Below are 56,542 nucleotides of genomic sequence, written 5' to 3' on the forward strand. Positions count from 1 at the left end.
GCGAGACGTGAAACCGCGCGCCGATGGCGCGCGGTATGCTGTTTCTACCGCACCGTGACCACTATCGCATTCGCTCGCGGCCCAGACTTGGACTAGCGGTCGATAGAGAGGCCGGCGTGCCACCCGTCGGCGTCGGCCTCCTCGACGGCCGCGTCCATCTCGGCGAGATAGGAGACGGCGAGGCTGGCGCATTTCGCTGCCTTGCGCTCGCCTTCGGTTCGGAACTCGCCGGTGACGCGGTTGGCGTACACCGTACAGACAGCGCCGGCCCGCAGGCCGTACAGGTTCGCGAGCGTGAGAATCGTCGCGGCCTCCATCTCGAAGTTGAGGACGCCGGCCTCTTGAAGCGCCGCGATGCGTTCGTCGCTGCCGCTGGCCTCGAAGTCCTCGAACCCCGGGCGTGACTGCCCGGCGTAGAAACTATCCGTCGAGCAGGTGACGCCGAGGTGGTAGTCGTAGCCGAGTTCCTCGGCGGCGGCGACGAGTGCCGAAACGATCCGATGGTCGGCGCTGGCGGGATAGTCCTCGCGGACGTACTCCTTGCTGGTCCCCTCCTGCCGTACTGCGCCGGTCGTGATGACGAGGTCGCCGATGCTGGCTTCCTCCTGAATTGCGCCACAGGATCCAACCCGAATAAAGGAGTCAGCGCCGACGCGGGCCAGTTCTTCGAGCGCGATTGCGGCCGACGGGCCGCCGATACCCGTCGAGGTCACAGAGATGGGCGTGCCGTCGTGAGTGCCCGTTGCCGTGCGGTACTCGCGGTGCTCGGCGACGATGTCGTGGTCGTCCCAGTAGTCGACGACCTTTTCGACGCGTTCCGGGTTCCCCGGCAGCAGGACGCTGTCGGCCACGTCGGCCTCGCTCACTTCCAGATGGTACTGTACGTCGTCGTTCGGGTCTTCACTATCGCTTGTCATTTGTCGAGATGGTCGCTGGTGATTGTTGTCGGCAGGAGCTCCCCGAGCTCGTACACCGTCGGCTCGTCGCCGTCGGTGATGATCTCGAACGACTCGTCACAGAACTCGCTGAACGTCTGTCGGCACATCCCACAGGGAGTGACGCCGTCGCGCTTGCCAGAGGTGACGGCGACGCGTTCGAATGACCGGTGGCCGTCGCTGACAGCCGCGCCGATGGCTACTTCTTCGGCGTGCAGGCTGTTGCTATAGTTGGCGTTCTCGATGTTACAGCCGGTGTAGACGCTGCCGTCGCTCGTTTCGAGCGCCGCACCGACGGTGTACTCAGAGTACGGTGCGTACGCCTCGTCGATGGCGTCTCTCGCTGCGTCGAGGAGGTCCTCCATGCACTGGGCGTCGAAGGGCCGTGTAGAAATTCTATCGGTCTCGGAAGCGGGCGGGCGTGCCTGCTTCGGGTTCAGGCGTCGGCTGCACTGACAGCGTCAACAGCGTCACGGACCGCCTGTGTGGTTTCCGAGACCAGCGCGTCGATGTCGTCGCTCTCGGCGTAGACGCGGACGTACGGCTCGGTGCCGCTCGGGCGAACGAGGGTCCACGACCCGTCGTCGAAGGAGAGCCGGACGCCGTACTCCGTGGAGACGTCGGCCTCGGGGAACGCGTCCGGCAGGTCGGATTCCAGTCGCTCCATCGTTTCGGCTTTGGCGTCGTCGGGGCACTCCACACTTACTTTCTCATAGGGTCGCTCGGAGATGACGGCCCGCCTGTCGCCCACACTCTCTCCGGCGAACAGGCGCGTCAGCACGGCTGCGCTAGCAACGCCGTCGATCCAGCCCCCGAAGGCGGTGTGGATATGCTTCCAGGGTTCGGCGGCGAAGACGACTTCGGTTTCGTCGGTCGCATTCGCACGAACGTCGGCGATGCCGACGTGGAGCGAACCGAGGTGGATGCGCTCGACGCGGCCGCCGGCGGCCTCGACACGCTCGTCGATACGCCCGGAGGCGTTGGGCGTCGTCACGACCACCGGGTCCGAAACGTCAGCGGCACGCGTATAGTGCTCGGCGAGCATCGCGAGTATCGTGTCCTCGTGGATGACATCGCCGTCGGCGTCGACGACGACGATTCGGTCGGCGTCGCCGTCGTGGCCGAACCCGAAGTCAGCGTCGGATTCGGCGACGAACTCGCGGAAGTCGGCCAGCGTCTCCGGCGTCGGCTTGCTCTCGCGGCCAGGGAAGGTACCGTCGACGTTCGCCTCCGTCGCCAGCACGTCGGCACCCAGTTCCCGGAGGACCTGCGGCGTCGCCACGCTGGCCATGCCGTTCCCGCAGTCGACGGCGACTGTCAGCCCCGACGGGTCGCCGCCGAGCGACTCGGCGTAGTCGGCGACAGCACCTCGGTACTCGTCGAGGTAGTCGACCGATTCTGTGTCGCCCCAGTCGCGCCAGGCAGTCGGCGTCGAACCGTCCTCGATTCGCCCTTCGATGCGCGTTTCGTCGTCGTCGCCGTACTCGGTGCCGTCGGCGAACACCTTGATGCCGTTGTCCGTCGGCGGGTTGTGGCTCGCGGTAATCATCACGCCGTGGCGGCCCTGTGAGGCATACGCCAGTGCCGGCGTCGGCACGCGGCCGACTCTGACGACTCGCGCGCCGGCGCTTTGCAGTCCCGCGGCCATCGCATCAGCGAGCGCTGGCGAGGTCACACGACCGTCGTACCCCAGCACGAACGTCTCGCCGTCCTGCCCAGTCGCCTGTCCAACTCGCAGTGCAAGGTCCGGCGTCACCTTCGATACGACATCACCGCGGATGCCCGCGGTCCCGAACAGTTTCATACCGGCGATGCGGAAGCCGACCGTATAATTCTCTCGTTCGGACCTCACTTCTTCCCGATGAGGAATGTGTCGCCCTTGCCGTCGCGGACGACCCGTTCAGTCACAGCAAAGCCATGTCCCTCCAGCTGGCTCCGGATACCAGCCACGGAGTGGCCGCTGGCCTGAAGCCGGTCTTCGTGGACCTCACAGTAGACGAGGCGACACGACGGCTGGTTGAGTGTCGCCGAGAGACCATTGAGCACAGCGCCCTCCGTCCCTTCGACGTCGACTTTGATGGCAGTTGGTGCCGGCAGTTGGTTGTCGGCGATGAACTCGTCGCCGTGTCGCTTGCTAATTGTGATTGTCCCGTGCTCTTTGGCTGTCGTCACCAGCGAGTGCCCGGCTGAACCGACTTTTTCGAGCGTAATGGAGAGTTCGGCCTTACCGTCTTCATCAACCAGCGCGTGTTCGAACAGGGAGATATCGGCGCGGTTGTGCTGCATGTTCTGTCGCAAACGCTCGGCGTTGTCGGGATGTGGTTCGAACGCGATGACCGGGTTGTCGGTCACCTGCGATGCCAGACAGGCGTACAGGCCGATATTGGCCCCGATATCGTAGAACACGTCGTCGGGCCGGAGTTCCCCCAGTAGATCGGCGAGTACCGGCCGTTCGTCTATTTTCCAGAGGTCAGTAAACTCGTTGTAGGTTGGTATCAGAAACTCTGTGCTGACATCACCGACCGTGACCGCGTACGTGTCCCCGGCGAGGCGGTAAGAGAGAGACCGATAGCTGCCGTAAGCGTAATCGAGAGTTTTCCGGAATCCGAAACGAGACGCCATCTGAACGACGATATCGGAATATATCATTGGAGAACACAATTCAGGCATGTTACGTATGCCTGTCGAATCAAGGTCGCTTGATTCGAGATATGCACACGCTCTTTTCAGACGGCGGTACCTCGGGCCACAGTTGCCCGTACCAGGGGTTCGAGCGCGCTCTTACGGAAGCCAGTCTCGGCATAAAAAACGGGTCCGATATCCGGGAAACAGCCCGTGTAACGCTTGTTGCTACAGCAGTTCGTCGAAGTCGTAGCCGTTGATGTCGACACCCTCGCTCGTGACATCAGCCAAGAAGATGCCGTTGCCGGACCCGGTGTCACGCTCGGCGGCGGCGTTAATCGAGGCGGCAGCGACTTCCTTGGCCTCTTCGTTGGTCATGTCTTCCTCGTAGCGGTCTTCGAGGGTCCCGTACGCGACGGTGAGCCCGGAGCCGGTGACGGTGTAGTCGTCCTTCATGACGCCGCCGGCCGGGTCGATGGAGTAGACGTGGTGGCCGTCGTCGTCGACGCCACCGAGGATAGGGTTGATGGCGAAGAAGGGGCCGCCCCGGGCGAAGTTGCCGGCCAGCGTCGAGAGGGCCTTCATGCTGATGTCCTCGCCGCGTCGTGCTTCATAGAGGTTGACCTCGGCGCGGAGCGTCCGGATGAACGACTGTGCGCCGCCGACGCTGCCGACGAGTGTCAGCGCCGCAGTGGGGTGAATCTGCTCGACCTTCTGGACGTTCTTGTTCGAGACGAAGCGACCACCGAGCGAGGCGCGCATGTCAGTCGCGATGACGACGCCCTCGGACGTGCTGATGCCGATGGTGGTCGTCCCGGTCTTGTTCACCTTCTCCGAATCCTGTGCGGACTGTTCGGGGAGCTCGCCGACTTCGGGCGCGTACGGGTCGCTCTGGAACTCGTCAGCAGCCTGGGGTCCAGAAAGCTCCGGCCCCGGAGTCATATCTCGCATTACTGTGCGATACTAGTCGGGCGCTGATAAAACCTCTTTTCCTAGTGGGGCCTGACCGCCACCGTCCGGCCAGGCGGCTATCGGCTGCCCGCGTTACGCGCTCGCCTGGTCGTAGGCCTCGTTGAGTCCCGACACGGCCCGGTCCATCGGCAGTCGGAGACCGAACTGCTCCGTGAGCATCGCCACCGGCAGCAGCATGATGCCCAGCAGCAGGGTGAGTTGATACAGTGCGAACAGCGTTGCGGTGTACAGTCGAGCTACCATCTTCCTCGGTCGTTCCAGAGTGAGTCTGGTATATAAGTCTTGTCGCCGGATTTCAGTTACGGACTATCGATTGTGAAGAACTACTGGCCCGCTGTCTTGCGGTTTGCTGAAATGCCTGAGAAAACGGACGACTACCCGAACGACTCCCCGATCAGACATAATGGGAACGTGAGTCAGAGGGCTGGTTCGCATAAGTTATAGAGATAGTAATGGTGACGTGCGCAACAGAAGCGAATCAAAACTATCGAATAGTCGGGCCACGAGAGCTAGTGTATGAACTACCTCGTGGCGATGGAAGCAGCCTGGCTGGTTCGTGACGTAGACGACATCGACGACGCTATCGGTGTCGCAGTGAGTGAAGCGGGGAAGCGGCTCAACGAGGCCGAGATGGACTACGTCGAGGTCGAGGTCGGCGCGACCGGCTGCCCGGCCTGTGGCGAACCGTTCGACTCGGCGTTTATCGCGGCCGACACGGCGCTTGTCGGACTGGTGCTCGAAATGGACGTGTTCAACGCCGAATCCCCCGAACACGCCCAGCGGATCGCCAAGAGCGAGATCGGTGGCGCACTCCGGGATGTCCCGCTGAAAGTCGTCGAGGTCTTCGAGACCGAAGCCGACGAGGACGAAGCCGAAGCCGAAGCATAATCGGCGCTCCACTTGATTCGCCCGCCGCAGTAGCCGTGGGCTTTTTATATTACCTCTGGTAATTAGCGGATATGGACTTACCGACGCCACAGGACCTGCGGGAGCGCCGCAACGAACTCGGGCTGACCCAGAGCGAACTGGCGGAGCGGGCTGACGTCTCTCAGCCCCTTATCGCTCGTATCGAAGGCGGTGACGTGGACCCGCGGCTGTCGACACTCCGCCGGATCGTGACTGCACTGGAAGAGGCCGAGGGCGGCATCATCAAGGCCCGCGACCTGATGAACTCTCCCGTCGTTGGCGTCGCGCCCGACGATTCCGTTCACCAGACGAAAGACCTGATGGACGAGAAAGGATACTCGCAGGTCCCCGTCATCCGGGACGGGGCACCGCAGGGACTCATCGGGAACTCCGACATCCGCCAGCGGCCCGAAGAGAACGTCGGCGACCTTCCGGTGGCTGAAGTGATGAACGAATCTATCGCGACCGTCGAGCCCGACGCACCCATCGACGAAGTCGATGCTTACCTGAACCACAATGCCGCCGTGATGGTCGTCGAAGGCGGGGAAACTATCGGTGTCATAACCGAAGCGGACATCGCGCGTACGGTCAGCTAACTCCGATTCTCAGATGCGCGAACCGCGATAGTGACTCCGTAATGCCCGTAGGAGGGGCTTAAAACCGAAAACGGTGTCAGGGGTATATGTCTATTCTCACCAATGAGAGACGTATCGACATGCCCAATCCCAGCGACCCACTGTATGCCGAACTCGAAAAGGCCCTCGAGAACGCTGAAAGCGAAGCGGCCAGATACCACATCCGGCAGGCACTCCAGATACGGATCGCGGAGGAGACCGCCGGCAAAGACATCTTGTCCGCCTGATCGGTTTCTGTCAGCTCTTCGAACCGCTCAGTCGGTGAGTTCGAGCCCGTGAATCGCGACCGCCTCGTCTCCGTCAGCTACCGTCCCAATCACGCGAGCGTCCTCGCTTTTCTCGACGATCTCGTCGGCGTCAGCTTCGGGGACTGCGGCGACGAACCCAGTACCCATATTGAACGTCCGGTGCATCTCTTCGTCGGTTACCTCGCCTTCCGCCTGAACGAACTCGAAGACGGGCTGGGCCTCGAAGGGGTCCGTGATCTCGTACCGGTGACTCCCCATCCGCGTGAGGTTCGTCCAGCCGCCGCCAGTGACGTGGGCGGCCGCGTGCGTCTCGTTGGCTCGGAGCGGCTCCAGTACCTCACTGTAAATCCGTGTCGGCGTCAACAGTTCCTCGGCGATGGTTCTGTCGGGGTTCGGCGGGAACGGGTCGGTGTACTCGTGGTCCTGCGTGACCGCCTCGCGTGCGAGCGTGAGGCCGTTGGAGTGGATGCCGGAGGACGGCCAGCCGACGATGGCGTCGCCGGGTTCGGCCTCGCCGGGGAAGACGGCGTCTTTCGGTGCCAGTCCGGCGCAGGTGCCGGCGATGTCCAGCCCCTTGATGACGTCCGGCATCACGGCAGTTTCGCCGCCCACGAGCGCCACGCCGGCCCGCTCGGCCCCCGTCCGGAGCCCCGCGCCGATGTCCTCGCTCGTCTCCTCGTCCGGCGTCTCGACTGCGAGGTAGTCGACGAACGCCACCGGCTCGACGCCGGTCGCGATGAGGTCGTTGGCGTTCATCGCGATGCAGTCGATACCGATAGTCGAGTAGTCGTCGACGGCCTCGGCGACGAGGAGCTTGGTGCCGACCCCGTCCGTCGCGAGCGCGAGGTACTGGTCGCCGATGTCGACGAGCCCCGCGTAGTCGCCCTCGAACTCGCCGGCCGCGCCGATAAGCGCCTTCGTTGCCGCCTCGCTGGCGTCGATATCCACGCCCGTCTCCGCGTAGGTCAGCCCATCCGCGTCTTCCTCGTCCGTGTCGTCGGTCTCGGGTTCACCGTCGGTCATACCCGAGAGCGTGCGTGGCGCGGGCAAAAGAGCGTCGTTCCGGCGGAGCGTTGCGCCCGCTCAGAGAACGAACAGCGCGCCGACTCCGAGCAGAATCGACGGAACCGCCACGGCGAGAAACACCGGTGTGCTCCATTCCCGGACCGTTCGGCCGTCGAGCGGACCGAACGGCAGCATGTTGAAGCCGGCGAGCAGGAGATTGATCTGCAGGCCCATCCGCGCGACCTCCCAGAGGAAGCCGCCCGTACTCGACAGGAGCGCCGCGACGAACGGCACGAGGAACACGACGGCGAGCGCGAGGTTCGTTACCGGTCCGGCGACGGCGATGAGGCCGTGTTGCTTCGCCGTGAGACGGCCACGATGAACGACCGCGCCCGGCGCGGCGAACAGGAAGCCGACGAGGCCGCCCAGGACTGCGAACCCGAGCATCCGGTAGTCGGCCTTGAACGCGGCGATCTGACCGAAGCGGACGGCGACGACCTTGTGGGCCAGTTCGTGCAACAGGAAGCCGACGCCGACGGTCAGCAGACTGACGGCGAACGTGCTGGCGATTTCGGCCGTCGACAGCCCGCCGAACTGGCCGAAGACGATGCGGCGGAACTCCCGTTCGAGGAAGAACGTAAACGCCAGTCCGAGCGCGAGCCAGGCGACGAGGAGGTCCCGGAGTTCGCGCTGGCTGAAACTGAGGCCGCCGACGGTCCGGCCTCCAGCGGTTCGCTGTCGGCGACCCGCCATCAGAGGACCCCCACGAGAATCTGCGTCCCTTCGCGGACGCCCTGCCAGAGCAGGCGCGAGACGCCCTGCATCCCGCCGATGTCCGACGAGATATACGGGATCAACACCGGGAAGACGACGTATGAGGCGATTGCGCTGCCGACGTTCGTCAGCGCGACGACGAGGATCAGCCGGAACAGCGGCACGTCGCGCATCTGGCTGACGAGGTCCATTACCGGCGACTCCTGGTCGTTGAGTATCTCGTTGAGCGTCGCGATATCGCTGATGTTGACGGAGATGTATCGCAGTTCGACGTAGCCCGCGAACCAGCCGGCGGCAAGCAGCGGAAACAGGCTCGTCAGCCAGCCGAACGCGCCGGCGGCGGCCGCACTCGACCAGTGTGCGCCGGCCACCTTCGCCAGTCCGCCGGCCAGTACGGCGTTGACGGCGACCAGCGCGACGAACAGCTCTAGCAGCACCGCCTGGCTCGCGCCACCGAGGATGAGCAGGCCGAAGAAGACGAGGAAGACGACGCCGAAGCCGTAGCCGACGAGCTTGTACAGTGAAAAGCGACGACCGCCTTCGGTTCCAGTGAGCGACTCCATCGGTGGGAGCGTCTCCGGGTCGTCGAGATAGCCCTGAATCCCCTCGCGGTGGCCGGCTCCGACAACGGCGAGGACGTGATAACCGGCCTCACGGAGGGCGATGAGCCGATGGGCGATGAACGCGTCGCGTTCGTCGATGAGCGCCTCCGCGCCGCCGGGGGAGAACTGACGGAACTCCTCCATCATCGCGCTGACGACATCAGTGTCGGTCAGTTTCTCCATGTCGAACTCCTCGACGTCGGCCTCACCGCGGAACCGGACCAACAGGGCGGCGATGGGAATCCCGATGCCGGCCGCGACGACACAGATGAGCAACAGCGTGTCGAGCAGGCCCTCGGCCGTCCCGCCAAGACCACCCGGCAAAACCGAAAGGGCACCGCTCGGAACGATGAACGGGCCACCGAAGGCCCCGGCGACGACCGCAAACAGCCCGCCGAAGACGGCACCGATGGTCAGCCCGACGGTCAACGGCGGCCCCATCTCGGCTGCGAGGCTGCCGACGAGCTTGAGTTTCTCGACGGCCGTCAGCCGCGCCCAGAACCGCTGGACGGTCGTCTGAATGTCTCGGTCGACGAGTGCGACGCCCAGACCGAGCCGTTCGGCGGTGTCGATACCCGCCTTCATGTCCGCACCCGGCTCGATGTCGAACCGGTCGCCCAGTCTGGTCTGGATGTACGACAGCATCCAGTACGCGAGGAACTGAAAGACGGTGTTCCCGCGAAGAAGATCGCTCGCATCGAGATCGTCAGGCGTTTCACCCTTGATCTGGCGATACCGGCCCTCGTCGAGTTCGACGGCGACGATATCGGGCTCGGATTCTTCGATCGCTGATTCCACTTCCTTGACGCTGTGCTCGGAGACGTGGGCGGTTCCGACGACATCGACGCGTCCCGCTCCTGACGGGTCCGGGAACTCGTCTGCCGCCGACTCCGCGTGTTCGGTCATCACCCGCGTTACACATTCGTTTCCTTTACCCTTGTCGGGTCCGGGTGACTGCCGAGAAACGGCGGTCGAAATCATGTTTGCGGCATTGTATGTTCCCGTTACGCGGCGAAGCTATTACCGACTCTCGTGTTAATACAGCCACAGATGCCGTGGTAACTACTGGACGGTGTCGGGGTTTGTAAATACGCAATAGATTTGCTAATTCAAAAGACTGATATGTACAGGGTCAAACTGTATCGGATATACGATGTATGACCTGACTGGATTCCAGCGGGACCTGCTGTACGTCATTGCAGGCCTTGACGAGCCCCACGGGTTAGCGATCAAGGAAGAACTCGAAAACTACTACGAGAGCGAAGTCAACCACGGCCGACTGTATCCGAACCTTGACACGCTCGTCGAAAAGGCGCTTATCGAGAAGGGCGAACGCGACCGCCGAACGAACTTTTACACGCTGACCAAGCGCGGCCAGCGCGAACTCGACGCCCGGAAAGAGTGGGAAGCGCAGTACGTTTCGGCATAGGTACGTTTTCGAGTCCCGTTCGACAGACTCAACCGGGGTGCTGGCCAACCTCGCGCCATGCCAACGGTATTGGATACCTATATCGAGAACCGCTGGATGGTCCAGCCCAACCACTCGAACCACCTGGGTTCGACTCACGGAGGGAACGTACTGAAATGGATGGACGAGCTCGGGGCGATGTCGGCGATGCGCTTTGCCGGCGAGACCTGTGTCACCGCGCGGATGGACCAGGTGAATTTCAAGCGGCCGATACCTGTCGGTGACACAGCGCTTATCGAGGCGTTCGTCTACGACACTGGCGAAACGAGTGTCAAAGTTCGGCTCAGAGTTGCCCGAGAAAACCTCAGAACCGGCGAGACCGAGTCGACAGCAGAGTCGTACTCGGTGTACGTCGCGGTCGACGAGGACAGGAACCCGGTTCCTGTTCCCGATGTGACGGCCGAAACCGACCGCGGTGAACAACTGCGACAGCGCGCCCTGAACGGGGAAGCAAAGCGCTGATACTATCGGTTGTAATCACGCGGGGCATATTGTCGCCTCGGAGCACTGAATACCGGGACGAAGGCACAGTCAACAGTATGAGCTTTATTCGGCTCCGCCGCATACCACGACTATGACACTCGATGTCGAGACGCCGGCGCGACCGGAACTATCTACCGGCGTCGCTGCCGAGGAGTACGACGACGCGGACGTACAGGGCGACGAATACCGGCGCGAGGAGCTCGCCCAGGCCCTCGACGACGGCGCGTGGGCGGACGCTTTCGAAGAGTGGGCTGCGGACGCGTCGCTCGATGCCGACCAGTGGGCAATCGTCACCGACCTGGGACTCATCGAGGAGTTCGATTTCTTCTGGGACTCGTTTGCGGGCCGTGTGGGTTACCACGCTCCGGGCTTGCCCGAGGACTGGCGCGAGCGGGAACTCCATCCGGACATCGACTCCTGGGGCACCGTTTCAGGCATCAACGCCGGATTGACTGAGTTCGGACAGGTCGTCTGTGAGGTGCTGGCCGACGAGTACATTGATTGGGAAGCTGAGGAGGTCGGTGCGGACGACCTCCCGGACTTTTGAGACTGGCTGTCACGCACCTCGGCACCACAGTGTGGCGAGTGTAGTGCCGCAAGCACAGTCCAAGCTGCGGTGACTGCACCTCTCGGTCGCGTCTACGCCGACAGCACGCTCTTTAGCACGAACGTCTCTTGCCGGTACCCGCAGGACCACGATACCAGCGTCCGTTCAGAGATTTGACCGCGTCCGCGGCCGCGTACCGTTCCGACAGGGGCGGTCCGTCAGTGCCACAGCCCGTCCGAGTCCAGTCGGCGATGCCGACCCGACCGCCGAGGACGAGCGCGCCCGCGATGGCAGTTTGGAGCTGGCCGCTCGTACCTACGGCTTTCTCCAACCACTGAACCTCACTGGGGTACCGATCCACGGTTTCGTAGATTGCATCGCCGTCGACGTGTTCCGCTAAATTACTAAGAGTGAGAGAGGAAGTTGGCTGAACATAGCTGAAATCGGGATTAGCGTCCTCAAGCGGTAGTGTCTCGACCGTCGGATCTATCACGCAGCGACCCTCCGAGCGGAGGTCGCTGCGTGGTAGAAACGACGAAGTGCAACTACTTGATCTATCGACTGGCGGTTCACCACTGACATCGCTTGGAGCAAGTTACAAATTCAGAATTGAAGCTACAATAGATTACAACCAGATGTTATGTTCGGAAAGTATTAATTTCTGAAGGGACATATACTCAATACCGATGGTACGGCTCAAGCAGTCAGAGTACACAGGATCGAACCGATGTATGCCATGTACGGTTGTCAATGGAACTATAGCCCTCATAATTAGTGGAATTATTGGAATCATTGCACCATCTGTCGGTGTGGGGGTGCTCCTCGCTTCCGCCGTTCTGATATATTTTCGTGGTTATCTGATTCCAGGGACACCAACACTAACCAAACAATATATGCCAAGTACTATTCTGCGACTGTTTGGAAAAGATCTCAAACAAGATGAAATAACCATCAGTACAAGCGATGATCAAGCAGAGCAACTGAACAACTTTGATATCGAAGAGTACCTAAACCAAGTCGGTGCCACTAAACAATGCGCAAACCGGGATGACTACTGTTTAACGGAAGAGTTTAGCCAGGAGTGGCAAAGCGAGATGACATCCCTACAAGAATGCGACAATCTGACTAATTTGATGCTTGAACGGCTTGCTGTAGATCAGCAAGCGGAAATAGTTGAACATAACGACACCCGTGTGCTGGTATTTGAGGATGAGCATATTGGGAAGTGGCCATCAGAAGCCGCGCTGCTAGCTGACACCGCTAGTGCAGCGGTACTTGCGGACCGTTCTGATCAGTGGTCTGGGTTCGACACGGCTCTGCGTGGTTACGTTGTCCGTTCGTTACGTCTCTTCTTAGACACCTGTCCGACTTCCAATAATCCCGTCAGTATCGCAGAAGAAACAGTTGAGTCCTGCTGTAGTACCCACGAAGTAATCGTCGTCAGCTGTTCAAAAAGTGGTGAGAAGTTGTTTGAGCAACCGACGCCTAAGTGAAAAGCACTAGTCCGCGAGTTGTTGTTTTGCCCACGTCGATACGTCAATCGAGATAAGAGGTCTGACACGCTTGCGACGTGATGCAGGGAGAATATCTAGGGCTGTATTAAGCTCCGTCCTTAGTTCTTTGAAGAGGGTCATTGCTTCCTCCTCAGGCAACAACTCCCAGGCATTCCAGGGATATGACTCTTCTCCGAATTGATAGCCATCTAGAAGCAATTGTTCGTGTTTGAAGTACAGGTTCCCGATAGTCTCATACCTGTTGACTAAAGCCGCGTCACCACCGGAGATGAGACCGCAAAGGCCGGTGACGGTGCTATATAGCAGTGCCTGTTTTTCAAGTAGGTCAAGGTACACCTCTGGACTCGGTTCGCTGACCAGTTCGTCTCTGAAACAGTCCACCATCTGGATTGCCTGTTCGGACCAATAGGCTGTAGTGTTTACTCCTATCCGTGTGAGGTATTTTGTTAGTGCAGGCATCAGATATTGAAGCGTCAGAAATACATTAGCTTCGCTACCGGCAGCGACATCGCCATCAATGATGTCATCTGTTATATCGTAGTACTCTTGCATTAGTATCGTGAACTTAAGAAGTGGGGCAAGGTGGTCATCATTGTCCTCCTGTGCAAGATACAATTGTTCCGCCAGATATGCAATCCGTCTGGTCGGACGGGCCTCTCGTTTCGGTAATGCATCGTTGGGTGAAAACGCGATAGCGGCAACTTGGGATGAAGCTGTCTCCGATGGTAGCTCTTCTGTTATTTCATCAGCAAACTGTCGAATCTTGTGATCAAAGGAATTATACATTTCGCTGAAATAATCAAGTTCTGCGTCGGAGAGTGTACTCGGTTTTCGCGCCAACATCTTATACATATATACAGAACTACTGAAATAAATCTCCTGAAATCTTGTTGATGACTGATGATTGGAGGAGTTACATATCTCCTAGATCACCGGTACATTACCTGTCATGGAAGTGTAATCGAAAATTTATTTAGTAATAGACACATCTGGTCAGATGGAGGCATGTCTGATAATATGGAAGAGACGGCGAGCGATACGACGATAAACCGCCGACGAGTGCTCCAAGGAATTGGTACAACTGGTGCTGCGACAGCTACAAGCGGGCTTGCAAGTGCGAACACCGGCCCGGAGTTTAGCGATGAAGAGGTTGCAGCTGCTAAAGATGGGTACCAGAGTCTAGATGCGGTCAAATCTGCTCTGTCAGAAGAAGAAGCCATGCTTGAAGCTCTTGCTGAAGAGGGAGTGATCAATTCGCCATCGGTGGATGCGCTGGGAATAAAGAGCCTCGGTATGCCCAATTCGGATGCAGATATGAATGTTACCATCTGGCCAGCAAAAGCTGATGGTAACACGGTCACCGAGATTACCGTTGATGGCGAACTCAACGGACTGTTTACCAGCCTTCGGACTCAGCCGAACACTAAGAATGCAATAGCATTTGTTGATCGTGATGCCATCTTTAGTGCAGGGTCTAGTGGCTGTGACGATGACTGTGACAACTGTGAATATACGTGTTACACTGTTAATAAAACATCTAAGTGTGACGGTAGTTACAGATCTGAGCCGGATTATTACTGTGATGATGGTTGGTGAATAATTGAAAGAGTAGGAACGTCAACGCTGCCTATTTGAGCGAGTTTGAGAGGTGAGGGGGTCATAGTGAACTCTATCCTGAAGCTCACTGATCTCCTCAACGAAACGTTAGATAAGGACAGACAAGACGTTTTGATGAACGAGTGCACCCCGATATCTGTCCGGCGGTTTGAGGTGCATCTCCACGTAGCGGGGCTGGCGATCAGGGAGACAGCCGCTATTTTAGACTTGCTGAGTTTTAACTGTGTTCACGGTGCTATCAGGAATTGGGTTCTACACTCGCTGAATCTCAGCATGTCCCACCGACAGCGAAGCCGTCGCGGGTCGTGGTCGGTGTGTAAAACCACGCCTGCTCCCGAGGTCTGCCACGACCGTCGAGACAGCAGGGTCTAACAGCGCGAGCAGTTCGCCGACCGAGAGGGGACTCATAGCGACTCTCATCGTCCAGTTCTTCGGCCCGCTCGACGTCAAGCCTGTGAAAACCCATTGTGCTCAATTGGGAGCGGGCAGGCAAACGGTCAGGGACCGGCAGCCTGATAACGACCCACGCGCTTGCACCAGATATGGCTGAAATCGTCACCCCACGCAAACGCGAGTGTGAGCGGTGTGGGCGGGTCGACGAGTGGGACCCAGAACAACACAGTTGGCGCATCGTCACCGACGACGACACCAAGCAGTCCGGCGACCCGCACTGCCTCCACGAGTGGGACATCAACGGCACGTTCAATCCGCTAGCCGAGTGAGCGCGGTACCGCTGCTGTCGGTTTTTTCGCGAGCATGGACCACTGCTAGAACGCGGCCCGTCGACGAAATCCTGCAAAAATTCTCAGTTGGACCGAACAGTCGGCCTGACGGTGACTGACCGCTGGGACTCCGTTACGCTCCTGCTTCAGCCGCGTCTTCTGTCATCGGGGTGCGCGATTCACTGCTGGTCCCATTGCCCTGCTGAATCGTTACCGGTTCCAGTTCGACGGTTGCCGCGGAGTCGTCCTCGCCGATGACCTGTCCTTCAGTAACCTCGGTCGTCCCGGTAAAGCCGGTCCGGTTCCCGTCGTTGGTCCCGATTGCTGTGAACTGGTACTGAGTCTCGGCACGGACGCTCACGTTCGTGTAGCCCTCGTCGGTGCCCCAATCGTCGTATCCGGTAGTCGAGTAGGGAACGGTCATCTCGAAGTTCCCGTTCTGGTCGGTCTGGGTCCGCTGGCGGTAGACGAACGTCTTGTTCGTGGCCGGGTTACGCATCTCCACGGCGGTCCGCACTGTCGTGTTCGCCGGTCCAGTTCCTTCGACCGTCGCACCGGGGACGCGCTCGAATATCTTCGTCCAAGCGGAGTGTTGGCGCAACGACGGGAGTCCGTATACTTCGTACGGCTCAGTTTCGCTGGATCCGACCAAGCGATAGTGCTCCATCGCTGGAACCCGCTCGGGGGGAGCGCCTCCGTACCCACCGAGTTGTGAGGTTGTGTCCTGTTCGACGTACTGACGGGCCTCCTCCATGCTCTGGAACTGGCGAACGATCTGTCCCTGTCGCTGGCCCTCCGGTTCCTCTTCGTTGGTCGGTGCACCGCGGTACTGGCCTCCTTGGCGAGTCTCCTTGTTCTCCCAGTCGATGACAATCGGTTGTGGCTCCGCGGCGCTGCCGTGGAACCGGTATAGCCGGGTAACCATCGTCTCGTAGTAGGCCTGCTGCTGGAACGTCACCTGACGGAAGCTTCCACTCTGAGTCTGGACGTACAGCGGACTGTAATAATCGCTGGCCTGCACCCCGTCAACGAATGCCGATGGAGCGAAAAACTTGCCACCACGGTCGCCGAGAATGTTGCCATTGGTCTCGGCCATCTTCCAGTCGACGGCGACGTACCGTGTCTTCGCGTCATCCTCGTCTGTGCTGTCAAGGATATCGTTTGCCCGCGTCTCATTCTGTGCGATCAGGAACGGCGCGGCTGTGTCCGTCCCCTGCTGGAATGGGTTCGCGTTCGGAACGCGCTCGGCCCTGGTTGTAATCCAGTGCCCGTAGTCCCACCACGATAGGACGCCGTACTGCCCTTCCTGGTAGTCGAAGTCCTCCTGTTTCTCATAGGTACCGTAGTAATCGAGTGTCGCGTCACCACCGGAGCCGTACGCGCCCTCCGCAGGCGTGTTCCCTTCCATCCACTGCAGGCTCTCGTCCCAGCCCTGAATAGCCGGACCGGGACCGGTCTTGCCAGCCTCGACCGGCGACGTCGTACCGAAGGCGAACAGCGGGACGACGATGACGAGGAGTACCGCGAGAATTGTTATGACCTGATAGTATTCGATACCATCGTCGGCGCTGAAATCGAACCAGCGGATGAATCGGCCGACGACCATCCCTGACAGCACTGCAATCGGTGCGCCGAGATAGTACTCGAACCGCTGCTGTGTGAACGTGGCAGATAGAATGAACACTGCCCAGACAACAACAAGCAGCTCTTCAGCGGGCGCATCGTCGGAGAGGAACTGTTTTGCGAGCAGAAAGAGTCCACCGATCGCCGCAACGATGACAGCGAACCCGTGCCAGGCAAACAACTTGCCGACGCCCGGCAGCGGCGCGGCTTCACCGACGGTGCTGGCCGTTTCGCTGATGGAGAATCCGATGACCCGCATTACGTTTCGCGTAAAGAATTCCCACAGAGTAGGGGTCAAGACGGCCATCAGGACAGCCCCGATAGCGAGAATCCCGAACACGGTCGCAGGGTACACGTACCGGCCGTACTCGCGCTGCTCCATGAATCGGGCCAGCCATGCCATGAACACGCAACCGAGGCCAACGGCCAGTGCCAGACCCGGCTGTAGCAGCGACTGAGAGGTCGCTGTGATTTCAAGGACGGTGATTCGAGACGCGCTCACTACAGCGGTAGTTATCATCGTGATTGCGCCCGCGATGGCCGTGTGTTCCGGGCTGCTGTCGTGAACATACTCCAGACACAACCGGAGCAGGAAGAAGACACCGAGAATCCCGAGAAGGAGTACACCCGGCGGCCAAACCCAGAGATACAGGGCAATCGCCACACCGGCCAGCATGGACCAACTGATGGTGTCCCGCAATGCATCGATATCTCGCTCAAGGAACTGCTCGTAGATCGGCTTGTCCCGCGCGGCGACGCTGACAGCCACCATGACTCCGAGGACACCGAGTACCTGAAAGAGCGCTTCAGCGACGTGGTGGTCGGAGAAACCGACGAGGCTCCGTTGCAGGAGCCACCCCGTCGAGAATGCCATCACAGTAACTGCAGTTACACCGCCGAGGCGGCCGCCGAGTCGCCGTCCGATGAGGTACGTCGGAATCGCAACGAGTGTTCCGAACACGGCTGGCGCGAACAGGACCGTCATCGCGACCGTCTGGTCGCTGGGTGAACCCAGACCGATAATCAGGGCCACTGTCGCGATGATCTGGTCGAACAGCGTCCCGAACTGCCCGTTACTGGTTCCGTATGGGAAATTCGTCCAGGGGTCGAACGGCATCGTCGAGGGCCAGTTCTGGACCACGTACTGCGTCGAACGGTAGTGGTACCAGGCGTCGTTCCCGCTGAAGAGCACCTCGCCGTCAACGATAAAGTTCTGCCAACTCCGGACACGATTCCACAGCATGAACCCGAGCAGTACCAGGAGGACCGGAACGTGGTACCAGCGCTCGGCCCACTCCAGGGCGGACTCGAGTTCGGGGTTGTCGTCAAGATAGCCCCGTGATTGACTCATTGCACGGAAAAACTGCCAAGGCGCGCATAAGCCTTTTGACCTCTGTGCGAGCGCAGGATGGAAACGCCTAACAGCACCGGTGGCACACCACCGACCATGCGAGTCTCGGTCGTGCTCTGTACGCACACGATGGAGCGGTACGACGACTGCCGGGCGGCGGCCGAGAGTGTCTTAGCCCAGACCTACGACGACGTGGAACTCGTACTGGTCTCGGATGGTAACCAAGAAGTGTACGAACAGTACGACTCTGACTACGGCGACCGGGACGCTGTCATGACTCACTGCAACGATGCAAACGTCGGACTGCTAGAGAGCCGGAACAACGGGGCCGGAGTCGCCACCGGTGACGTAGTCGCGTTCATCGACGACGACGCAATCGCCGATGAAGAGTGGGTCGCGGCGCTAGTCGATGCCTACGAACGACACGACGCCCTCGCGGTCGGCGGCCGAATGACGCCGGCGTGGGTCGCCGGCAAACCGAGCTTTCTCCCCGAGGAGTTCTACTGGCTCATCGGCGTCACCCACCGTGGCTTTGGCCCGAATGGCGACCCCGACGAACCCGGCGTCGTCCGCAACACCTTCGGCTCGAACATCTCCTTCGATCGGGACGTGTTCCTTGAACTGGGCGGCTTCGACGACGATATCGGCGGCCGCCAGGGCGAGAAGAACCTCCAGGGCGGGGAGACGGAACTCTGTGCGCGCTTGCGAACGGAATACGACGAGGGAGTGTACTACACCCCGGACGCGCTCGTCGCGCACAAGATATTCGACTACCGAACCGACCCCGGGTGGCTCGTCGACCGCGCGTTCTGGCAGGGGTACTCGAAGCGCGGCATGGAGGTGTTTGTACCGGAATCGACCGGCGAGGAGTCCGATTTCCTCAGCGACCTCCTGTTTCGGTTCCTCCCGTTACGTCTCCGTGGACTCGTCGAATCTCCGTCGCTCGGCGCAGTCCTGCAGCTGGTCTTCCTGTTTCTTCTCACCAGCAGTGTCGGCGTGGGATACCTTTACGGAATGTACGTCTGGAGATAGCACTGACCGGTCTACAGTACGACGTTACTCAACGTATCCAAGGTCCTGAAGTCGCTCTTGGACCTCTTCTGCCTGTTCGTTCCTTTCGACATGGGTATCAGTACCTGCTTCCGTCATCGATACACGTCCATCGGTGCTGGTAACGGTGTAGTCGTTGGTTGCGAGTCGGAGTGAAGCCGTATTGTGCCAGGGCGCAATTGTCAGCGTATACGACCTGGATTCTGATCGAATATCGATACCGTTCCACTCCTCGGGCGGATCTATGCCGGCTTGAGTAGCGATCATCGGCCCAATGTCGAGGAGACTACACCGATCTCCAGTAAGCGAAATATCGTTGCTGACAATGGGAACGGTGACCAGCTTATCGGCTGTTCGCCTGCGCTGTGGTTGATGATAGTAGTACCCCTCTTCCCCGAATTCATCGCCGTGATCTGAGGTGAATATGAACGTCGGATCACCATCGAGATCCATCAAAAGATCTTCAATGACGGTATCGACTCTTGAGAGGGCATTTTTATAGGCCGATGTAATCTCTTGGTGTTCGGAATCCTTGAGCGAGGACGGTGAAAACAAGGCTTTCCTATCGAGTGACCTCGAAATGGCGTCATCACCACGGCCATATGGCCGATGGCTACCCATTAAATGCACCCACATGAACCGAGGCCCAGTAGCTTCGTTGAACTGCTCTATTGCTTGCTCGACAACCGCTTTATCAGTCGGAAGATCGGACATTTTCGCATGTGGCGGAAAGAAGCGATGGTAGACTTTTCGAAGAAGATCAAACTGCCCGAGAATCTCCCGTCGGTTGCTGCCGCGATTGCCTGCATCAACGAAATTCTCGTACTTATCGAACCCCTGATTGAAATTGAACACTTCGTCAAGTTGTGGGCTCGGAGCTAGACCGATTGTCGTGTACCCGGCGTTCGACATGACTTCGGGTATTGTTGGTCCAGCTACAGCCGACTTCATCGTTGCCTGGTACTGACTAGACAGGAGGCCTGCTAGACTCGGCCTGGTGTAATGGCCGACTGTCGTTCCCGATTGTGTTGGGAATCCCGAAAGAAACTCCATCTCTTCGATGTAGTCATACCGGACCGAATCAGCTGTAATCAGCACGATATCGTTCATTTACTTGGGATTGACAGTCGGGCATTATATCCCTTCTTGAATCAGGTTTCGAAGTTTCAGGAACGGAGAGTATGAACGGCATATACGGCGCCACCGATAATATTGTTTATTACTCGGAGAATAAGCTGCATTACGACTCCGAACGTCAACGCGACACCGTCTCCGACTCCCACCGAAGTGAACAGATATAGATACGCGCTCTCACGCACCCCAAAGCCTTGGATTGATATCGGCAAAAAGAGGAAGAGTTCCACTAGTGGAATAAATACAAAAAAGTACACGAGTGGTATCTCAATCCCAAGCCCCAAGGCGACGACGTAGTTGCTGGCGATCAGTAAGACTCGGAACACGACCGAAAGTAAAAGTGCAATGACCACTGCTCGTTTGGCTTGACGATACTCGTACACTGCAGTGTACAATCTTTCAGCCCGGTTCCCGATGTCGAGCACTTGTATGTCAAAAATCGTTGTTTCTAGGACTGGACGTAACAGGTCAGTAAATAGCAATAGTGGTATCGTAATTATCCCGACCGCACAGCCGAGGAGTACCATATCTGCGATCCGAGTCGGAACTAGTTCGTAGCCAAATGCGACCGCAACCAAAACGATACACAAGATCGAGTAGAGGCCAGCAATCCGCTCAATCACGACAGAAGAAACTGATGCGGATCCGTCGTTTGTATCCGCATAGAGGTAGTACATCCGTGCAGTGTCTCCACCGATAATTGATGGGAGGAACGCATTGAAGAACTGGCCGATGTAGTAATAAACCCAAGCGGTGAGGAGCGTTAATTTTATACCTTTCACAGAAAGCAGAACTCGCCACTTCCAAGCGCTGAGGCCGACACCAAGAACACTTAGTCCAACAGCGATAATTAGTGTGACTGGCTCAAGCGTTTGGAGATGTTCAATGAGTGTGTCGAATCCGACTCTACTGATCACATACCAGAGTAGTATTACACTGATAGAAACGCGAAGCAAAGCCGAGAGGATGCTACGGATGTCTGTGTTTCTTCTTGACATACTAATACAGGGTGTCAGCTATAGGTCACTTGTTTTCCGCGCCACCGCCGATAACTACTTCCACACGGTAGGGGTCTCTCTCAATGTAGTGTAACTTTGTAATCATCTCCGCCAGAAATCCGAACATAATCAAAATAAGGCCAAATAGAACGAGTGCAACCGTTAGTACAAGTCGGGGAAGATTTGGCAGTAGCGGGACACCCAATACGTACTTCGAGAACACTGCATGAATCCCGATTAGCATCCCTATCCCAAACGAAACCAATCCGAACCCACCGAGGAAGTGAACCGGTCGGGTTGAGTACCGGTTCCAGAATACCTGAAACAAGAGGTCAACAAAGCCCCTTATGAGTCGTTTCGTGCCGTATTTTGAACTGCCCTCCGTCCGGGGGCGATGGTTAACTGGGATTTCTGTAATTCTGTAGCCCCGGTTGTACAATTTTGCCGGAATATACCGGTGACCCTCTCCATACAACTCTATTTCGTTAAGAGCATCTGACCGATATGCCTTCAGAGTACAACCGAAATCGTGGATATCTGGCCCGGTCCAGCGTGCCATCCGTGTCTGTATCGCGGATGGTATCGTCTTTGTCAACGGGTCGTTCCGGTCTCGCCGCCAGCCACTGACGCAATCATAGCTATCGGATTCGCTGTCCCCACTTATCAACATATTGAGGAGGTCCGGAATGTCTTGTGGGTCGTTCTGTCGATCAGCATCAAGAGTTACGATAAATTCGCCAGTTGCTTGTTTGATACCCGCGTTCAAGGCTGCACTTTGTCCAAAGTTGCGGGACAGTAATAATCCGAGAACGTTCTCATTGTGTTCTGCCAAGTCACGGATAACGCTCCTAGTACCATCGGTACTACCATCATCAACGATAACGATGTTATATGGCGAAAATGCCGGTTCGTCCTGGAATACTGACTGGATTTCCTCGATTAGTGGCTCGACATTATCCACTTCATTGTACGCTGGCAGTACAACGGAGGTTCGAACCTTGTCATGGTCTTCACCTGTGAATTCACTTGCGTTACCCCGTACGTCCTCTGTCGTCGCCATTATGTGATGCCGTGACTGTGATTCTTCAAGCAGGTTTATTAACAGTTGTCATTCACAGTACTGCCCACGATAGAAATCATATAGAGTCGTTGTATCGGTAGTTGTTAGTAATTGTCTTCTGGGGCTGGAGAAGACTCAGTAATCTCAGCACGAAGAACAAGTTATGATAACCATGTGCAGAGGGTACTCTCGTAAAATCGCACAGACTATTACAGTCAGTGGGTAATCAAGAAGAAATGCCCTCTAATCTGTGGAACAGAATCAGTAAGTCGGTCCGACGTGAGCCGGTTGTCCCGATCATTGCGCTCGCTGCGTTCCTGTTGATGTTCTTCGGTACCTGGCGACTGCGGCCGCATCTGACGTTTCCGGACGAAACCGGCGCTATCGAACTCGCTCTCAGGATGGGATACGAGCAGAACCCCTTCATCGATAACTTCCGGAAGGGTGGGAACCTTCACCTCTACCTTCTGGCGCTCTCTTTTGTCCCGGTGACGCTGTACTGGCTCGTGACCGGACAGTTCGGCGACATCATGTCGGGCGCAGCTAGCGTCGGCAGCTCGCCGAGCTGGGGTGTGTCGCCTGATCTTCTCACAGCCTTCTACGACGTGCTGTTCGCCGGTCGGCTAGTATCTGTCCTGTTCGGTGTTGGGACTGTTGTCGTCCTCTATTACCTCGGTAGAGAACTACTGGACCGCCGTGCCGGAATCCTTGCGTCCGTTTTTCTCACGACTTCTGTCGGGTATGTCCTCACCGCCCACTACGCAACTGAGGACGTCCCGATGACGTTCTTCCTCATGCTCGGGTTCCTGCTAACGGTTCGTGCGTTTCATTCGAGAGAGACCAGAACGCTGTTGGCTGCCGCACTGGTCGCTGGCCTGGCAGCGTCAACGAAAGCAACGGCCGGGCTCCTCGTTCTTCCGATCGCTATCGTCATCATCGAACGCCACTGGGACGGGTCGAGGACCGTTGGTGAGTTCGTCAAAGCGGTTTGGAGGTACCCGACGCTAACTATACTCAGCTACGTCACTACAACGCCATCGATATTCGTCCATCCGGGTTCATGGGCCGACGAGATATCTCGATATATCTACCGAAGTACGAGCGATTCTGTTGCGTACAATTGGTCGGACCCGGGGTGGCTCATCCAGCTCGCACACCTCGCCGAAGGGCAGGGAATCATGCTATTCCTGTTTTCTATACTGTCCGTACTGCTTGTCATCGCCTTCCTCTTGCGGGGTACCCTCGACAGTGCGGTTTGGCTGTTGCTCGTCTATGCCATCCCGTACTTCATCGTCATCACGCAAGGGAATATGACACAGTTCCCTCGGGTAATGCCGCTCTTCCCGATTCTCGCGGTCCTCGCTGGTATCGCTGGCTCGGAGTTGAGTCAGTTCTCCCATCCGGTCCGTCTAGCCGGGATCGGACTTCTAACGCTTGTCATTGTCTTTTCTGGCGTACACACGACCGTTGGTGTCGCAGATATTAACGAATCACGTCAGGAGGCCACGGCGTGGACACACGCCAACCTAGATAGCTCCGACACTGTTGACGTGTACTCGCAGCAAGTGTATCTCCCAGAATTTCCAGACGAGACAACTGTGAACCGATATGAAATCCACTCCACCTTCCCCCGAGAAAACTGGCAGCCAGGGCTTGAACGTCTGGACTGTAACGCGCCCGAGTACGTCGTGCTCTCCAGTTACCACTACTTCCGCTTTTTCAAGGATCCGTCCGTGTTCCCGGATGTGACTGAACGCATGTCGGCGCTGTTTGCCGAGGAAGACTACGAAATCGTCCGGACGTTCGGTCCGCCGGTGAACACCGAACTCAGCGCGGAGCGAAAGTTCAGAGACAGCGCCGGACTTTCGTCGTTCCCCGAGGACGGAAATCCGACTATCCTCGTGATGAAGCGGATAGACGATGAACCGACCTGTTAATGACAACTATATGTCTAAATCACTCCCCGGGACCCGTTCTCTCCACCCACGGACACTACAGGGTAGCCAGCGAATCACCCGTGACACTGGGCGAAAGTGGCATCTATGACTGACGAATCGCTCCAGAGCGTCTGCGTCGTGACCCATCCCCTCGCCGCTGCTGGCGAGAACGCCACACGAAGCCTACTCGACATCCTGTCGGCTGTGACATCAGTCGCGCTCGTGACGGCTGACCTGCCGGCTGATTCCGAGATTCGCGACCGGCACGAACTCGTTGAGCTCACGCGAAAAGGCGCGGGCGACTCCGTCGTCACCGCCGCCGTCCGGTTCCTGCTGAACCAACTCCGGATGTGTCGCGTTATTGCTGACCGTGACGAAGACGTAGTCCTTTTTTTCGGCGCAACGTCGTACCTGCTTCCCATTATCGCGGCTCGGTTGCTCGGTAAAACGGTTCTCGTCGAACCCCGCGGCGACGTGCCGCTGACGCTCCGGCTGAACTGGGAACAGCAGTTGCCGGACCCGGTGGCTGCCGGGCTCGCCGGTGCCGTCCGTGCACTCGAACGAGCCGGCTTCGCCGCGGCTCACGGGGTCATCACGTACACGCCCGAGATGGCCCGCCAACTGGACCTGCATCCGGAATCCCCGACCGTGTATCCGATGGGGGCGCGCTACGTCCGGACGGACGAATTTCGCGTCCAGCAGCCCTACGCCGACCGCGACCGCGTCGTTGGGTTCCTCGGACGGCTCGACGAAGAGAAGGGCATCCGGGAACTCGCTTCTGTCGCCGCGGAACTACCTGGTGACGTGACGTTCCGGTTCATCGGCGACGGTGACCTCCGTGAGTGGCTGGAAACCGAACTCGCGTCTGAAATCGAACGTGGCGCAGTCGAACTCACCGGCTGGGTTGATCACGACGACGTACCCGATCAACTCAACGATCTCTCGCTGCTCGTGTTGCCGTCACAGCCGACGGAGGGACTACCGACGACAATTCTGGAGGGGCTGGCCTGCGGAACGCCGGTACTGGCCTCGCCGGTTTCGGGCGTTCCAGACGTTGTCCGCGAGGGCGAAACCGGCTTCCTGCTCGATTCACGGGAGCCGGCGGCGCTTCGACAGACAATACTCGATATTCTGGACCGAGACGACCTCGACAGCATCAGCGAGAACGGACGCGATCGAATCGATACCGAGTACAGCTTTGAGGCGGCCTGCGAGCGGTACAGGTCGATACTTGTGGCGTGCAATCGGTAGGCGCTACACCATCTGTAACACGCGCTCTCTGATTTCGCGGTCCGTTGCCATGCCGAGACCGTACGCGACGACGCCGAGTGCGACTAAGCCACCAAGCTTCAAAAGCGTCGATGGCGGGAAGATGGTTGACGCCGCGTACACCACTGCGCCCATCATTAACGCTGTGACCGTCTGCCTTCCGAGCGCCCGCCAGTTTGCTGTCACAGTGATGAACCGCCGGAGATACGCGATCTGAATGACGAGCGCGATGCTGACTGTCGTTATTGTTGCCGCCGCTGCACCGAACGATCCGAGTTCCGGGACCAGTAACAGATTGAGTACAACGTTTGCAACGAGGGTCAGCGCTGCCGTCCGGAATACGAGATTCGGGTGGCCGATCCCCGTGAGCGTCCGCTGGATCAGGATTCTCGGGGCCTGCAACAACTTCTCCGCCATCAGGAGGATGAGGATTAACCCACCCGTGTCGAAGTCATAGACGAGTTGCATGAATGGATCGGCGAGTATCGCTACACCGACTACGGCGGGGATGACAAGCAGGAGACCATATGTGAAGCCTTCGCTTAGGGCCGTTTCAATGCGACTGTACTCATTGCGTGACGCCCACTCGCTGATAGATGGAAACACTGCCTGGGTTAGGGCTTGGCTAGCCATTACTGCGACTACACTGACCTTCCAAGAAGCCTCGTATACGGCAACAGCGGTCTTTGACGCGAAGTATGCCAACACGAGCGTGTCTGCCCAGTTGTATGCTAGGGAACTCACACTATTGAATGATGTATACTTCGAGAAACTCCAGAGGTCTCTGACAGTTTCCCAAGTTGGGATAGATAGCGTACTTGATAAGGCGAAGTAAAATATGACAAACTTCACGACAACTCCAATCAAGACACCATATAACAGAGCAAATATCTTCAACCCGGCCATGATTAGCGCGATACTTGTTACTATACGAATTACTTCACCAAAGAGTTCGATAAGAGAGCTAAGCGCCACTCGCCCTTCACCACGAAGGGCTGCTCCGGTAAGCCATCTCCCGGTACTGGAAATAATAAATACAATCAGTAAGGGTACGGCCGCCACACCAATGTATTCGTCTACATAGCCTTCAAGTACGAACAATCCGAGAGACATAATTACAATTGGAGCGAGTGTTATGAGGTATCCTGCAGTCAAGTACGACCCACGCTGTTGAGTTGTCGTTTCGCTGATTCGCTTCTCTATCCCTGTATCGACTCCAAGCCGCGCTCCGGTCATCAACACGCTCGTGACCGCATCAAAGGTGAAAAAGATTCCAAGAACCGTTCCTCCGAGAGTTTGAGCAAAATATGCGGTTCCAACAAAACCAATTAGACTCAGTACGATATTACTGGCGTATATAACAACACTTGACCGGTCGATATCCATCGATATCTGTGGATTTCTTCCATATGTTTATTATTCTGTCCTTATTAAAACAACGAGGGTTCTTAGCGATGCTAGATATTGTCACTCAACTCGACTCTCCAATTGTACCGTATTTAATCATCCGGGCCTGGACAGGGTGCCATTTCAAAACATTCATTCGACCACCAAATCAACACAGTACAGATGAGCTTCTCTGATTGGTTTTTTGATACAGTGGACCGCCTACAATCAGATCCTTCTCCAAAGAATCTCGAGATAGCACTCAGAAAGTTATGGGCCGGCTTGCTCGGGAGATTCGCTCCAAAGCAACAGGAAGGGCAGGTGGTTTGGGAAGAAGACTGGGATATATTGGTCATCTTGGACGGATGCAGGGCTGATGCCATGGAAGAAATCATACAGGGAACTTCTTATCAATCTCTTTTTGCTGATAGCAAACTCGAGACGCGCTGGTCAGTCGGCGGTACCAGCTCTGAATGGATCAAAAAAACGTTTAATGAAAGACATTCAGCAGAGATCCAAGAAACCGCATATATCACAGGCAATCCATATACGGACCAGATACAATACGATGAGTTTTCAGAGTTCACTCATTTTGGGATCGCCAGTACGGAGTATGATATTCGGACGGTTTCGCCTCGGAAACTGACTGATCACGCGATTAACACTTGGAGAAAACGCGACGAGAAGGGCGTTGATAGAATGATTGTTCATTACATGCAACCACATGCACCCTTCCGGTCGCGACCAGAGTGGTTTCGTGAATTCAAGGGCACAAAGAAGTTCGGTAGCAAAGTCTGGTGGCGCCTCTGTGATGGCACCGTTTCGCACGATGACTTCTGGACTGCATATATTGACAACCTAGAGTGGATACTGGAAGAAGTTAGTATCCTCTCAACGTCTATTGATGGCTCCATCGCTCTAACCGCTGACCACGGCAATGCAAAAGGTGAATGCGGGGTATATGGCCACCCGAAAGGAGTTCCGGTCAGTGCTGTAAGAGAGGTCCCGTGGATTACACTAGACGGGATAGATACTGAGGAATATACCCCTGAGTATAATGTCTCTGATAGCGGCGGAGATGATCAAAAGCCTGCCCGTGAATCGCAACTTGAAGCCTTAGGTTATAAGTGATAATCATATCTGAATACACTCCATGGCTATCTGGCTAGTAGAGAGACGACAAGAATAACTGTTAATTCCCCCATCTCCCACCATCAGTATGCCGCGAGTTCTCATCGGACCGACCAAAACAGACATTCATAACAACGAATACGGGAAGAGTTACAATCTCCTGAATAACCTGTACGACGATAATTTTACTGTCGATATATACACGAGATCAGTTTCTGATACTCTTAGACCGGAAAACGTTACTGTGTATCCGCTTGGGGGCTCTAACAGGATCTCGTTCTATAGTTATTTGTATTATAGACTTTTAAGAGAACTTCGGGAGGGATCTGTTGATATATATCACCACATGAATCTCAGCTACAGGTGGTTCAATCCAATCCTCGTTTCAGAGCTTCATGACAATGTTCCTGTCGTCGTTGGACCGTGCCAAACAGGGCATGCCATCATGGCTGAGGAATTCAATCGGATGCTTTCTTCTTGGGTAGGGAGAAACCTTCCGAGGCCATTTACCGATCCACTTCACACAATTGTTGACGCGACTCGCGATGTAATCCTTGATCCACCTCGGATGGATTTGTTCAAGCGAACGCTTGACGCCGCAGACCGAATTGTGGTTGTCGATCAAGAAGCCTACGAGATGTATGCTGACCTCGTTGACGAATCGAAGCTCCGGACGATCCCGCTGGGCGTTGATCCGGACGTCTTCGAGTACAGTGAACCGGACGACTCACATGAACTCGTGGCCATCGGTAGCCTTCGGGAACGGAAAGGCTATGATATCTTGATCGAAGCACTTGATCAAATCCAGCAGGAATATCCCGAAGTCCAGCTCCACGTCTTTGGTGACGGGCCGCAAGAAGACGAATTGGTCGCTCAGGTCAAGCATCTCGATCTAGACGAAAACGTCACGTTCCACGGGTATGTTGACCAGTCTATTGTCCGAGAACACTTATCCCGAGCACGTGCCTTCGTCCACCCTTCTCGGTCAGAGGGCTTTTCCATGGTCCGTCTGGAAGCCATGTCGACCGGCTGTCCAGTGGTCGTTACCAATGTTTCTGGAGCAAACGAAATGGTCCGCGACGGGGAGGAGGGCTTTGTCGTTCCGACAGAGGAACCGGAACCAATCGCAGACGCCGTCACCACCTTGCTCTCCGATTACGAACTCACGAAACAGATATCCAGACAGGCACGAGACCGCGTCGAGGAGAAGTACGACTGGCGGAAAATCGCGGAGGAGTACCTCGACCTGTACCGTTCGCTGTCTGGCTAAGGTCGTACCGCCGTCTATCGCGTGCATCGAAAGGTCTTAAGCCGTCGACTGAGACGTTCAGGGTAGATATGGTCCTCGTAGTGCTGGGTATCGATGCACTCGACCCGGAACTAGTAGACTCGACGGCACATCCGAATTTGACGCTCGCTGACCACCACGCTATCGAGACGATCAGGAGCGTCGAGGGCGGCCCCAGCACGCACGAACTCTGGCCGACGATCATTACCGGGCTCAGGCCCCCGGAACACGGCATCACGCTTGACGACGGCGTTGCCTGGGAGAACCCCGTCCTCCGGTTCGGGAGTGCTGCCGCGGACTACCTTCTCCCGTCGGGGCTGCAGACGCGTCTCGGCGCGTGGCTACTGAACAACACCGAACAGGACGCGTTCCGGATCCCGGCGACCTACTACGAGGAGAACGGCCTGTCGACAGTGTTCGACGGCCGGGAGGCGGCTCCAATCGGCATCCCCAACTACGTCATCGACCCGGACACGGAGGACCGCGAACACAGCCTCCGGCGGAACCTCGGCGACCTCTTCGAGCGCGACCTCGAAGCGAAAGGCGGCCACTCGTCGACAGACCCGGCGCTGTTCTACGAGCAGTGCCTCGAAATGTCGATGGTTCGCCTCGCTCGCGCACGTCGGGCGCTCAGAGGTGGGCGACACGAACTGGTGTTTGCATACACGAGCGGGCTCGACCTCATCGGCCACGTTGCGTACGAACAACCGTCTCTACAGGACCGCGCCTATGAAGAACTCGACGAGTTCGTCGGCGAGGTTCGAGACGACCTCGGTGACAACGACGAGCTACTGCTCGTCAGCGACCACGGTCTGCAGGACGGCGTCCACACCGATGAGGCGATGGTTGCGGGGACCGACGCAGCCATGGTCGACGCAATCGAGAGTGTCGTCGACGTCCGGGCGGCTATCGAAGCCGAACTCGACGAAACAGACCACACGTCGACACCGCAGGTGACGGCGTCGGACGACGGCGACCGGTCAGGGGAGGAAGTCAAAGAGCACCTCGAAGATCTCGGGTATATGTAGCCATGTCGGGCGATCCAAACATCTTGCTGGTCATCCTCGACAGCGTCCGTGCACAGAACCTCAGCGCCTACGGCCACGTCAACGAGACGACGCCGTTTCTGGACTCGTTCGCCACAGGGCGGGCGACGCTGTACGAGCAGGCCCGAGCGCCTGGTGCGCGGAGCGTCACGAGCCATGCGAGCATTTTCTCCGGGTTACACGTCGAAGAACACGGTGTCGTCTCGGCGGGGCATCGGCTCGACCCGTCGGCGTCAGTCTTCGCACAGCTGCGAGAAGACGGGTACAGCACCGGCGTGTTCACCGAAAATGACTGGCTGACGGCCGTCGATGTCGGACTCCGGGACGGGTTTGACGAGATCGTCGGGGCGCGGAACGTCCCGTTCCCGGGCGCAGTCAACCCCCACGAGTTTGTCTCGAACGAGGGACGGGGACAGTACGCGGAGTTCGTCAGACTCGCGCTGACAGACGACGCGCCGCTCCGGTCGCTGGCAAACGGTGTGGCGACGAAACTCCAGTCCGATTACAAGCGGTTCCTCCCGGATAGCGTCAGAGCATCGACGCCGGCGGACGTCTACGTGGATTCGCTGCTGGACTGGAGCGACCGACAGGACGGGCCGTGGGCGGCGTGTCTCAACCTGATGGACGCCCACATTCCGTACGAACCGATGCCGGACTACGACCAGTGGGGGGGCTCGGAGGCGTCGTCGTTGCAGGCTTCCTTCGAGGACCAGAAGTGGGACTTCAACGGCGGACACCGCCCGTGGTGGCAGAAGAAGGCGGTCGAGTCGCTGTACGACGGGGGGATTCGCCAGATGGACGCGGAACTCGAACGGCTCGTTTCGTCGCTCGAACGGCGTGGTGAGCTTGATGACACGCTTCTCGTCATCACGAGCGATCACGGCGAGGGCTTCGGCGAACAGAGCGACGTTCGGCCGGGTGTCCGGGTCGCCGAACACGGCGTCGCGATTCACGACAGCGTACTCCACGTCCCGCTCATCGTGCGCTATCCGGGCCAGACCGAGTCTCATCGGGTCGACCGTCCCGCGTCGCTGGTCGAATTTCCGCGGGTCGTGAACCGGCTTCGGGCCGACGATCAACAGACTGCCGGCTTCTGTCCCGACGGACCGGTCCTCGCTACTGCGGTCGGCCTCGACGAGCCGCTGCAGGAACGCGCCGGTGCGTACGTCGGGGACCTGTCGCCGTGGACCGCCACGTCGCGAGCGGTGTTCAAAGACGACAGTGAGGGAGTTGTCAAGTACTGTACTAACCGCGACCGCGCCGCCACCGTCGTCAGCCGCGACGCCCAGACGTCGTACAAAGTGTCCGACGGCGGTGCGGAACACGTCGACAGCGCATTCGAATCGATAGAGGAACTCGACGTCAAGACGGCGGGCGAGGACTTCGACGACCTCGACGACGGGACGTACCAGCGGCTGGAAGACCTCGGCTACGTCTGATGGGCCGTTTCGACGCTCTCGTACTCCCAGATCAGATCGAAGTACCGCTTCATCCCGGCGACGAACGACCCGTTGTCCGTAATCGCGGCCTGGCGCATGTGGTTGGGAACGTCCGGCTCCTCGACCAGTAGAATCGCCTCGCCGCTGTCGTAGTCCATGCTCGGGTCGACGAGCGTGCCGCGCCAGGGGAGTTTCTCCGTGCTGAACCGCAGGTCGACAGCGGGGAACTCCGCCGTCAGCCGCTCGACGATGTCAGCCTGGATGGCTGCCTTCTCCGGTGGGAGTTCGTCGGGATGCAGGAAGAGAACGCTGACTTCGACCCCACGGTCGAGTGTCTTGGCCAGTGCACGCTCGACGTTGTCGAGGTAGGCGAAGCTATTGGTGATAACCCGAAGCGTCTCGGCGGCGTCGTCGTATAGCCGTCTGGTCTCGCGTTCGCTCGGTTCACCCACGTCGACGACGTGGAACAGTTCGGCCGTCGGCGAGATGTCCTCGCTGGCGCGGTCGAACCGCGGTTCGTACTCGGCGAGGAACGCATCGCGGTAGGAGTCGATGTCGGCGGCGAACGATTCGTATGACTGTCTGTGGTTCTCGACCGCCCGGTCGAGGATTTCGCCGGGCGATTTCGGCTGGTATTCCTTGGGACGACCGGGAATCACCTTGATGAAGCCGCGGTCGGACAGCGCCTCCAGCACGCCGTAGACGCGGGCCTTCGGGATGCCGCTCGCTTCAGCGAGATTCGGGGCCGTCGTCCGGCCGAGCGAGAGCAACTGTTCCAGCGCCGTCGCCTCGTATTCGGTCAGCCCGACCAGGTCGAACACGTCCGCAGGGTCGCTCATACACGCTCATGTGTGGCAGGGGATGTAAAACGCGTCGCCCGTCGCCGGAACCTATTAGTGGGTGGCTGTGAGTAGTTACTCGCAGAGTGAGTAACATGACTGCGACATCCCAGACCGAAGAAGACGATCACCTGGCAGACATCGAAGACGGCTGTGGCTGCGCGGAGGTCTGGGAGCACATGAGCGAGCAACGCGACGACTGACACGGCTGTTATCAGTTGCTTCCGACTGTCGCCGCTTGCTTGCCGATGACCGCGGGAACTTAAAACAGAATCCGCACGCGGCCAGACCCGCATTTATTTGCCTTCGCGTGGATGACGTTGAATCAATGGCCGACCGAGACGACGTCTGTATACTGTTGCCGACATTCAACGAGGCTGAGACTATCGAGTCGGTCGTGTCCGGGTTCCGCGAGCAGGGCTTCGACGACGTCCTCGTCATCGACGGTGGGTCAACCGACGGGACACAGGACATCGCCGAAGCGGCCGGCGCGCGGGTCGTCGAACAGTCCGGCTCGGGGAAGGGGCAGGCCGTCAGGGAGGCGGTGACGCGCCACATCGAGCAGCCGTACGTCCTGATGGCCGATGGGGACGCGACCTATCGGCCCGACGAGGCGGACAGGCTCCTCAAGCCGCTGTTGTCGGGTCAGGCTGCCCACGTCATCGGGAACCGGTTCGCGGATATGCAACCCGGCGCGATGACGAAGCTGAACCAGATCGGCAACCGCATCATCAACAGGGCCTTCGAAACGATTCACGGACGGGACCTCACCGACATCCTCTCGGGGTATCGAGCGTTCACGCGTCAGTCGTTCCAGCGGAGTTCGCTGACGGCGTCTGGCTTCGGTATCGAGACGGAGATGGCCGTCGAGTGTGTCAAACATAACGTCTCGACGGCGGTGGTGCCGATCACCTATCAGCCCCGACCAGACGAGTCCGACACGAACCTCCGTCCGTTCCGGGACGGCGCGACGATCATCCTGACGCTGTACCAAATGGCGAAGACGAACAATCCGCTGTTTTACTTCGGAAGCGTGGGCCTCGGGAGCACCGTGGTCGGGTTCCTACTTGGAGCGTACGTGGCCTACGACTGGGTCGTCAACAGTATCTCACACGAGGTGATCGCCGTTGTCGGCTCGTTCGCCATTCTACTGGGGATTCAGCTCCTCATGTTCGGCGTCCTATCGGATATGCTCGTGGCGGTGAATCGCGAGCAGACGCGCCGGTTAGAGGACATCGCAGTCCAGCTCACACACGAGAGCCGTAGTCGGCCGGTGGATGTGTTCGACGACCAGCGGGTCGGCGACGCAGAGCACGGCAAGAAGGGCGACGCGGAAGACACCGGAGACAGCGACATAGAGACAGAGCCGGCGGTGTCCTCCCACAGTTCCGACGAGTAGCTCAGAACGGGACCAGCGCGCGTAGCTGGGAGAGAATACTGTTTCTGGTGGCTTCCCGTTTCCGTTCGAATATCGGATGAAGGTCGTTGAGTAGCTCCTGCTCGTTGTCGAACTCCGTGGCGGTCGTCTCCTCGAGTGCCTCGGCGACGGTCATCGAGTGGCCCGACGCGTCGAACGGGACCGCGATGTGGCCGGCGGCGTCCCGGACCTCCCTCGCCGTCGCGGGATACTCGATGTCCACGTCCGACAGGCGGGCGTCGAGTGCCGCGATACCGAACTCGATGACGTCTGGCTCGTCGCTGTTATCGGCTGGTGGCCGTACTCCCATTGGTAAAGCGATGGGGCCGGGGGATAGAAAAGTCTGCGTTGTCGGATCAGCTCTGGCAACCGGCCAGCCACTCCTCGGCCCAGTCCTCGATTTCGTCGAACACTGGACAGAGGGATTCGCCCTTGGGCGTGAGCTGGTAGTACGTCGCGACGGGGGCGTCCTCTTCGAGCCGCCGGTCGACGAAGTCCATCTCCTGGAGGTCGTCGAGGACCCGCGAGAGGGTTCGGGAGCTGGCGTCGGTGGCGCGCTTGAGTTCGTTGAACCGCTGTTCACCGTTCTGGAGTTCGTGGAGCACGACCAGCCGCCAGCGCGACCCGATCTGTTCCAGCGACTCGATGACGGCACACGGCCCGCTCTCTTCCTCCTCGTCCGCGGTGGTGAATACTTCAGATGACATCGGTGCTACCTGGTATCTCCCTTGTCCGGGAACGTACAAATAGGTTCGCATACGAACCAAGTAACGTAATGAAACTACCAATCGCGGTTCGACAGTCTCGTAGCGAAACCACTCCTGTACCGGCGGTGAGCGCCTGATGGCGTTCGAGTCCGCTGGTGCGGGCGAACTGTTCCTGCTGGGCCGACTCCTGTTCGGCGGGGTGCTTGCGTTCATGGGTCTGAACCACTTCCAGAACGCCGGACAGATGGCCCCCTACGCGGAGGCAAAGGGGCTCCCGGCACCGGTGGCGTCGGTCTACGGGAGCGGCGGACTGCTCCTCGTCAGCGGTATCCTCGTTATCCTCGGTGCGTACCCCGTCATCGCAGCCGGGGCGCTGGCGACGTTCCTCGTCGTCTCCGCCGTCACCATGCACGACTTCTGGGCGGTTCCGGACGACCAAGTACAGGACGAGATGACGCAGTTCCTCAAGAACGTCGCCCTCGCCGGCGGCGCGCTGTCCCTGCTTGCAGTGGCCGGCACGTCGTGGCCGTACAGCGTCGGTATGTCCCTGTTTTGAGGTGACGTATCTGGCTGGCACGGTTGCCTGATTCCGGTCCGCTCCCCGTTCGTCACTGCTTTAGAGTGACACCTGCCGCCATCCATAAGCCGTCCCGTACCTGAACTGTGCATGAATGATGCAGTCGCTGCCGACGCCGGCCATGCCCGCGTGGCTCCCGTGGCAGGAAGCGGTCGTCCTCATTGTGGTGCTCGCCGTCCTCGTTGCCGTCCGCCGCCTGTCGGCCGCGCGACCTGGCGACGGCATACGGGCGCGCCTCTTCCTCGGCGTTCCGTGGGGGACGCTGCTGACGATGGCCGGCGTCCTGGCGGTGTATCTGTTCCTGCAGGGCGCGTGGTGGCACCCGCGGAACCCGCTTGTCACGCCGTTCCGGACGTGGTCGTACTTCTACCCGTTCGGGATGCTCACCGGGGCGTTCACCCACGGCAGTCAGGGGCACATCACGGGGAACCTCATGGGCACGCTGGTGTACGGGACAGTCGCGGAGTACGTCTGGGGCCACTACCCCCGCAAGCGTGGCGTCCAGACCTTCACGTCGCTGCGGACGAACCCGCTCGCCCGGATTCTGGCCGTTCCCGTCGCCATGTTCGTCGTGGGCGTGTTCTCCGCGGTGTTCGCTATCGGTCCGATTGTGGGCTTTTCCGGCGTGGTGTTTGCCATAGCCGGGTTCGCACTCGTGACGCGGCCGACGCTGTTTCTCGGCGCGTTTCTCGGGAACCGCGTACTCGACCTCCTGTATTCGGCGCTTCGCTACCCGGTGTCGACGGCCTCGGGCCAGACCCGCTTTGTGACGCCGTGGTGGTCCAACATCGCCATCCAGGGGCACGCTATCGGTATCTTGGCTGGCGTCATCGTGGCCCTCGCGCTACTGTGGAACCGGGACGAACGCCCCGACACGCTCCGGGTGTTCTTTGCGACGCTCGTGTTCGCCGTCGCGCAGGGACTTTGGGCGGTGTACATACCGCTTGGCGGCGGCCGGTTTCGGCTGTTCCGCTGGGCCGGGACGGCGCTGGTGTTCGTTCTGGCGCTCGTCGTCGCAGCAGCGACCGTCGGCTCCGACCGCGAATTCCGCCCTGGATTCGATCGTCGCCCGGCCTCACTCGCAGTGGTGGTCCTGCTCGTCGTCCTCGGCGCACTGAGTCTCGCGGCCGTCCCGACGAACGTCGTCGACCTGCAGGACGACCAGCTCCCTGAAGGCGGCATCGAGGTCAGAGACTACGTGGTGACCTACGACGAGAACGTGCCCAACGCGTACTTCGAGAGCATCTGGGTCCCAACGCAGCGGGAGGGGGCGAGCGTCAACGCCAGCGGTGTCATCGTCGCCAGCGCGGAGCGTGAGGTCTGGATCGCCGCCGTCCAGCCGGGCCGGCTCGCGGTCAACGGCAAGGAGCGAGTCACGGTCGGCGGGGCGACCTGGCGCGAGTCGGTCTACGCGAACCGGACGGACTGGTCGGTGCTCGGCAACGACAGCGTCTATCGGGTCCAACTCAGGCGTGAGGGCGGCCAGCCCCGGACGGCCTACACCTCGGAGCCGTCGACGGCGGACGTGATACTGGACGGGCGGAACGTGACAGTGGCTGCCCAGCAGAACGGGTTCGACGTGAGCGTAACACGGGGGAACGAAACGGTCGGGCAGGCACCGCTCCCGGCGAACATGACGCGGGCGCGGATCGGCGGGCTGACCTTCGAGCGGAACCGCTCGCGGCTGTACGCACGGACCGACGGCACTCGCGTCAAGATCGCGGAGCGTCGCCAGCAAGCGGCGCGGAACTAGGTCCAGTCGATGCGGTACACTTCCGCGGTGATCGCCTGCCGGTCCGATTCGTGGAACTCGAACTGTCGCGGTAGGTCGAACTCCGTCTCGAAGGCGTGGGTCACCTCGCCGCCGTTGTCGGCGGCGAAGGACTCGACGAACGACTGGCTCCCCTCGTTGTGAATCGAGTAGGAGACGCCCGTGATGGACGCGGCGGTTTCGAGGAACCGACGGTCGGCATGTTCGTTGTCCGACTGCGCGCCGAAGGGTGGGTTCATCACGACGGTGGTTTCCTCGGTGGGCGGACACAGCGGGGCTGTGGTGGCATCCGCTCGAACCCACGACACTGGCGTCGTCGACCCGACCTTCCGCTCGTTTTCGCGCGCCGTCGACAGCGGTGCGGGGTCGATATCTAGCCCGACCACCCGTGCCGGCGACCGCAGCGCTGCACCCAGCGCCAGCATCCCGGTGCCACAGCCGAGGTCGACGACCGTCTGTCCCTGGATATCGTCCTGGAGGTCCGCAGTATGGACCAGATGCGCCGCCAGGTCCGGCGGCGTCCGGTACTGTTCGAGACTGGCCCGTGGGTTGTCGAACCCGGCGACAACGGCGAGTTGCTGGGCGAGCGCACTCTTTGTCGGCATTACTGGAGATACGCCCGATTCATTCAAAAACGTTTGGAAATGCCCAGTAGTTATTCAGATGGGAGTGCGACGACGAATTCGCTGCCGCCGAGGTCGCTTTCTTCCACCCAGATGTCGCCGCCGTAGCTCTCGACCATCACCGACACGAAGTAGAGTCCGAACCCAGTCCCCGTCGACTCGGTTCCCCGCTCCCCCTTCTCGAAGATAGCGTCGCGCTCTTCGGGCGGTATCCCGGGGCCGTCGTCCGCGATGCGAAGGTGGACCATCGAGTCGACGCGTTCCGTCGTCACCTCGATTGTGGTGCCTGAACCGCCGTGTTCGACGGCGTTCGTCAAGATGTTCCCGACAACATCGTCGAGGAGGTCGTCAGCCACGACCTCGATGCCGTCAGGGATGTCTGTTTTGAGTGTGCAGTCCTCGTCCATCGAGGCCGCTTTTCTCGTGGCCCCTTCGACGACCGGCCCCAGTGCGATCGTCTCTGCCTCGGTCAGGCCGTCGTCAGACATCGTGCTCAGCACGCTCCGGACCTTCTGTGTGAGGTCGACGATATCCCGACTCCAGTCCAGAATCGTTTCGGCGTACGTCGCCTGTGTCCCGCCGAGTGCGTCTGCAAGCGTTTCCGCACGCGCTTCGATGACGGTCATCCCGTTGAGGATATCGTGTCTGAGGATGCTGTTGAAAAACTCCATCTGCTCTTCGCGGCGCTTGAGATCCGTGATGTCTGTCCCCTCGACGATTATTTTCTGCACGGTACCGTCGACCGCTACTGGTCGGGCCACGACAGCGGTCGAGATCCGCTGGCCGTCTGCGCCGATATGCTCGGCCTCGAACCTGACCATCTCACCGTCCATCGCCCGCTCGACAGCATCCTGGCAACGGTACGCCACTGCCTCATTGTGGTTCCACCAGGGCGTGTCCCAGAACGGTTCCCCGAATATGGCTTCGTCATCAGCATCGACGAACCCGAGCGCTGTTTCGTTCGCCCTGAGGAGGTTTCCGTCAGCGTCGAGGATACCGATGAACGTCTCCGGTGAGTTGAACGTCGCTTCCAACAGCTGCTGGCTCTGCTCGCGTGTGTCGACAGCTAGCTCGCGTTCGATCTCCGCTTCGACCCACTGCGTGAGATGCTCGAACAGCGTCTGTTGCCAGTCCGAGAACTCCGAAATCGCCTCGTTGTCGTTGACGAAACACAGCGTTCCGTACTCCGCCCCGTCCGCCCGAAGCGTTGTGCCGACGTACGCCTCCAGTCCGAACCGCTCGTAGGCGGGGTCAGTCGACATTGACTCGCTCGCGTTGGTGACGATGTGTATCCCGGATTCGTCGAGGGTGTGTCTGCAGTACGTCTCGGAAAGTGGTGTCTCGTCCCCCGGCGTAATCGTCGAAGACAGGCCGCTACTGGCGACAATTGTGTGTTCGTCGCCGGAGACGACCGCGATATGCCCGTTCGGAAACCCCAGGTGTTCTCGACCGACGTCCAAGACTGGCTCGACACGCTCCCGAAACGAGGTCCCGCTGGCCGCCATCGCTGCAGTGAGGTCCTGCATAGCTGCCAGATAGCGATCTCGGTCCTCCGAGTCGCTACCCTCGGGACAGTCCAGCGGATCATCCATAGCAGGTGACTCGGTCTCCCGGGAGTTGAAGATTCGGACCCGTTTCTCAGGAGCTGAAATGCACCCGAGCGATGACGGTGTGACAAGCAGCCACCCCTACAGAGTCGCGTGCGGGAGTTCGACGTAAAACGCTGCGCCACCGAGGTCGCTGTCCTCGACCCAGACATCGCCGCCGTAGCTCCGGACCATCGTGGCCACGAAGTAGAGGCCGAAGCCAGTACCGCCGGACTCAGACCCTTTCTCGCCACGTTCGAAGATGCGGCGGGCCTCGCTGTTCGAAATCCCGTCCCCGTCGTCCGCTAAACAGACGGTCACGACGCCTTCCTTGACCGTTGTCGTCACGTCGATGGTCACGTCTGGTCCGGCGTGTTCGACCGCGTTCAGAAAGAGGTTCCCGAACACGTCATCGAGCAACTCGTCAGCGACGACAGTGACCGCCTGTGGCTCGATAGTAACGGTACAGTCGTCGCTGACTGACCGGGCGCGGTCCGCCGCATCGTCGAGGACAGCCTGTAGCTCCCGGTGCTCGTGGTCCCGTTCGCCCTCTTCGGTGAACCGTCTCAAGCACCGCCCGGACCTTCTCGGTGAGTTCGATGAGGTCGTCGCTCCACTGGACGACAGTCGACGCATACTCGCGCTCCTCGCTGTCGAGCGTGTCTTCGAGCAGTTCCCCCCGCGCCCGAATGACGTTCATCCCGTTGAGGATGTCGTGTTGCAGGATGCTGTTGAAGAAGTCCATCTGGTCGGTCTGGCGCTGAATGGCACGCTGCTGGCGGCTCCTGACGACTGCATACCGGAGCGCTCTCACGAGTCGGTCGCCGTCCAGGTCCTCTTTCGGCAGGTAGTCCTGTGCGCCCCGGTTGATCGCTTCGATAGCCACCTCCCGGTCCTGCATCCCGGTGAGGACGATGATCGGCACTCCCTCTACGATCTCGGTTGCCCGGTCAAGGGTCGTAAGCCCTGTTGACTCGGGGAGTCCGAGGTCCAGCAGTACCACGTCGTAGGCCGCCTCCGAATGCTCGGCGACCGGTGCAAGCGATTCGACGTGGGAAACCGTCACGTCGTCGACGAAGTGCGCCACCGCCGGCGAGTTCAGGTGATGCTCGACGAGGCGGGCATCGCCCGGGTTATCCTCGACGAGGAGCACGTCGAGATGCACCGTCTCAGCCATCGTTATTTCGGCGGCCGCTTGACGACCGTAAGGAAGAAATCTTCAATGCTGCTCACGATGTCGACGAAGCCGTCGAAGTCGACCGGTTTCGTCAGGTAGGCGTTCGCGTGGAGATCGTACGATTCGATGATGTCCTCTTCCGCCTCGGAACTGGTCAGCACGACGACCGGAATCCGCCGGAGCGACTCGTCGCCTTTCATCTCTTCGAGGACTTCCTGCCCTCCTTTGCGGGGCATATTGAGATCGAGCAACAGCAGGTCCGGCCGCGGTGCGTCGCCGTACTCACCTTCCTGCCGGAGGAACGCAAGCGCCTCGACGCCGTCGTTGACGACGTGAAGGTTGTTCAGCACCTTCCCCTTCTCTAGGGCTTTCTCGGTCAGTTTGACATCGCCGGGGTTGTCCTCCGCCAGCAGAATCTCCACCGGCCGCCCCTCGCTGGAGTCAGTCATCGCCATTCACCTCCGTCACCGCGGGCAGCGTAAATTTGAATATCGCGCCGTCGTCGGACGGTTCGACCCAGATGCGGCCGTCGTGGCGCAGGACGATTCGCTGGCAGACGGCCAGCCCGATGCCGGTGCCCTCCGTGTCGTGGGCACCGGCGCGGTGGAAGATGTCGAACACCTCCTCACGGTCCGTCGCCGGAATCCCCGGCCCGTTGTCCGAGACGGTGAACGTCACCATGCCGTCGTCTTCTTCCGCGCTGACCTCGATACGGGGTTCGATGCCGGCCTCCGTCGCGTACTCGATGGCGTTTTCCAGCAGATTCTGGAACACTTGGCCGACCTGGTTCGAGTCGGCGTCGACGCGTGGCAGTGACTCTGCCGTGATGGTAGCGTTCACCTCCTCTATTCGCATCTGCAAGGCGTCCAGCGTCCGGTCGAGGACCGCTTCCGGGTCCGTCTCCTCGAAGTCACCCGCCTTCGTCTCGACGCGGGAGTACCGCAGCAGGGCGTCGACCATCTCCTGCATCCGGTGGGCACCGTCGACGGCGAAGGCCATGTACTCGGCGGCCTCCTCGTCGAGGTCGTCGCCGTATTCGCTGTCCAACAGGTCGACGTAGCTCGACACCATCCGGAGCGGTTCCTGCAGGTCGTGGGACGCGATGTAGGCGAACTGCTGGAGCGCCTCGTTCGAGCGCTCTAGTTCGGCCTGTTTCGATTTGAGCCGCGTCTCGCGTTCGATTCGCTCCAGCGCGGCAGCCGCCGTACTCGCGAGAATCTCAAGCAGGAACCGCTCGTCGCCGTCGAACGACGCCACGGTCTCGGACCCGATACACAGCATCCCCTGGTCATCGAGCGGGAGACACAGGAGCGTCCGCATCGGCATCGCCGGCGCTGACGGGTTCGACAGTTTTTGATAATCCTCGATAACGGTCGGCTCGCTGGTGTGGAAAATACGGTTCTCGTCGCTGTCTGGCCCCATCGGCGGGAGATCCGCCGCCGTTTCCACGCCGGCGAAGTCGGTCGCCTTTGCCGTCGCGCCGATTGGATAGAGCGTGTCGTCGCCGCTGTCGTGGGACCATATCGCGGCGAGCGGCTGGTCGACGATACGCTGTGCAATCTGTGTGACTGTGTCCGCGGCCGCAGTCTCTGTGCGGCTGTACAGCAATTCGTTCGTCGCGTCGCTGAGCGCCTCGACGCGCTCCTCGCGGCGTTTGAGGGCGGTGATATCTCTAGCTACACTGACGACCTGTTTGAGTTGTCCGCTGTCGTCGAACACCGGTCGATACCACGTCTCGAAGACGAGGTTGTCGACTTCCTGTGTCACGCGGACTTCCTCCCCGTCGAGGGCCTTCTCGACGGCGGTGATGATGTCCGGATACTCACTGTACGTCTCGAACACCGATGTCCCTTCGAGGTCGCCGGGTTCCATTCCGAGCCCTTCCAGCCCCTTCCCGGCTGAATACGTGAACACGCCGTCCGGGTCTAGCGTAAACACCACGACAGGGAGATTCCCCATCAGGGTGTGGAGCTGTTCGCTCTGTTCTGCGTGTTTTCGTTCCCGCTCGCGGATGCTGGTCACATCGTGAATGAACGCCACAACACGGGTCTCGTCGCCGAGAGCAGCTCGCTTGAGCGTTACCTCGACCAGTTGGTCCGTGCTGTCGGGTCCCTCCGTTGCCCACTCGACCTGCGCCGAACCTGACGTGGCTGCCTCGGCTATCAGGTCGTTTGCGTCCGCCGTGGAGAACCCCGGCGGACTGAACTCGCCGACGTGCATCCCGACGATGTCGTCCGGAGTACACCCCAGGAGCGCGCCCGCGGCCTGGTTGGCCCGGACGACGGTTCCGGTGTCGGCGTCGTGGATCATAATCGGGTCCGGACTCGCCTCAAAAACGTCCTGATAGATAACAGCGTCCTCTGTAGAAGCCATGGACCGTATCAGCGCCCGCGCTACAAGACAGTACGCCCCTTGTTATCAGCGGTGAAAACTGGCGCTACCAGGTACCGTGAAAGGTGTCGAACTCCAGGGATTCGAGCGGTTTCTCGCCGATAGCGATCTCGTACTCGCCGGGCGTGAGCATCGGCTTCTTGAACTGCGGGCCGTCGTCGGTGGTGATGCGCGGACAGCCGGTGTTGACGTAGGCGTCCATCCCGAAGTTCGTCAGCCGGTCCGGCGTCACCTCGTCCATGGTTATGAGGTAGGCGTTCTCGTTGTTGTCGACGATCTCCTGGGCCTTGTCCCAGCGGCCCTGACCGATCTTGGTACAGAAGATGACGCCCCAGGACTCGGCGTCCATCGCGCGGTGGACCGCGCCGTAGCGTTGCTTCATGAACTTCTCCGTGTCGGCGACGGTGACGACGTTGTTCACCGGGTCGGCGATGACGACGTGTTTCTCGGGGTGTTCCATCGCCAGTCCGAGGGGGTGGAACTTCCCGCCACCCACGTACAGCATCTGGTCGGCGTCTACGTCGGCGCTGGCGTAGTTACAGCCCAGCACCTGGCCCTCGTGGGTGAGCCGCTCGTCGCCCCGGCGCGTGTGGACTGTGTAACCGCGCTCCTCAAGCCACTCGCGCATCTCGTCGAACTTGTTCATATGCTGGGCCGTCGTTACCAGCCCCACGTCGGGGTCCTCTTCGGGGTCCGCGAGCTGTTCCTCGCGGGCCTGCTCCATGATGGGGAAGACGTCGACGTTCGAGAACAGCGGTACGTAGATGATCTTGTCCGATTCCTTCATCGGCGAGTGGCCGAAGTGGACGAACACGTCCGTCCGGCGCATCATGTACGTGTCGAGGTCGCAGGCCCCGTAACAGGGCTGGCCCGAGAGCAGCACCGTCACGTCGTCGGGGAGGTTCTCGCGGAGGTCATCGGCGACGGCCGGGCCGCGGCGCTTCAGCCCCTCGGGGAACTGCAGTCCCACCTTCTCGGCGTCTCGCTCCTCGACGGCTTCGACGATTCGGTCGAGCTCGTAATCCCACTCGCGGTCGTGTTTGAGCGACAGTCCGGTGTTCCGGAGGTCGCCGTCAGTCCGCTCTTGACTCATTGCAACCCTGTATCGGTTCGAGCGGCATAACCCCCGTGTTTCGGCGAGCGACAGTTACTCCATAATCTCGGCAAGCTGTCGCTCGACCCGCTCGACGTTCTCCTCTAAGTCACGAGCCATCTGGTGTTGCGTCCCGTTGGCGTCAGCCAGTTCGTCGATAGACTCGGAAACCTCGGCGGCACGCTGGGCGATCTCGTCGATCATGCTGGCGATTTCTTCGGCGCTTGCGGCCTGGTCGTCCGTCGCCTCCGCGACCTCGCTGATACCCTGTTCCGTCTCCGAGGTCGCGTCGAGGATGGCCTGCTGGTTGTCTAGCACCGTCTCCAGATCGGTGAGGGCTTGCTGAACCGCATCGGTCGTTTCTTCGACGTTTTCGGCGGTGTTGTCGGCCATCTCGCGGACCTCGCCGACGATGCGCTCGACCTCGTCGGCGTGCTGTTTGGACTCGTCGGCCAGTTCCTTGATCTCGTCGGCGACGACCGCGAACCCGTCGCTGTCGCTGTTGCTCCGCGCGGCCTCGATGTTGGCGTTCAGCGCCAGCATGTTCGTCTGGTCCGCGATGTCGTTGATGACCTCGACGAACTCGTCGATCTCCTCGATGTGGCCGCGGAGTTCCGTCGAGTCCGACGCGACCTGTTCGGCGGACTCAGTCGCGTCCTCGACGCGTTCGATGGTTTCTTCGGCTGTCTCGACGGACTCCTCGGCGAGCTCCCTGGCCTCGCCGCTCTGACTGCTCACTTCCTCGGCGCTGGAGGCGATTTCCTCGACTGTGGCGCTGAACCCGGAGACCTCGGACTGGACCTCGTCGAGGTTGTCGGACTGCTCGCCGGCCATGTCTTTGATCTCGTCGGACTGCTCGGTAACGGCCGCGGCGGAGTCGCTGATTTCGCCGACCGCCGACTCGACGTCCGTCGCCATCTGAGACTGGAGGTTCTGGAGCGCTTCGCGCTGTTCGACGATATCGCTGAAATCGATCAGTAGCTCTAGCGCACCGATAGCGTCCCCGCCGGGGCCCATGAGCGGGATCGCCACTGCCCGCGCGTGTGCCATCGTCCCGTCGGGTCGTTCTGCCGAGCGGAACTCGTCTTCCCGGACTGGCTCCCCGGTTCTGATGACCTCCTGGGCGAGCGTCTCGTCTTGGCCTTCCGTGCCAAACACGTCGTAGGCGTTCATCCCGACCGCCTTGCTCGCCGGGAGCCCGAGCAGGTTTTCAACCGTCTCGTTCCAGTGTGTGATATCGCCATCCGCGTCGACGACGAACGCCCCTTCCGGTAGCTCCTCGACAAGCGACTCGAACGCGTGGAGCCAGAACTCCTCGCTGTTATCCATAGACTCCGGCAGCAGTTCCCCCGCTGTAGCTTGTTTAGCCATTATTGTAAACAGCAATGAACCGGGTAAATGATTTCTGGCCGATTACAACTGCTGATAACTGAGTGGCGTCATATTGACACCGAGGAGAGGCGGGAATTCACGACTGGAACAGAGTCCCACGGGGTAACAGACGCAGCCTGTCGTACCAGCACTGGGCAGCTATCCCGCCTGAAACAACCCGATTTCGGCAGGCCTATACCGCCCGAGTCCATACCAATCGGTGATGAGCATCGAGACCGATACCGCCGCTGATATCGACGGTGACCACGTCGAGGCGCTCGCTACAGAGTTCGGCGAGGCAATCGCCGAGCTACCGGTGTACCAGCGATTCAAGGAGACGAAAGACGCCGTCGAGAACCACGACGAGGCGCAGGCGGCCATCAAGGAGTTCGAGCAGATCCGCGAGGAGTTCATGCTCGCCCGCCAGACCGGCAACGCCTCTCAGGAGGACCTCCGGAAGGTCCAGCAGAAGCAGGAGGAACTCCACGACATCCCGGTGATGAGCGACTATCTGGAGGCCCAGAACGAACTCGAACTGCGCCTGCAGGAACTCAACGAGATCGTCTCCGAGGAACTGGCCGTCGACTTCGGCCAGAAAGCCGGCGGTTGCTGCGAAGACTGAACAGCGGTACTTCTCGCGGTCGCGTTTTTCGAAGACTCCGCAGCTACCGGTCAGGAACGCAGATGACGCCGACAGCTACCATCCGTCAGCCGCACTGTTCCACCGACAGTTATGGCCAGTCAGTGACACGGCCCCGCTGGCCGGGCTGTGCTGTCACTCCTCGACTTCGGTTTTCACCACGACCGCCGGTCGCTCGGTCAGCCGAAGCACCTTGTCGGTGATGCTGCCGAGGAGACTCCGGTACTCCGCCGGCCGCCGCTTCGTCCCGAGGACGAGCAGGTCGACGTCCGCCTCGTCGGCGGTTGCGATGATGGATTCGGCAGGCCGTCCGTGTTTCAGGGTTGTTGTTACGTCGACGCCGGACGCCTCCGCGTCATCCTGTATCCGGGCCAGCGTCTCCTGGCCCGTCTCTTCGAGGCCGTGTTCCGGCCCCTCCGATTCGTCGACGTACTCGTCGCCGCTGTAGGCAGTGTACACGTCTTCGTCGACGACATACAGCGCGTGGAGGGCCGCGCCGTGTTCCGCTGCGAGGGCAATCGCGTGGGACTCGGCGTTGGTCGAGGCTTCTGTCCCATCCGAGGCGAGGAGGATGTGATCGTACATACAGGTCGTATTTCTCCCAACTGGGAAATAAACCGAGGGTTCCGTTCTCAGACAGCGGGAGACACCCGGCGTCTTCGAAACATCTTAGCGACCGGGCGTGGCATCTCTGCACATGACAGTCGAATCTGATTGGGACGACTGGCTCCCGCGTGCGGTGGAGTCGGCGACGCCTGACGGGCTGGCGATCTGGTATCTGGGCTGTAACGGCTTCATCGTGAAATCGAGCGGCGGAACGACCGTCTTCATCGACCCGTATCTCGGCACGGGCGACCCCCCGCGGACCGTGCGGATGGTCCCGGTGCCGTTCAACCCCGAGGACATCACCGAGTGCGACGCGGTTCTGGGCACCCACGAGCATACCGACCACGTTCACGGGCCGTCACAAGCGCCGATTCTCGCCGGGACGGGCGCGGACTATTACACGACCGACAGCGGTCACGATGTCATCCGGGAGGAAGCGTGGCTGGAGAACTACAGCGTCACCGACGATCAACTGCACGAAGTCACGGAGGGTGACACGCTCGAAATCGGCGATTTGACCGTCCACGTCGAACCGGCCAACGATCCCGACGCCGAGCATCCGGTGTCGTACGTGTTCGAACACGAATCCGGCACGTTCTTCCACGGCGGCGACGCCCGCCCCGGCGAGTTCGAAACTGTCGGCGAGCGCTACGACATCGACGTCGGCGTCCTCGCGTTCGGGACCGTCGGGATGATCGACGACAAGGAGACCGGCGAACCCACACGAACGCAGTGGTACAACGACGAGAACATGATTATCGAAGCCGCGAACGAACTCCAACTGGACACCCTCGTCCCAACCCACTGGGACATGTGGAAGGGGATGACGACGGAGCCGACCGTCCTGCACAACCACGCCAACAGCTTCGCGCATCCCTCGACGCTTTCAATCGTTGAAATCGGCGACCGGTACGATCTCGACTGACAACGGTCTGCCAGTGTCGCACGGACGGTCTGTCCGTCTTTGCTGGCTCACGTCCTGTTCGTGTTACTGAGGTTACGTCTCTATATTATATTAATCAGTATCGTATAGAAAAAAGGTGTAAATGTTGGTCAGGTACGTACCTTTAATACTATTGCTGAGACCATACAGACCATGAGCAATTCGCAAGCCTACGACGAAGTTACTGTCACCGCAGATGGCGTGACAGTGACCAAGCGGTTCGAGGCGGACGAGTTCCCCGTACCCGCGATAGCGTTCAATCTCACTTCACGGCGGTCTGTTCCGGTGACGGTCAGGCTAGTCGACACCGTTCCAGAAGACGTAGCAGTCGAGGATCTGGGCTTTCACCCCGAGTACGGCAGCGAGTACTGGGACATCAACGAAAACCGGATCGCCTTCGAGAAGGAACTCGAACCCGAAGCTGACTACACGACCGTCTACGGTATCCGTGCGACGGGCACCGACGACGTCGAGAAGTTCCTGACGGAACCCGAAATCGAGAGTGTGAACCCGCCTCTGGACGAGGACGAGGAAGACCTCGTCGGTGGGGGCGACGAGGCTGTTCGGGACGTCATCGCCGGTGACGCCGACAGCGTTCCCGGTCTGGAAGACGATGACGACGAGGACATCGAGACGCTGGACCTCTCGGACCCGAACAACCCGGACTCAAGCGTCGAAGCCCCGGAAGAGAGCAACGCCGCACCGGCAGATTCCGAGGTCCAATCCGGCGCTGTCGTCGCGACGATGGCACAGGAAATCCGCGATCAGAACGTCTCCCCCGAAGACGTGAAGCTCCTCAAGCGTGCGCTCGACGCCGTCTCCGAGGACGACAGCGACGCCGGCGGCGTCAACGACGCCCGGATCCAGCGCATCCAGAGCGATGTCGCGGACCTCCGTGCGTACACCGACGCTCTCGAGGAGTTCCTCGAAGAGAACGGTACCGGCGAGGACATGATTCAGGAGTTCGGCGAGCGCCTCGATTCCTTCGAAGCGACTCTAGAGGATTTCGAGGACGAGGTCCAGTCGGCGACGGATGCAGCCACGTCCGCCTCCGATCAGGTCGACGACCTCTCCGGGGATGTCGAGAGCGTCGAAGGGCAGCTTGACGCCCTCGAAGACGATATCGAAGCTGTCCGCGAGGAGATCGACGACGGCGAACTCGCCGACCGGATCAACGAAACCGAATCGGAGATCGAAGAGCTCAAACAGTGGCGCGAACAGCTGTCGTCGGTTATCGGCGGCGGCGAATAACCGAACTCGTTTTACCGGTCCCCCGTCTGTGCCTGCATAATGACGACGACGAGAGTGGCCGTGCCGCGCAAGGGCCGGCCCCTCGAAGCAGTGCTGGAGCGACTCGCCGGGCGCACGGGGACCGCCGACCTGGCCGACGATATCATCTCGACGCTTCGCTACGAGAAAGCCGTCACCAAGGGTAACCAGGACGCGGTCGCCGACGTGTACCATCGCATCAGCGACTACTCCTCGCTCGATGAGCCATACGAGCCAGAATACACGCTGCTCCGCGACGACCGCGACGGGATGCCACGGCGGATCGTCTTCGACAGCGTCACTGTCCCGACCGAACACGGTGACGTCCAGCTGGTCGGTCGCGAGGAGCCGTTCCGGGCGCTCCGGACCCACGAGTTCGCGCTCGGGTTCGACAGTGCCGACCTCGTTCTCGAAGAGGTCGTCCAGCTTCGGGACGAACCGCTGACCGCCATCGACGAAATCAACGACCGCATCGACCCGCTGGATACGGACGTACGGGTCGTGACCGGGCTGGGCGATACGGTGTACCACACCCTGCTGGCGACGCCGGATGTCATAGACACACAGGACGGCCCCCTCGACCGGGCCTTCGTCACCAACTACGAGGGCGAACTCTGCATCTCACCGCGCTACGAGCGGCTCGTCGAAGCCGTTCTCGGAACCAGCGCGCTCGATGGCATTTCCTTTACCTATCCGACGGAGGGCGGCGAAGAAGAGGAAGACATCGCGGCGACCGGCCTCGGCGTCTACCTCACCGTCACGGGGTCGACCGCGCGCGACCACGGCCTCGAACTCGGCGAGCAGTTGTTCCCCAGCGAGACCGTGCTTCTGGAAAACGCCCACGAGCGCACCGAGACGACGAAACAGGTCGCCAGTCTGTTCGAGGAACCGGAAGAAACAGCGCTGCAGTCGGTCTAAAACCGTTTTCAGAGACGGCGTCGCTGGATGAGTTTCGCAGCGACACCGACGGGCACGACGACCCACGCCGCAAGCGCCGCGGTGACCATCGGCGTGGTCAGCCTAGCTTGGGCCAGCACACTGCCGAAGCCGCCGGCGACCACGTCCACCTGTGAGAGCGCGAGCACGCGGAAGCAGTCCACGGGGTTGAGCAGTATCGTCGCGGCGATAGCGCCGGACCCGAGGTCGAACCCCGCGACGGCCCCCAGTGCGACCAGGTCGTGCAACAGCGCGACCCACAGCCAGATGGCGAGTGCGGCCCCGAGCGCGTGGGTTTTCGTCCGCGCGACCGTTGAGATGAGTACCGCCACGCCGAGCATCGCACAGGCGGTCAGCACCGCTGCGAGTGCGACGGCCGCGTACTGGCCGACGCTGGCGAGACCGATGTAGCGGACGGTCAGCAGCGCGCCGGGGACGAAGCCCAGCAACATCGCGCCGGACAGCACCGCCGCCCGGCCGATGGCAGTCCCGACGACGACACGGCCTTTCGTCACCGGGAGCGCGAGCATGAGTTCGAGCGACCCGCGCTCGTCCGCCCCGACGATGGCGTCGTAGCCGACCGCCAGCGCGGTCAGCGGAACGAGGTAGACGCCGAGTTCGGCGATAGTCGCGATCACCGCGTCGAAGCGACCCGGGCCGACCGAACTCGCGCCGAACTGGACAACCGCGGTGGTGAAGAGACCGAACAGCAGCGCCACGCCGAGCGCCCACCGGCTCCGCACGGCCAGCCGGTACTCCCGGCGAGCGATGGTGAGCAGGCTGCTGTCGGCAAACCGAGCAAGCGCCGATTCGTCGGCAGCGTCCGTGGCCGTACTTCCCTCGGTTCCGCCGTCGTGTAACCGGGTAGCCGGAGCGTCGACCGAAACGACGCCGCCGTCCGGGGTCGGATCTGTCGAGGAGTCGCCCTCGCTCATGCCGGCTCACCTCCGGAGTCCTCGGTCGCCGCCTCCGCAGCCGCCGCCGTGCTGTCGGAGCCGGTGTCATCGCTGTCGTCCGCCCCGACGGCCTCGTGGAACGCGGCCTCAAGGCCGGGTTCGCGGACCTCGAAGCGGTCGATGTCGTACCCCTCACCGACGGCGGTCAGCAGGTCGTAGGCGTCGGTCGGCGTAGTCCGTGCCGTCACCGCCGCGCCGGAGCGGCTGACGCTGGACACTGCCTCGTGGTCCCCGAGGTCGGTCGCCGCGTCGCTCGCAGCCGCCTCGGACGCGAGCGACAGCGACACCGTCACCTCGTCGGCGGCGGCGCGGCGAAGCTCCTCGACCGGTCCCGCCGTCGCCACCTGTCCGTCGGCGATGATGACCGCCTCCGAGCAGAGCCGCTGAATCTCCCCGAGCGCGTGCGAGGAGAAGACGATAGTCACGTCCGTCTCGGCCGCCAGGGATTCCACGACCTCGTGGAACGCCCGGATGCCGTCGGGGTCGAGCCCCGCGGTCGGTTCGTCGAGTATCAGCACGGCCGGCTCGCCGACGAGTGCCGTGCCGAGGCCGAGCCGACGGTTCATCCCGTTGGAGTAGCCGCCGACGCGGCGGTCCGCGGCGTCCGCGAGTCCGACGGTGTGCAGGATGCGCTCGACGTGGTGTGCCCGGTCTTCCCGGGGCACCGAGCGCATCCGGGCGTGGAAGCTGAGTATCTCGCGGCCGGTCAGGCTCGGCGGGAAACCGGCGTGCTCCGGCAGGTAGCGCACTCGCTCGCGGACGGTGGTCCCGTCGGTCGGGTCCGCGCCGGCGACGGAGACGCTGCCAGCGTCCGGTCGGTTCAGCCCGACGAGCAGTTTGAACAGCGTCGTCTTGCCGGCCCCGTTCGTGCCGAACACGCCGAGGGTGGCCCCCTGTTCGACAGACAGACTCAGTCCGTCGAGCGCCTGCACGTCGCCGTACGCTTTCGATACGTCGTCGACATCAATCACATTCATAGTAGCTCCTCCAGTTCTCGTGGGGTGGTTCGGTGAGCGGGCGGGCGTCGACGACACCGGGCGACTGGACGACGGGCACGGACGACTCGGCCAGCCGAACGGCGTCGAAGGCCGGGCTACTGGCGAACACCCGCGCGGCGGGCTTTTCGGCAGTCACTTGCTGGACGGTCCCGGCCGGCTGGTAGCGGGTGTCGCCGACGCCGTCGTCGTCAACATCGGTCGGGTTCGCCCGGGACCAGTAGTTCCCGACGCTCTCGTTCCAGTGGACCTGGTCGCTCATCACCGCGAGCACCGGCCGGTTGTTGCGGATGAAACTGTTCTCGGTCACGGTTCCGTCGGTGCTCCCCGCGGCGATGTGGACACCGATATCGTTGCCGACGACGAGGTTGCCGACGATGCGATTGCTGACGGAGTTGTAGACGAACAGCCCGTTCTCGTTGTCGACGAGGTGGTTGCCGCGGATGTCCGTGTCGTCGATGCTCTTGACGAGGATGCCGTGGCCGGACTGCCCGCTGTTGTTGACCGCGACGTTGTCCTCGATGACGAGGTGTTTCGACACCATCAGCGCGTACCCGACGTCGTTGTTGAAGGCGGTGTTGTCCCGCAGGTGCGAGTCGTCCGAGTACATGTAGTGGACTCCATAGCGGAGGTCCCACATCGTGTTCTCGCTGGCGTTGACGTCTTTGGCCCAGTTGAAGTACAGTCCGTCCCGGACGGTGGTGATGTCGTTGTTCCGGATGACGCTGTCCTCGGTCTTCCAGATCTGGACGCCGTTGCCGCGTTTGGTCAACTGCGTTATCTCCTCGCGGCCGACGATGGTGTTGTTGCGGATCTCGGCGTCGTCGACGCCGTCGAGCCAGATGCCGAAGGTCATGTCGGTCACGCGGCTGTCGCGGACGGTGACGTCGCTTCCGTTGACGAATATCGCGGCGTCGTTCGTCGCGGCGCTGTAGCCGCTGTTGCGGACCCAGAGGTCCGCCACGGTGACGCCCTGCGCTTCGACGGCGAGCACGTCGCCCTTGCCGTCGCCGTGCAGCAGCGCTGACCCGGGACCGTTCCCGGACAGCGTGACGTTCCGCGTCGTTACGACGAGAGTCTCGTCGAAGCGACCGGCAAGCGTGACGGTGTCGCCGGGGTCCGCCGCATCGACTGCCGCCTGTGCGCTATCGTAGGTCTCGCCGTCGACCGTTGCGGTGCCGTCGGCCGACGGGGCGGTGAACGAGTCGGTCTCGGGCACGTCGGGGTTGAAGGCGAGGTCGTCGCTGCCGGTCGGGCCGGCGCTGGCCATCCCGACAGCCACGACCGACAGCACGAGCAGGGCCGCGGTAGCGACGGCGAACACGCGCTCGAAATCGTGGGACAGTGGGCTCATGAGTGGGTTTCTGGTTGGTCAGATTTGACCGCGGTGGTCGTGGGGCGGTGCGGGGCGTCATCCTCGTCGTCGGTGTCGCCGTCACGGCCGAGGCGGTCCCGAACGGCGTCGGGAAGCCCGGTGAGCCCGCTACGGAATCGGGCCGGGAGTTCGCTGAACGTCGCCGCCTGGTCGCGGTAGTAGTACGAAACCGCGAGCAGTCCAACGGCAGCTGCGGCCATGTACGCGCCGAGGCCGAACCGGGAGACGCTCGTGATGTTGGCGACCTGATACTGGCCCCACAGCGGCGGCGTGAAGCCGTCGACGCCCATCACCGGCGCGCCCGGGTCGAGCGTGTGGCCGGCCTGCCAGAGCCGGTACTGGATATCGGCCAGCATCACGGTGAACACCAGCACGGTGCCGCCGAACTGGTATTTCAGGCCGCGCTTGAGCTTCTCGGTAGTCGGTGCGACGGCGACGAACACCGACAGCAGTGACACGCCGATGAACGCAACGGGCCCGAGCGCCCACTCGGGCACGTCGATGGCGTTCTCCTCAACGGGGAAGTTGGGCTCGACTAACACCGGGTCGGGGAAGTAGAACCCGACGTAGTGGTTCAGCCGCGCCATCTCGATGAAATCCCCAGTCAGGTGGGGGTAGGCGTACAGGGAGACGTGCAGCGTCGTGCTCGGATACTGGACCGCGTCGACGCTGATGTGCCACATCGGGAACGCGAGCGCCGCGACGAACAGCAGCGCCGCTCCCACGGGGAGGCCCCGTCGAATCTCGCGGAAGTCGTCGATGGTGGGTCGTTGCATGGCTGAACACCTCCGAAATGGGTTGTGTCGCTACCCCTCCGCCGGTTCGACGATCATCCGGCTGCGCATCTCAAGGTGCAGGGCGCTACAGAAGTACGTGCAGTAGATCCAGTACACCCCGGGGTCGTCAGCCGTGAACGTGACTTCGCGGGTGTCCTGTGGGGCCACGGCGTAGTTGATGTCGTGCTCGGGGATGGCAACGCCGTGGATGATGTCCTGTACGCCCTCGATGTTGGTCGTGGAGAGTTTCACCTCGTCGCCCTCCTGAACCGTGAAGTCCGGCAGGCCGAACTCCGAGCGCTTGGTCGTCATTTTGACGTGGACGCTGTTCTCGCCCGTGCGCTCGACGCCGGAGTCCTCCTCGGTGATGTAGGTCTCCTCGTAGTCGTCCTTGTCGTAGACCTTCTTGGCGTCTATCTTGTCCTTGTGGGCGAACACGCAGTCGTGTGGCTCGGGGTAGGCCGGGTGGTCCGCGACCAGTTCCATCTCCTCCTCGCCCTGGCCGATGTGGATGAGCTGGTCGTTGTCGGGCATAATCGGGCCGACCGGGAGGAACCGGTCCTTGGAGAGCTTGTTGAGGCTGACGAGCCACTCCCCGTCGGGGTCGGTCGTCATCGCCTCAAGGGCCTGAATGTGCCCGGGGTTGTAGTGGACGTCCTGCTTCTCGATGATGGGGTCCTCGGACCCTTCTTCGGCCTCGACGGCCGCCTCGATGTCCCACTTGACGGCCTGTGAGTCGATGAACAGCGACGTGTAGGCGTGTCCGTTGCCGTCGAAGGTAGTGTGCAGCGGGCCGAGCCCGACGCGCGGTCGCCCGGCGACGACATCCTCCGGGTCGGAAGAATCGGCCAGCGCGTTCAGGTCGATCATCGTCACCGTCGGCGAGAGCTTCCCCGCGACGAAGGCGTAGTCGCCGTTCGGCCCGACCTCGACACAGTGGGGGCTTTTCGGCGTCGGGATGTACTTCACGATCGGACGGTCGCCCTGGTTGAGCGAACTCCCCTGCGTGCCGTCGACGACGGGGATGCCGTTGACCTCCTCGTAGTTCCCGTTCTCGACGGCCTGCTCGATGGCCGGGATGTCGAAGGCCTTGACGTTGTCCCGGTCGTCCTTCGTCATGCCCTGAATGTCGGTGGCCTCCTCGCTGTTGTACGCCGAGGAGATGGCCCACCGACCCTCTTTGCCGGTGTCGACGATGTCGAGATTACCGTCGACCTTGACCTGCCACTGAGTCTCCATCGACTCGGGGTCGACGGCGACGAACAGCGACGTGTAGTTGTCCGGGTTCTTCACGTCGGTCCCGTCGTTCGGGAGCGGCGCGCGGAACTCGCCGTTGCCAAGCACGTACTTCGTGTCCGGCGAGAGGACACAACAGCCGTGGATGGCCTGCATGTTCGGGACGTCCGTGATGGCGTCCGTTTCGAAGTACGTGAGATTCACGCGGGCGATGCGGCCGTTGGCCTTGTCGTTGACGTACAGGTATTCGCCGTCGTAGTCACCGTCCGTCTCCGAGAGGTTCGGGTGGTGATTGTCACCCCAGCTATACCCGCCGCCCTCTTCCAGCATTTCCTGAGTCCCGTCAGTGAACCCATAGCCCGACGCACAGTCGGTGTTGAACACCGGAATACGGGTGAGTTCCCGCATCGACGGGATGCCGATGACCCGCAGTTCGCCGGAGTGGCCGCCGGACCAGAAGCCGTAGTATTCGTCGTGTTCGCCCGGTTCGACCGTGTGGCTCGCGCCGCTGCCCGAGGGTGTCGACTGGCTGCCGGCACTGCCATCGCCACTGCCGGTCAGCGCTGAACAGCCAGCGACGGACCCCATCGCACCGGCGGCGACGCCGGCCTTCATGAAGTCTCGGCGACCGAGCGAGAGGCCGGGCAGCCCCAGCGAGAGGTCGTTGTCCTCAGTCGTTTCGTCCGGTGACTCGACCTCCGCCAGTACCGAGTCGAGGGTTTCTTCGTACTCTTCGAGGACTTCGTTCGGATCGCGTGGGGTTTCGTTCTTGCTCATATCAGACCACCTTGATTGTGCCGACCATCCCGTTCATCTCGTGGGGGATGCAGTAGTACTCGTAGGTCCCCGTCGTCTCCAGGGTGACCTCGTAGCTCTCGCCTTTCGGGATGTTGCCCTTCTGTCCGTTGCTATAGCCGTCTTTCGCGGCCTGCAGGGAGTCGAACCCGCCGGACGCGAAGTAGTCCGCTCCGTCGGGGATCTCCTCCTCGTAGGCCGTCACCGTGTGGCCGATGCTGCCGACGTTCTCGAACGTGACCGTCGTGCCTGCCTCGACCTGGATTTTCTTCGGCTCGTATGCCAGTTCGTCCGTCATTTCGACGGTGCTCGTCTCGGTCCATTCGGACCCGCTCCCGCCGTCACTGGACTCGGTCTCGCCGCCGTCTGATCCGTCACCGCCGCTACCTGAGTCGCCGTCACCGCTACTGTCGGAGCCGCCGCCCGATGAACAGCCAGCTAGCGCGACTCCAGCCGCGAGACCCAGACCGCGAACGAATGTTCTACGCGTTTCCATGGTAGCTCACGGCTGCAACTCGAAGACCAACCTGTATATATAGGGAACCGCACTCTCATCTCGCAGGAAGCGGGGCGAATATGTTCGCCCGGAGATAGTGAATGGTGTCCTCTCGTGACGGTTGCCGCGGAATACAACGACTGTGTACTCGTCTCAGTACTCCTCAAGTTGGGAGGGTGTGCCGGCGTCCAGTTCACCGCGCTTC

At 60.6% G+C, this 56,542-nt stretch carries 54 protein-coding genes and 2 pseudogenes; 24 read left to right on the forward strand and 32 right to left on the reverse strand.

The annotated features are described in order from the left end of the window. Positions 1-92: 92 nt before the first annotated feature. The 6 genes from AV929_RS07560 to AV929_RS22285 all read right to left on the reverse strand — a co-directional run bounded on the left by AV929_RS07560 (position 93) and on the right by AV929_RS22285 (position 4,772). A complete protein-coding gene (locus AV929_RS07560) occupies positions 93-917 on the reverse strand; it encodes a nucleoside phosphorylase (RefSeq protein ID WP_014040070.1) in 825 nt (274 codons plus the stop codon). After that, positions 914-1,300: a cytidine deaminase gene (cdd, locus tag AV929_RS07565; protein ID WP_004962275.1), complete on the reverse strand. Its 387-nt coding sequence runs from the start codon at positions 1,298-1,300 to the stop codon at positions 914-916. The genes AV929_RS07560 and cdd overlap by 4 nt, the downstream gene beginning before the upstream one ends. 71 nt (positions 1,301-1,371) lie before the next feature. Then, complete coding sequence (locus AV929_RS07570; protein ID WP_064287904.1) at positions 1,372-2,739, reverse strand: phosphopentomutase/phosphoglucosamine mutase; 1,368 nt, start codon at positions 2,737-2,739, stop codon at positions 1,372-1,374. A gap of 44 nt (positions 2,740-2,783) precedes the next feature. Next, positions 2,784-3,584: an FkbM family methyltransferase gene (locus AV929_RS07575; protein WP_064287905.1), complete on the reverse strand. Its 801-nt coding sequence runs from the start codon at positions 3,582-3,584 to the stop codon at positions 2,784-2,786. 201 nt (positions 3,585-3,785) lie between these two features. Beyond that, a complete protein-coding gene (psmB, locus tag AV929_RS07580) occupies positions 3,786-4,499 on the reverse strand; it encodes an archaeal proteasome endopeptidase complex subunit beta (protein ID WP_369802651.1) in 714 nt (237 codons plus the stop codon). Positions 4,500-4,601: 102 nt separating this feature from the next. After that, positions 4,602-4,772, reverse strand: a complete 171-nt coding sequence (locus tag AV929_RS22285) for a hypothetical protein (RefSeq protein WP_004593118.1) — start codon at positions 4,770-4,772, stop codon at positions 4,602-4,604. Positions 4,773-5,045: 273 nt separating this feature from the next. Between AV929_RS22285 and AV929_RS07585 the strand changes: the two genes are divergently transcribed. From AV929_RS07585 to AV929_RS07595, 3 genes are all read left to right on the forward strand, one after another. Beyond that, positions 5,046-5,417, forward strand: coding sequence for a DUF555 domain-containing protein (locus tag AV929_RS07585; protein ID WP_004515717.1), 372 nt, complete (start codon positions 5,046-5,048; stop codon positions 5,415-5,417). Between the two features lie 71 nt (positions 5,418-5,488). Beyond that, entirely contained in the window at positions 5,489-6,031 is a 543-nt protein-coding gene (locus AV929_RS07590; protein WP_004515718.1) for a CBS domain-containing protein, read from the forward strand. Positions 6,032-6,117: 86 nt separating this feature from the next. Continuing rightward, positions 6,118-6,297, forward strand: a complete 180-nt coding sequence (locus AV929_RS07595) for a hypothetical protein (RefSeq protein WP_014040074.1) — start codon at positions 6,118-6,120, stop codon at positions 6,295-6,297. A gap of 27 nt (positions 6,298-6,324) precedes the next feature. Here AV929_RS07595 and purM read toward each other — a convergent pair whose 3' ends face one another. Genes purM through AV929_RS07610 form a run of 3 tightly spaced genes read right to left on the reverse strand, consistent with a single transcriptional unit; the run spans position 6,325 to position 9,605 of the window. After that, on the reverse strand, positions 6,325-7,341 hold the full coding sequence (gene purM / locus AV929_RS07600; protein ID WP_064287906.1) for a phosphoribosylformylglycinamidine cyclo-ligase: 1,017 nt from the start codon (positions 7,339-7,341) through the stop codon (positions 6,325-6,327). Positions 7,342-7,401: 60 nt separating this feature from the next. After that, on the reverse strand, positions 7,402-8,076 hold the full coding sequence (locus AV929_RS07605; protein ID WP_014040076.1) for a site-2 protease family protein: 675 nt from the start codon (positions 8,074-8,076) through the stop codon (positions 7,402-7,404). After that, positions 8,076-9,605, reverse strand: coding sequence for a TraB/GumN family protein (locus AV929_RS07610; RefSeq protein WP_050007622.1), 1,530 nt, complete (start codon positions 9,603-9,605; stop codon positions 8,076-8,078). The genes AV929_RS07605 and AV929_RS07610 overlap by 1 nt, the downstream gene beginning before the upstream one ends. A 247-nt stretch (positions 9,606-9,852) precedes the next feature. Here AV929_RS07610 and AV929_RS07615 point away from each other — a divergent pair, with 247 nt between their 5' ends. The 5 genes and pseudogenes from AV929_RS07615 to AV929_RS21835 all read left to right on the forward strand — a co-directional run bounded on the left by AV929_RS07615 (position 9,853) and on the right by AV929_RS21835 (position 12,690). Then, positions 9,853-10,128, forward strand: coding sequence for a PadR family transcriptional regulator (locus AV929_RS07615; RefSeq protein ID WP_004515723.1), 276 nt, complete (start codon positions 9,853-9,855; stop codon positions 10,126-10,128). A 57-nt stretch (positions 10,129-10,185) separates the two neighbouring features. Beyond that, positions 10,186-10,629, forward strand: a complete 444-nt coding sequence (locus AV929_RS07620) for an acyl-CoA thioesterase (RefSeq protein WP_064287907.1) — start codon at positions 10,186-10,188, stop codon at positions 10,627-10,629. A gap of 112 nt (positions 10,630-10,741) precedes the next feature. Beyond that, entirely contained in the window at positions 10,742-11,197 is a 456-nt protein-coding gene (locus AV929_RS07625) for a hypothetical protein (protein ID WP_064287908.1), read from the forward strand. 295 nt (positions 11,198-11,492) lie between these two features. Then, positions 11,493-11,597: pseudogene (locus tag AV929_RS21830) on the forward strand (IS1595 family transposase); the annotation flags it as partial. Positions 11,598-12,006: 409 nt separating this feature from the next. After that, positions 12,007-12,690, forward strand: a complete 684-nt coding sequence (locus AV929_RS21835) for a hypothetical protein (RefSeq protein ID WP_155120737.1) — start codon at positions 12,007-12,009, stop codon at positions 12,688-12,690. A gap of 6 nt (positions 12,691-12,696) precedes the next feature. Here the strand turns inward: AV929_RS21835 and AV929_RS07630 are convergent, their stop codons facing one another. Continuing rightward, the gene (locus tag AV929_RS07630) at positions 12,697-13,554 is read right to left on the reverse strand and encodes a hypothetical protein (protein ID WP_155120738.1); all 858 of its coding nucleotides are present in this window, start codon (positions 13,552-13,554) and stop codon (positions 12,697-12,699) included. Positions 13,555-13,728: 174 nt separating this feature from the next. Between AV929_RS07630 and AV929_RS21840 the strand changes: the two genes are divergently transcribed. Further along, positions 13,729-14,307 carry a hypothetical protein gene (locus AV929_RS21840; protein WP_155120739.1) on the forward strand — a complete coding sequence of 193 codons (579 nt, stop codon included), beginning with the start codon at positions 13,729-13,731 and terminating at the stop codon, positions 14,305-14,307. A 563-nt stretch (positions 14,308-14,870) separates the two neighbouring features. Further along, entirely contained in the window at positions 14,871-15,050 is a 180-nt protein-coding gene (locus AV929_RS07635) for an HEWD family protein (protein ID WP_014040080.1), read from the forward strand. Between the two features lie 133 nt (positions 15,051-15,183). Here the strand turns inward: AV929_RS07635 and AV929_RS07640 are convergent, their stop codons facing one another. Further along, positions 15,184-18,024, reverse strand: a complete 2,841-nt coding sequence (locus AV929_RS07640; RefSeq protein ID WP_064287910.1) for an oligosaccharyl transferase, archaeosortase A system-associated — start codon at positions 18,022-18,024, stop codon at positions 15,184-15,186. 96 nt (positions 18,025-18,120) lie between these two features. On the opposite strand from AV929_RS07640, the gene aglG reads away from it, so the two are divergent. After that, positions 18,121-19,056 carry a glucosyl-dolichyl phosphate glucuronosyltransferase gene (gene aglG / locus AV929_RS07645; protein WP_044951778.1) on the forward strand — a complete coding sequence of 312 codons (936 nt, stop codon included), beginning with the start codon at positions 18,121-18,123 and terminating at the stop codon, positions 19,054-19,056. 24 nt (positions 19,057-19,080) lie between these two features. On the opposite strand, the gene AV929_RS07650 is transcribed toward aglG, so the two are convergent. From AV929_RS07650 to AV929_RS07660, 3 genes are read right to left on the reverse strand one after another with little or no spacing between them, the layout of a single operon-like run. After that, the gene (locus tag AV929_RS07650; RefSeq protein WP_064287911.1) at positions 19,081-20,184 is read right to left on the reverse strand and encodes a sulfatase-like hydrolase/transferase; all 1,104 of its coding nucleotides are present in this window, start codon (positions 20,182-20,184) and stop codon (positions 19,081-19,083) included. Between the two features lie 56 nt (positions 20,185-20,240). Then, the gene (locus AV929_RS07655) at positions 20,241-21,206 is read right to left on the reverse strand and encodes a lysylphosphatidylglycerol synthase transmembrane domain-containing protein (protein ID WP_064287912.1); all 966 of its coding nucleotides are present in this window, start codon (positions 21,204-21,206) and stop codon (positions 20,241-20,243) included. A gap of 25 nt (positions 21,207-21,231) precedes the next feature. Next, positions 21,232-22,266, reverse strand: coding sequence for a glycosyltransferase family 2 protein (locus AV929_RS07660; RefSeq protein WP_014040085.1), 1,035 nt, complete (start codon positions 22,264-22,266; stop codon positions 21,232-21,234). 236 nt (positions 22,267-22,502) lie between these two features. Here AV929_RS07660 and AV929_RS07665 point away from each other — a divergent pair, with 236 nt between their 5' ends. Both AV929_RS07665 and AV929_RS07670 read left to right on the forward strand, forming a co-directional pair. Next, a complete protein-coding gene (locus AV929_RS07665) occupies positions 22,503-24,203 on the forward strand; it encodes a glycosyltransferase family 39 protein (RefSeq protein WP_023843212.1) in 1,701 nt (566 codons plus the stop codon). A gap of 105 nt (positions 24,204-24,308) precedes the next feature. Beyond that, a complete protein-coding gene (locus tag AV929_RS07670; protein WP_064287913.1) occupies positions 24,309-25,454 on the forward strand; it encodes a glycosyltransferase family 4 protein in 1,146 nt (381 codons plus the stop codon). Between the two features lie 3 nt (positions 25,455-25,457). On the opposite strand, the gene AV929_RS07675 is transcribed toward AV929_RS07670, so the two are convergent. Then, the gene (locus tag AV929_RS07675; protein WP_064287914.1) at positions 25,458-26,858 is read right to left on the reverse strand and encodes a flippase; all 1,401 of its coding nucleotides are present in this window, start codon (positions 26,856-26,858) and stop codon (positions 25,458-25,460) included. A 183-nt stretch (positions 26,859-27,041) separates the two neighbouring features. Here AV929_RS07675 and AV929_RS07680 point away from each other — a divergent pair, with 183 nt between their 5' ends. From AV929_RS07680 to AV929_RS07695, 4 genes are all read left to right on the forward strand, one after another. Continuing rightward, positions 27,042-27,989, forward strand: coding sequence for a hypothetical protein (locus tag AV929_RS07680; RefSeq protein WP_064287915.1), 948 nt, complete (start codon positions 27,042-27,044; stop codon positions 27,987-27,989). Positions 27,990-28,077: 88 nt separating this feature from the next. Further along, positions 28,078-29,259 carry a glycosyltransferase family 4 protein gene (locus AV929_RS07685; protein WP_044951784.1) on the forward strand — a complete coding sequence of 394 codons (1,182 nt, stop codon included), beginning with the start codon at positions 28,078-28,080 and terminating at the stop codon, positions 29,257-29,259. 68 nt (positions 29,260-29,327) lie between these two features. Next, positions 29,328-30,305, forward strand: coding sequence for an alkaline phosphatase family protein (locus AV929_RS07690; protein WP_014040090.1), 978 nt, complete (start codon positions 29,328-29,330; stop codon positions 30,303-30,305). A gap of 2 nt (positions 30,306-30,307) precedes the next feature. After that, positions 30,308-31,762, forward strand: a complete 1,455-nt coding sequence (locus AV929_RS07695; RefSeq protein ID WP_064287916.1) for a sulfatase — start codon at positions 30,308-30,310, stop codon at positions 31,760-31,762. On the opposite strand, the gene AV929_RS07700 is transcribed toward AV929_RS07695, so the two are convergent. Next, entirely contained in the window at positions 31,753-32,601 is an 849-nt protein-coding gene (locus AV929_RS07700) for a TrmB family transcriptional regulator (RefSeq protein ID WP_014040092.1), read from the reverse strand. The genes AV929_RS07695 and AV929_RS07700 overlap by 10 nt on opposite strands. A 328-nt stretch (positions 32,602-32,929) precedes the next feature. Here AV929_RS07700 and aglJ point away from each other — a divergent pair, with 328 nt between their 5' ends. After that, on the forward strand, positions 32,930-34,000 hold the full coding sequence (gene aglJ / locus AV929_RS07705; RefSeq protein WP_064287917.1) for an S-layer glycoprotein N-glycosyltransferase AglJ: 1,071 nt from the start codon (positions 32,930-32,932) through the stop codon (positions 33,998-34,000). A gap of 1 nt (position 34,001) precedes the next feature. On the opposite strand, the gene AV929_RS07710 is transcribed toward aglJ, so the two are convergent. Beyond that, on the reverse strand, positions 34,002-34,328 hold the full coding sequence (locus AV929_RS07710) for a hypothetical protein (RefSeq protein ID WP_008309691.1): 327 nt from the start codon (positions 34,326-34,328) through the stop codon (positions 34,002-34,004). 46 nt (positions 34,329-34,374) lie between these two features. Beyond that, positions 34,375-34,725, reverse strand: a complete 351-nt coding sequence (locus AV929_RS07715) for a helix-turn-helix domain-containing protein (protein WP_014040094.1) — start codon at positions 34,723-34,725, stop codon at positions 34,375-34,377. Positions 34,726-34,861: 136 nt separating this feature from the next. Here AV929_RS07715 and AV929_RS07720 point away from each other — a divergent pair, with 136 nt between their 5' ends. Further along, positions 34,862-35,281: a DoxX family protein gene (locus AV929_RS07720; protein WP_004962204.1), complete on the forward strand. Its 420-nt coding sequence runs from the start codon at positions 34,862-34,864 to the stop codon at positions 35,279-35,281. A 115-nt stretch (positions 35,282-35,396) separates the two neighbouring features. Then, positions 35,397-37,055, forward strand: coding sequence for a rhomboid family intramembrane serine protease (locus tag AV929_RS07725; RefSeq protein WP_064287918.1), 1,659 nt, complete (start codon positions 35,397-35,399; stop codon positions 37,053-37,055). On the opposite strand, the gene AV929_RS07730 is transcribed toward AV929_RS07725, so the two are convergent. From AV929_RS07730 to AV929_RS07760, 7 genes and pseudogenes are all read right to left on the reverse strand, one after another. After that, on the reverse strand, positions 37,052-37,678 hold the full coding sequence (locus AV929_RS07730) for an METTL5 family protein (protein ID WP_008309681.1): 627 nt from the start codon (positions 37,676-37,678) through the stop codon (positions 37,052-37,054). The two genes, AV929_RS07725 and AV929_RS07730, sit on opposite strands and share 4 nt — an antisense overlap. Before the next feature lie 50 nt (positions 37,679-37,728). Then, entirely contained in the window at positions 37,729-39,288 is a 1,560-nt protein-coding gene (locus AV929_RS07735; RefSeq protein ID WP_064287919.1) for an ATP-binding protein, read from the reverse strand. Positions 39,289-39,384: 96 nt separating this feature from the next. Next, positions 39,385-40,459 (reverse strand): annotated as a pseudogene (locus AV929_RS07740) (ATP-binding protein). 2 nt (positions 40,460-40,461) lie between these two features. Continuing rightward, positions 40,462-40,908, reverse strand: coding sequence for a response regulator (locus AV929_RS07745; RefSeq protein WP_008309678.1), 447 nt, complete (start codon positions 40,906-40,908; stop codon positions 40,462-40,464). Then, positions 40,901-42,832 (reverse strand): ATP-binding protein, encoded by a 1,932-nt coding sequence (locus tag AV929_RS07750; protein ID WP_064287920.1) that lies wholly within the window; start codon positions 42,830-42,832, stop codon positions 40,901-40,903. The genes AV929_RS07745 and AV929_RS07750 overlap by 8 nt, the downstream gene beginning before the upstream one ends. 64 nt (positions 42,833-42,896) lie before the next feature. Beyond that, a complete protein-coding gene (gene dph2, locus AV929_RS07755) occupies positions 42,897-43,943 on the reverse strand; it encodes a diphthamide biosynthesis enzyme Dph2 (protein WP_050037863.1) in 1,047 nt (348 codons plus the stop codon). A 54-nt stretch (positions 43,944-43,997) separates the two neighbouring features. Beyond that, positions 43,998-45,272 carry a methyl-accepting chemotaxis protein gene (locus AV929_RS07760; RefSeq protein WP_050038286.1) on the reverse strand — a complete coding sequence of 425 codons (1,275 nt, stop codon included), beginning with the start codon at positions 45,270-45,272 and terminating at the stop codon, positions 43,998-44,000. A 265-nt stretch (positions 45,273-45,537) separates the two neighbouring features. On the opposite strand from AV929_RS07760, the gene AV929_RS07765 reads away from it, so the two are divergent. Then, on the forward strand, positions 45,538-45,936 hold the full coding sequence (locus AV929_RS07765) for a YlbF family regulator (RefSeq protein ID WP_008309674.1): 399 nt from the start codon (positions 45,538-45,540) through the stop codon (positions 45,934-45,936). 153 nt (positions 45,937-46,089) lie between these two features. On the opposite strand, the gene AV929_RS07770 is transcribed toward AV929_RS07765, so the two are convergent. Next, the gene (locus AV929_RS07770; protein WP_050037864.1) at positions 46,090-46,539 is read right to left on the reverse strand and encodes a universal stress protein; all 450 of its coding nucleotides are present in this window, start codon (positions 46,537-46,539) and stop codon (positions 46,090-46,092) included. Between the two features lie 112 nt (positions 46,540-46,651). On the opposite strand from AV929_RS07770, the gene AV929_RS07775 reads away from it, so the two are divergent. From AV929_RS07775 to AV929_RS07785, 3 genes are all read left to right on the forward strand, one after another. Next, complete coding sequence (locus tag AV929_RS07775) at positions 46,652-47,485, forward strand: MBL fold metallo-hydrolase (protein WP_050037865.1); 834 nt, start codon at positions 46,652-46,654, stop codon at positions 47,483-47,485. A 171-nt stretch (positions 47,486-47,656) separates the two neighbouring features. Next, positions 47,657-48,754 carry a hypothetical protein gene (locus tag AV929_RS07780; RefSeq protein WP_050037866.1) on the forward strand — a complete coding sequence of 366 codons (1,098 nt, stop codon included), beginning with the start codon at positions 47,657-47,659 and terminating at the stop codon, positions 48,752-48,754. Between the two features lie 39 nt (positions 48,755-48,793). Next, on the forward strand, positions 48,794-49,690 hold the full coding sequence (locus AV929_RS07785) for a hypothetical protein (protein ID WP_064287921.1): 897 nt from the start codon (positions 48,794-48,796) through the stop codon (positions 49,688-49,690). A gap of 8 nt (positions 49,691-49,698) precedes the next feature. On the opposite strand, the gene AV929_RS07790 is transcribed toward AV929_RS07785, so the two are convergent. The 6 genes from AV929_RS07790 to AV929_RS07815 are packed head-to-tail and all read right to left on the reverse strand — an operon-like array spanning position 49,699 to position 56,337. Continuing rightward, on the reverse strand, positions 49,699-50,643 hold the full coding sequence (locus tag AV929_RS07790) for an ABC transporter permease (protein WP_064287922.1): 945 nt from the start codon (positions 50,641-50,643) through the stop codon (positions 49,699-49,701). After that, the gene (locus AV929_RS07795; protein ID WP_023843219.1) at positions 50,640-51,641 is read right to left on the reverse strand and encodes an ABC transporter ATP-binding protein; all 1,002 of its coding nucleotides are present in this window, start codon (positions 51,639-51,641) and stop codon (positions 50,640-50,642) included. The genes AV929_RS07790 and AV929_RS07795 overlap by 4 nt, the downstream gene beginning before the upstream one ends. Beyond that, entirely contained in the window at positions 51,628-53,013 is a 1,386-nt protein-coding gene (locus tag AV929_RS07800; protein WP_064287923.1) for a nitrous oxide reductase family maturation protein NosD, read from the reverse strand. Before AV929_RS07800 ends, AV929_RS07795 begins: the two co-directional genes overlap by 14 nt. Further along, complete coding sequence (locus tag AV929_RS07805) at positions 53,010-53,810, reverse strand: hypothetical protein (protein ID WP_014040109.1); 801 nt, start codon at positions 53,808-53,810, stop codon at positions 53,010-53,012. Before AV929_RS07805 ends, AV929_RS07800 begins: the two co-directional genes overlap by 4 nt. Positions 53,811-53,840: 30 nt before the next feature. Further along, complete coding sequence (gene nosZ, locus AV929_RS07810; RefSeq protein WP_064287924.1) at positions 53,841-55,823, reverse strand: TAT-dependent nitrous-oxide reductase; 1,983 nt, start codon at positions 55,821-55,823, stop codon at positions 53,841-53,843. A gap of 1 nt (position 55,824) precedes the next feature. After that, the gene (locus tag AV929_RS07815) at positions 55,825-56,337 is read right to left on the reverse strand and encodes a plastocyanin/azurin family copper-binding protein (protein ID WP_064287925.1); all 513 of its coding nucleotides are present in this window, start codon (positions 56,335-56,337) and stop codon (positions 55,825-55,827) included. Positions 56,338-56,542: the final 205 nt, after the last annotated feature.

This window comes from Haloarcula sp. K1, assembly GCF_001647155.1.
Lineage (GTDB): Archaea > Halobacteriota > Halobacteria > Halobacteriales > Haloarculaceae > Haloarcula > Haloarcula hispanica.

Coding starts and splice junctions, on each gene's coding strand:
- AV929_RS07560 (WP_014040070.1), bottom strand. CDS start 917: ATGACAAGCGATAGTGAAGACCCGAACGACGACGTACAGTACCATCTG.
- cdd (WP_004962275.1), bottom strand. CDS start 1,300: ATGGAGGACCTCCTCGACGCAGCGAGAGACGCCATCGACGAGGCGTAC.
- AV929_RS07570 (WP_064287904.1), bottom strand. CDS start 2,739: ATGAAACTGTTCGGGACCGCGGGCATCCGCGGTGATGTCGTATCGAAG.
- AV929_RS07575 (WP_064287905.1), bottom strand. CDS start 3,584: ATGATATATTCCGATATCGTCGTTCAGATGGCGTCTCGTTTCGGATTC.
- psmB (WP_369802651.1), bottom strand. CDS start 4,499: ATGACTCCGGGGCCGGAGCTTTCTGGACCCCAGGCTGCTGACGAGTTC.
- AV929_RS22285 (WP_004593118.1), bottom strand. CDS start 4,772: ATGGTAGCTCGACTGTACACCGCAACGCTGTTCGCACTGTATCAACTC.
- AV929_RS07585 (WP_004515717.1), top strand. CDS start 5,046: ATGAACTACCTCGTGGCGATGGAAGCAGCCTGGCTGGTTCGTGACGTA.
- AV929_RS07590 (WP_004515718.1), top strand. CDS start 5,489: ATGGACTTACCGACGCCACAGGACCTGCGGGAGCGCCGCAACGAACTC.
- AV929_RS07595 (WP_014040074.1), top strand. CDS start 6,118: ATGTCTATTCTCACCAATGAGAGACGTATCGACATGCCCAATCCCAGC.
- purM (WP_064287906.1), bottom strand. CDS start 7,341: ATGACCGACGGTGAACCCGAGACCGACGACACGGACGAGGAAGACGCG.
- AV929_RS07605 (WP_014040076.1), bottom strand. CDS start 8,076: ATGGCGGGTCGCCGACAGCGAACCGCTGGAGGCCGGACCGTCGGCGGC.
- AV929_RS07610 (WP_050007622.1), bottom strand. CDS start 9,605: ATGACCGAACACGCGGAGTCGGCGGCAGACGAGTTCCCGGACCCGTCA.
- AV929_RS07615 (WP_004515723.1), top strand. CDS start 9,853: ATGTATGACCTGACTGGATTCCAGCGGGACCTGCTGTACGTCATTGCA.
- AV929_RS07620 (WP_064287907.1), top strand. CDS start 10,186: ATGCCAACGGTATTGGATACCTATATCGAGAACCGCTGGATGGTCCAG.
- AV929_RS07625 (WP_064287908.1), top strand. CDS start 10,742: ATGACACTCGATGTCGAGACGCCGGCGCGACCGGAACTATCTACCGGC.
- AV929_RS07630 (WP_155120738.1), bottom strand. CDS start 13,554: ATGTTGGCGCGAAAACCGAGTACACTCTCCGACGCAGAACTTGATTAT.
- AV929_RS21840 (WP_155120739.1), top strand. CDS start 13,729: ATGGAAGAGACGGCGAGCGATACGACGATAAACCGCCGACGAGTGCTC.
- AV929_RS07635 (WP_014040080.1), top strand. CDS start 14,871: ATGGCTGAAATCGTCACCCCACGCAAACGCGAGTGTGAGCGGTGTGGG.
- AV929_RS07640 (WP_064287910.1), bottom strand. CDS start 18,024: ATGAGTCAATCACGGGGCTATCTTGACGACAACCCCGAACTCGAGTCC.
- aglG (WP_044951778.1), top strand. CDS start 18,121: ATGCGAGTCTCGGTCGTGCTCTGTACGCACACGATGGAGCGGTACGAC.
- AV929_RS07650 (WP_064287911.1), bottom strand. CDS start 20,184: ATGAACGATATCGTGCTGATTACAGCTGATTCGGTCCGGTATGACTAC.
- AV929_RS07655 (WP_064287912.1), bottom strand. CDS start 21,206: ATGTCAAGAAGAAACACAGACATCCGTAGCATCCTCTCGGCTTTGCTT.
- AV929_RS07660 (WP_014040085.1), bottom strand. CDS start 22,266: ATGGCGACGACAGAGGACGTACGGGGTAACGCAAGTGAATTCACAGGT.
- AV929_RS07665 (WP_023843212.1), top strand. CDS start 22,503: ATGCCCTCTAATCTGTGGAACAGAATCAGTAAGTCGGTCCGACGTGAG.
- AV929_RS07670 (WP_064287913.1), top strand. CDS start 24,309: ATGACTGACGAATCGCTCCAGAGCGTCTGCGTCGTGACCCATCCCCTC.
- AV929_RS07675 (WP_064287914.1), bottom strand. CDS start 26,858: ATGGATATCGACCGGTCAAGTGTTGTTATATACGCCAGTAATATCGTA.
- AV929_RS07680 (WP_064287915.1), top strand. CDS start 27,042: ATGAGCTTCTCTGATTGGTTTTTTGATACAGTGGACCGCCTACAATCA.
- AV929_RS07685 (WP_044951784.1), top strand. CDS start 28,078: ATGCCGCGAGTTCTCATCGGACCGACCAAAACAGACATTCATAACAAC.
- AV929_RS07690 (WP_014040090.1), top strand. CDS start 29,328: ATGGTCCTCGTAGTGCTGGGTATCGATGCACTCGACCCGGAACTAGTA.
- AV929_RS07695 (WP_064287916.1), top strand. CDS start 30,308: ATGTCGGGCGATCCAAACATCTTGCTGGTCATCCTCGACAGCGTCCGT.
- AV929_RS07700 (WP_014040092.1), bottom strand. CDS start 32,601: ATGAGCGACCCTGCGGACGTGTTCGACCTGGTCGGGCTGACCGAATAC.
- aglJ (WP_064287917.1), top strand. CDS start 32,930: ATGGCCGACCGAGACGACGTCTGTATACTGTTGCCGACATTCAACGAG.
- AV929_RS07710 (WP_008309691.1), bottom strand. CDS start 34,328: ATGGGAGTACGGCCACCAGCCGATAACAGCGACGAGCCAGACGTCATC.
- AV929_RS07715 (WP_014040094.1), bottom strand. CDS start 34,725: ATGTCATCTGAAGTATTCACCACCGCGGACGAGGAGGAAGAGAGCGGG.
- AV929_RS07720 (WP_004962204.1), top strand. CDS start 34,862: ATGGCGTTCGAGTCCGCTGGTGCGGGCGAACTGTTCCTGCTGGGCCGA.
- AV929_RS07725 (WP_064287918.1), top strand. CDS start 35,397: ATGATGCAGTCGCTGCCGACGCCGGCCATGCCCGCGTGGCTCCCGTGG.
- AV929_RS07730 (WP_008309681.1), bottom strand. CDS start 37,678: ATGCCGACAAAGAGTGCGCTCGCCCAGCAACTCGCCGTTGTCGCCGGG.
- AV929_RS07735 (WP_064287919.1), bottom strand. CDS start 39,288: ATGGATGATCCGCTGGACTGTCCCGAGGGTAGCGACTCGGAGGACCGA.
- AV929_RS07745 (WP_008309678.1), bottom strand. CDS start 40,908: ATGACTGACTCCAGCGAGGGGCGGCCGGTGGAGATTCTGCTGGCGGAG.
- AV929_RS07750 (WP_064287920.1), bottom strand. CDS start 42,832: ATGGCTTCTACAGAGGACGCTGTTATCTATCAGGACGTTTTTGAGGCG.
- dph2 (WP_050037863.1), bottom strand. CDS start 43,943: ATGAGTCAAGAGCGGACTGACGGCGACCTCCGGAACACCGGACTGTCG.
- AV929_RS07760 (WP_050038286.1), bottom strand. CDS start 45,272: ATGGATAACAGCGAGGAGTTCTGGCTCCACGCGTTCGAGTCGCTTGTC.
- AV929_RS07765 (WP_008309674.1), top strand. CDS start 45,538: ATGAGCATCGAGACCGATACCGCCGCTGATATCGACGGTGACCACGTC.
- AV929_RS07770 (WP_050037864.1), bottom strand. CDS start 46,539: ATGTACGATCACATCCTCCTCGCCTCGGATGGGACAGAAGCCTCGACC.
- AV929_RS07775 (WP_050037865.1), top strand. CDS start 46,652: ATGACAGTCGAATCTGATTGGGACGACTGGCTCCCGCGTGCGGTGGAG.
- AV929_RS07780 (WP_050037866.1), top strand. CDS start 47,657: ATGAGCAATTCGCAAGCCTACGACGAAGTTACTGTCACCGCAGATGGC.
- AV929_RS07785 (WP_064287921.1), top strand. CDS start 48,794: ATGACGACGACGAGAGTGGCCGTGCCGCGCAAGGGCCGGCCCCTCGAA.
- AV929_RS07790 (WP_064287922.1), bottom strand. CDS start 50,643: ATGAGCGAGGGCGACTCCTCGACAGATCCGACCCCGGACGGCGGCGTC.
- AV929_RS07795 (WP_023843219.1), bottom strand. CDS start 51,641: ATGAATGTGATTGATGTCGACGACGTATCGAAAGCGTACGGCGACGTG.
- AV929_RS07800 (WP_064287923.1), bottom strand. CDS start 53,013: ATGAGCCCACTGTCCCACGATTTCGAGCGCGTGTTCGCCGTCGCTACC.
- AV929_RS07805 (WP_014040109.1), bottom strand. CDS start 53,810: ATGCAACGACCCACCATCGACGACTTCCGCGAGATTCGACGGGGCCTC.
- nosZ (WP_064287924.1), bottom strand. CDS start 55,823: ATGAGCAAGAACGAAACCCCACGCGATCCGAACGAAGTCCTCGAAGAG.
- AV929_RS07815 (WP_064287925.1), bottom strand. CDS start 56,337: ATGGAAACGCGTAGAACATTCGTTCGCGGTCTGGGTCTCGCGGCTGGA.